The following is a 57,671-nucleotide window of genomic DNA, read 5'->3' on the forward strand; positions in this document are numbered from 1 at the left end:
CGCCAGCGTTCGTCCTGAGCCAGGATCAAACTCTCCATAATAGAGAACTTAAAAAGCTCATTTTGTTTTGCTGGCATCATCATTAAATGATGTCATTTTTTGCTATCAAACTAACAAAATTAGTCTTTCAAGCTATATGTCTTAACGTTTTGCATGTTCAGTTTTCAATGTTCATGTCGTCGTTTTGGCGACTTTATTAGTATATCTTCTTTCAGAAGCGTTGTCAACATCTTTTTTTAATTTTTTAAAAGTGTTTGTCTGTCGTTCTGAAGGACAAGTATTAGTATACCTAGTAGTTAAACAAAATGCAACCCCTTTTTTACAGAAGTTTATATTTTATCAATTCCCCTATCTTGCAAGAGTCCACAAGTCCCTATATAACAACAATTCATCCGTATATTTTAAATCAACTTTGATCCTCTTGTTATTAAATAAAGTAGGAATTCTAATAAAAACGTAAATCATATTCGACCTTTCCACAAATAAAAACCAATTTTATTATTATGGTTACAATTTAAAATATATAAAACCAAGCATTATTCCAATCGATCAGATCAAACTTTTTCTTATACAGTTCTATATTCGTAGCTAAAACTCTGTTTACTTCAATATGATAGAGAAGGGAAAGTATCTTGAATGATGTTAATAACTATTATTGATACATACATTAAATAGATAAATATAGTGGAGGAATTTTTCATGGACTTTATTCAACAGTATATAGGAAATACCGAGATAGTATTAAAATTATGTTTAGCTGCATTATTAAGTTTAATAATAGGTATAGAACGGGAACTAAAGAAGAAACCAGTTGGACTAAAAACGAGTATTGTTATCGCAACTTTTAGTTGCTTATTAACGTATATCTCCATTGAAACTGCTTACACAGCAAGTCCACGTGAAGGAATTAATATTACAATGGATCCGTTACGTCTTGCAGCACAAATTGTAAGTGGAATTGGTTTTTTAGGTGCAGGTGTCATTTTACGTAAAGGTAATGATAGTATTACAGGTCTAACAACCGCTGCAATGATTTGGGGAGCCGGAGGAATTGGGATAGCAGTCGGCGCTGGATTCTACATTGAAGCTGCACTATCTGTTTGTATTGTTTTGATCGGTATTGAATTAATACCTCCTCTCCTCACTAAAATTGGACCAAAACGTTTACGATCAAAAGAATTATCTATGAAGGTGCTTGTACCAAATGAGAGTAGTATTACGGATGTCTATCAGTATTTATTGGACAACAACGTATATATAGAAAGTATACGAATTAAAGATGTTATTTTGGAGGATAATGAAATGAAACATGAAATGGAAATGCGTTTATCTATTCAAACTAAAAAAAATACTGTAGATTTTTATCTTATGATGAAACAAGAAAACTTCATTGAAAGTATGGAAGTTGCATCGATTTAATGAAAGGAGCAATAATATGCGAGAAATATTCAAACTATTAAGGGGTGGAAATAAGTCCTCCTTAACTGCAGCAATTGTAAATACAATAATCGCTATGATAAAAGCAGGTGCATTCTTTTTTACTGGGAATGTTGCTATGTTTGCAGAAATGATGCACTCTATTGGAGATGCTGCTAACCAATTTTTCGTTTATACAGGATCTGCTTTATCTAAAAAAGCACCGACACCTAGATTTCCAAATGGTTTTGGAAGGCTAATAAATCTAGTATGTTTAGGAGCTGTAATAATAGTAGGAATTCTTTCATATGAAACTGTTAAAGAAGGGTGGCATCATATACAACACCCTACTTCTTCTACTGGAATGCTAATCAGCCTGATTGTTTTAGGGTTGGGAATTATTCTAGAATCAGCGGTTCTTTACAAGGCTGGAAAAGAAATACTGCATGAAAATGGAGTAAAGGGTTCCTTTCTTGCGCCTATTACAACAAGCTTTTCTTATTTGAATCGAGCAAAACCAGCGACTAAACTCGTATTTATGGAAGACTTGGTAGCTACTTTGGGTGGTGTTTTAGCCTTTACTGCAATAATAGTCTCTAATTTCACTGGTTTCTTACAAGCAGAAGGAATTGCTTCTATAATGATTGGGTTAATGATGTTTTATGTTGTAGGAAAAGTGTTTCTTGATAATGCAAGAGGTGCTCTTGGCGAAACTGATGAACAAATGCTTGTTCACATTGCACATATTGTGTCTGAAAACATCAATGTAAAAGATATAAAAGAGTTAGAAGTAATAAAAGAAGGCGAATTTTTACATGTAAACTTAGTTGTAGAAATAGATCCAACACTATCATTTGCAGAAGTAGATGACATTCATGATGTTTTAAAAGAACTTATTTTAAACCAGCAAAGTGTTACTGATGTAACAATTGCCTTCGATGAAGATGACGGTATAAAAAAATGGAAGCATCATAAAGATAAACAAACGATATTAAAAACACATGACTAAGCTTCTGCTCAGTCATGTGTTTTTTTAAAGGCATGCAGTAAGAATGGCTTTTGTATCTTCTGCAGTTAGTTTGTTGAAGTTACCATACTCTCCGTTAATCATTGCTTTTTCAACCATAAGGTCAATTTTAGAACCATCAATATCATAGTCTGCTAAATTACTTGGTGCTTCTAATGAAGCCCAAAAATCAGCTAATCTGTCAATACCTTCGTAAGCAACTTCCTCTGAAGATTTCCCTTTTGGATCTACGAAAAAAACCTTTGTTGCTAATTTAGCAAATCGTTCAGGATTTACTTTAACGTTATGACGCATCCATCTAGGGAATATTATTGCCAACCCACCTGCATGAGGTATATCGTAAACAGCAGATACTGCATGTTCGATATTATGACTTGCCCAGTCTCCATTATAACCCATTTGTAAGAAGCCATTTAGTCCTATTGTACCTGCAAACAGTATCGTTTCACGTAGTTCATAGTTCTCCAAGTCTTTGACAAGTTTTGGAGCTGTTTCGATCACTGAACGAAGAACCCCTTCAATCATCTCATCTTGGACTGGAGTATTCGTTGCATTATGGTAATATTGTTCAAACATATGAGACATCATATCAACAATTCCATACACAGTTTGGTCTAATGGTACTGAAAATGTATTTACTGGATCAAGAATCGAAAACTTTGGATATACTAGTGGATTACCCCAACCATATTTTTCTTGTGTTTCTTCATTAGTAATTACAGAACCTGCGTTCATCTCAGAGCCAGTAGCTGCTAGTGTTAAGATCGTCCCAAATGGAAGCGCATCTTTAGGAAATGCTTTTTTAGTAACAAAATCCCATGGATTTCCATCGTACTTTGCAGCAGCAGCGATTAGTTTTGTACAATCAATCACAGAGCCACCACCAACAGCTAATATAACTTCGATACCTTCTTTTTTACAAAGATCTGCTCCTCGTTTTGCAGTAGATAATCTTGGATTGGGCTCAACTCCAGCTAATTCAAAAATTTCCATTCCTGCTTCATCTAGTGCTGACATAACTTGAGTGTATATACCATTTTTCTTAATACTTCCTCCACCATATACAACAAGCACTTTTTTGCCATATTGAGAAATTTCTTCTTTTAGCTGCTCCATTTGACCTTTACCGAAAATTAACTTTACCGGATTATAAAATGAAAATGCATTCATCTAGACATCCTCCTCTGTTCTCTCTTTTTTATCATAAAAAAACCGCTTGTAAAATACAAGCGGTTCAACTTATTAAAGTGTTTGTCTACAGTTGACTTATACCCAACCGCGGAAACGTGAAGCTTCAGCAGTTCTACGTACACCAACCATATAAGCAGCTAAACGCATATCGATATTACGAGTAGTTGCTACTTCATAAATATTTTCAAATGCATCAACCATTTTTGCAACAAGTTTGTCGTTTACTTCTTCTTCAGTCCAGTAGTAACCTTGGTTATTTTGAACCCATTCAAAATATGACACTGTTACTCCACCAGCACTTGCTAGTACGTCAGGAACTAATAAAATACCTCTATCGTAAAGAATTTTAGTAGCTTCTGTTGTAGTAGGACCATTCGCAGCTTCAACTACAATTTTAGCTTTAATATTGTGAGCATTGTCCGCTGTGATTTGGTTTTCAATTGCAGCTGGAACTAGAATATCACAATCTAATTCTAATAACTCTTGGTTAGAAATTGTATTTTCAAACAAAGTAGTAACAGTACCAAAACTATCACGACGATCCAATAAATAATCGATATCTAAACCGTTTGGATCATGTAAAGCACCGTAAGCATCCGAAATAGCAATAACTTTTGCACCTTGATCGTTCAAGAATTTAGCAAGGAAACTTCCAGCGTTTCCAAATCCTTGAATAACAACACGTGCGCCTTGCATATCAATGTCACGTTTTTTCGCAGCTTCGTTAATAATAATTGTTACACCTTGTGCAGTTGCACGGTCACGTCCTTGAGATCCCCCAAGTACAATTGGCTTACCAGTAATGAATCCAGGTGAGTTGAATTGGTCCATGCGACTATATTCATCCATCATCCATGCCATAATTTGTGCATTAGTAAAAACATCTGGTGCTGGGATATCTTTAGTTGGTCCAACTATTTGTCCAACAGCTCTAACATACCCACGACTTAAACGTTCAATTTCTCCCATTGACATTTCACGTGGGTCACAAACAACCCCACCTTTACCTCCGCCATATGGAAGATCAACAATCCCAGCTTTTAAAGTCATCCACATAGAAAGTGCCTTCATTTCGTCAGGTGTTACACCTGGATGAAAACGAACTCCACCTTTAGTAGGACCAACTGCATCATTATGTTGTGCACGATAACCAGTAAATACTTTTACTGTGTTATCATCCATTTTAACTGGAATGCGTACTTCTAACATTCTAAGTGGTTCTTTTAGTAGTTCATACATCGCTTCGTCATAACCTAATTTGTGCAGAGCCTCTTGAATGACAGCCTGAGTTGATGTGAACAGGTTTAAATTATCAGCCATTTGATTATTTCGCCTCTTTATTCATAATGTTTTATTCGGAACAATTGTATCATATAGTTACACATATTTGTCTAACAAATATTAATTATTAAATACTTTTTTAATTTTTTCAATTGCCCAGTCTAATTCTTCTTTAGAGATAATTAGAGGAGGAGCAAAACGGATTACTGTATCATGTGTTTCTTTACATAATAATCCTAGTTCTTTTAGAGCTTCACAGTAAGGACGAGCTTCTTCTGTCAACTCCATACCAATAAATAATCCACGACCACGAACTTCTTTAATAGAAGGATGTTTAATTTCTTTTAACGCATCCATGAAATAATTTCCTAATTCAAGTGAACGTTCTGCTAACTTTTCTTCTTCCAAAACGTCAAGAGCTGCTATTGAAACAGCACATGCCATTGGATTTCCGCCAAATGTTGAACCATGGGAACCTGGATTAAATACACTTAAAATATTATTATCAGCAACTATACATGAGATTGGGAATACTCCACCACCAAGTGCTTTACCTAAAATGTACATATCAGGATTTACTTCTTCCCACTCACATGCGAACATTTTTCCAGTACGACCAAGACCAGCTTGAATTTCATCCGCAATAAACAACACATTGTTTTCACGACATAAATCAAGTGCAGATTTTAAGAAACCAGTTGGAGGAATAAGAATTCCTGCTTCCCCTTGAATAGGCTCAATGATAAAAGCTGCAGTATTCGGTGTAATTGCTGCTTTTAGTGCTTCTAAGTCACCATAAGGAACTAATTTGATACCTGGTAACATTGGTCCAAATCCACGTTTATATTCAGGATCAGATGACAATGATACAGCTCCCATTGTACGACCATGGAAATTTCCAATACATGCAATGATTTCAGCTTGATCTGCTTCTACACCTTTTACATCATAAGCCCATCTGCGAGCTGCTTTAAGTGCAGTTTCAACAGCTTCAGCACCAGTATTCATTGGTAATACCATTTCTTTACCTGTTAATTTGCTAACTTTTTCATACCATGGACCTAATTGGTCATTATGGAATGCACGAGAAGTTAACGTTACACGATCAGCTTGATCTTTTAGAGCTTGAATGATTTTTGGATGACGATGCCCTTGGTTAACTGCAGAATAGGCAGAAAGCATATCCATGTATTTGTTTCCTTCTGGATCTTTAACCCAAACTCCTTCTGCTTCTGAAACAACGATTGGAAGTGGGTTATAGTTATTTGCACCAAATTTATTAGTTTGTTCAATAACTTGTTGTGAAATTGTCATGGTTTCATACTCCTCTTTTTTATAATAGTTGGTAGACACATCGACATGATGGTCTACCTTTTTAAATCAAATTATCCTATTTATAGAGCAGGCTATGCTCAATAAAATTAAAGCATTTCAGAAGTTGATTTTGCTTGCATGTGAAGTTGAATATAGTCTGGTCCACCAGCTTTTGAATCTGTACCAGACATGTTAAATCCACCAAATGGTTGGTATCCAACAATTGCACCAGTACATCCACGGTTGAAGTAAAGGTTACCAACATGGAAGTCTTCGCGTGCTTTTTCTAAGTTCATGCGGTTATTTGTAATAACTGCACCTGTTAAGCCGTACTCTGTGTTGTTTGCAATTTCGATTGCTTCGTTGAAATCTTTTGCTTTTGTAATACCTACAACTGGACCAAAGATTTCTTCTTGCATAATGCGAGCAGTTGGAGAAAGATCAGCGATTACTGTTGGTTGGATAAAGAATCCTTTTGAATCGTCCCCAGTACCACCAGTAACAAGGCGACCTTCACCTTTACCGATTTCGATATAGCTCATAATTTTATTGAATGAAGCACCATCGATAACTGGACCAACAAAATGCTCATCATTATCAGGAATACCAACTGTTAACGCGTTTGTTAATTCTTCTACACGATTCACTACTTGCTCATATACATCTTCTACGATTACAGCACGTGAACATGCAGAACATTTTTGACCACTGAAACCGAATGCAGATTTTACGATCGATTGAGCAGCTAATTCTAAATCAGCTTCTTTATCTACTACGATTGTATCTTTACCACCCATTTCAAGGATCGAACGTTTAATCCAGATTTGACCTGGAGATAATTTAGATGATTTTTCTACAATACCTAAACCAACATCACGAGAACCAGTGAAGCTGATTAAACGAGTGCGTGGATGTTCAACTAAGAAATCACCAATTTCAGCACCTGAACCAGGAATGAAGTTTACAACTCCAGCAGGCATACCCGCTTCTTCTAACACTTCAATAAATTTATATGCAACAACTGGAGTTGTTGAAGCTGGTTTTAATAGAACTGTGTTACCTGCTACCATTGCAGCAACTGTAGTACCAGCCATAATTGCAAATGGGAAGTTCCATGGGGAAATAACAACAGCTACACCTAAAGGAATATAGTCATAACGGTTATATTCTCCTGGACGACTTTGAACTGGTGCTCCATCTTTTAAACGTAGCATTTCGCGACCATAGTATTCTAAGAAGTCAATTGCTTCAGCTGCTTCTACGTCAGCTTCCACCCATGTTTTTCCTGCTTCTTTTGATAATAATGCAGAGAATTCAGCTTTACGACGACGCATAATAGCTGCTGCTTTGAAAAGAACGTCTGCACGTACTTCTGCTTTTACTTTTTTCCATGTATTAAATGTTTCATCTGCAATTTCCATCGCTTTAGATGCAATATCTTTAGTTGCTTTTGAAACAATACCTACAACTTGCTCTTTATTTGCTGGGTTATAAGAAGTAATTTTACCTTCTGTAGTAATTCTTTCACCGCCAACGATTAACGGGTACTCTTCACCAAGGTATGCTTCAACTACTTTATATCCTTCTTTGATTGCTTTTTTGTTTTCTTCTTTAGAGAAATCTGTGAATGCTTCATGTTTATAATCTATCATGTAAAATCCTCCTTAAAATTTAGTGCAAAAATTATTTGCTCTTTTAATCCGTTTACATATATAATAATGCAAAAGATTGTTGCGTTTTTCAAGTATTAAATTCTAAAATGTTGAAATTTTTTTTGAGGTGAGCCAAATGAACTTGAAATTAGTTAAACTTCTTCCTTTTTATAAATTCGCTACTGAACAAGTATCCATTGGTATCCACGCGGTAGATACTACAGGAAAAACAGTGATTTATAACGAAAAAATGAAAGAAATAGAAGGTTTAAATTCTGTTGATGTAGTAGATAGAACTATATTAGAACTTTTTCAATTTGAACAACAGGATAGTACATTGTTAAAAGTTCTTCATAGTGGAGAACCGGTTTTACGCGTTAAGCAGACTTATTGGAATCGTAACGGGCAGGAGATAACTACTATTAATGATACATACCCTGTTTTGGAAGAAGGGGAACTTATTGGAGCAGTTGAATTTTCTAGAGATATTACTGCATTAGAAAAACTAATTTATCAACCATTGAAACGGTACAATGAACCAATCACCCTTTCTACCGTCACAGCCGTTTCCCTATCCATGCAAGAAGTATTAGAACGATCACTTAAAGCCGCTCATGTCCGAATGCCTGTATTATTAATTGGGGAAGCTGGTACTGGGAAAGACTTAATTGCTGAAGGGATTCACAATCAATTATCTCCAGCGAACAATCAATTTATTTCTCTTTTTTGCCATAGTTCGGATAAACACTTAATTAACAAGTTTAAAAAAGAGCTAGAACATATCACAAACTGTACAATATTTTGTGAAAGAATCGATTTATTATCCCTAGAATTACAAAATCAGCTATTGCAAATTTTAAACTCAAATAAAAGTGGGAATAATTTATTTATCGCCAGTATCGGTCAAGATCCTATCGATTTAATATCTACAAATAAATTAAGCAAAGAACTGTACTATTACTTTGCAACGGTTACTATTACGATTCCAGCACTTCGTAATCGTACGGATGATATTTTGCCTTTTACACATGATTACTTTAATCGATACCTCAATCGTTATGGTTCCACTATTAATGAAATAGAGGAAGAAGTCATTCAAGCATTTTTAACATACGAATGGCCAGGAAACTTGAAGGAACTGGAACTACTATTAGATGAAATTAGTTCCATGATAACTACGGAGCAAGTGTTGAAATTTGATATGCTACCTCTTCATTTCAAGTTAAAGGTACAAGATTTTAATGAAACAACTAAAAAAGCAGAGGATTTTGTAGTAACTTCCGAAAAAGACATGCTGCCATTAGATGAATACCTTAGAGAAGCAGAGACGTATTATCTACAAAAAGCATTAGATAAATATGATGGGAACATAACAAAAGCAGCAGAAGCATTAGGTATGAGCCGCCAAAATTTACAATACCGACTTAGAAAAATGAAGAAATAATTATAATAATAATGAGAGTAAGAAAAACCGAGCAAAGATACTAACTTAGAAATGCCGTCGATTTCCGCTATGGCGGTCGCTTTTCGCGGGCATAGCTTCAGTCTCCTAGGCCAACAGGATGTTGGTCATGAAGGCGTTGCCTCAGGGAAGAGGCGCCTTTAGCCTTCCTTCCCTCTCCTGCGTTCCTGTGTGGCCTTCCGCTCATGCACCTGCCGCTTCGCTTTCGGTGCAGAAAACATCTGCTATTCCCGCAGAAGTCGCCGCCTCCGCTTCAATCTTTCTTATTATCTCTGTAAAAAAAGAGACCCCGGTTATTGTTAGTTAACAATAATCGGAATCCCTTTTCAATTATTAGCGGATTGATTGTTTTATCCATCCTGCTAATTTTTCTTTTAATGTGTTAAACCCTTCTTGATCATGCTCGGCAACTCGAGCTTGAAGTGTTTTACGTGGCTTGTCATCTTTTTTAGGAATAGCTGGTTTTTCTTGTAGTTCCCGAATGGACAAACTTATCTTCCCTGATTCATTATCTACTTCTAAAATTTTTACTTCTACTTCTTGACCTACAGTTAAAAATTCACCTACTTCTTTCACATAGCCGTAAGTTATTTCAGAAATATGCACAAGTCCCTGAGTTTCTTCATCTAAACTGACGAATGCGCCATAAGGTTGAATGCCAGTAACTTTTCCCTTAACAACATCTCCTACCGTAAAATCTTTGATCATCTTGTTCACTCCCTACTCGTCTATGTTCGTATCTACCCTAACGGTCATGTTAAATTATAACATAGTAGAAAGAGAGCTAGCAAAAATCACTGGGTTGGCATAAAGGCTGCTCGCCAACCGTTTTCTGTTTGAATAACCCCAAATCCAATTTCCCTGTCTTCCAAATTAAGCGTACGGTCTGGATGGAGAGTTAATACTACATACCCCTCTTTATTTGAGCGTTGTTCAAAACGTAGAGAAGAAAACTCCTTACTTAAATCCGGTATTTTTTCATGCGGAGCATTCATATATTCTTCTTTTGGAATTTGAACATATTGATCATCTTTAATATAGAGTTCATATTTCGATTCCTCATCTTCTAGTTGTGAACAATAATAATATAATCCAACAATTTCTTCTGGTTTGGCATTTTTCAATACTGTTTGATCATGAGTCTTTGCGAATGATTTATACAATCCATGGACACGCTGTAAGAAGTCATTATCCACTAGTGTTTCAGTTTCAGAATTTTTGACCGCCAATCTCTCCGGCATAAACTGCTCCAAATCACCATTTTTAGCGAGATGAAGCGCATCTACAATATCACCATAAGAGAAATCGTCCCACGCTTCGGACTTTTTCCATCCCGATTGCTCAAATTCTTTAACTATTGGAATTAATAGATAAGGAGAAGGCGAATTCGTTTCTTCATTTGCCATAGTCCTCCAAATCTTTTTGTATTCCTCTTTAACAACGCCATTTTCATCAAATACAGGATTCTCGATTGTACCTTTCACTAATAAATAAAATACACTTGTAAAATAAGTTTCCATTTTGGAATCCCCATTAGTTTTCACGTACTCATCCAATAGGTAATCTTCCATACTTAATAACGTAGTCATTGTTTCATACAACGGATATATTAATTCCGATGCATAAGTAAATGGCGCTTGTTGCATCATGAGTAAATAGCCCTTAGAAATTGGATCTAGTTTTATAGAAAAAATCTCAGAATAATACTGCTCAAAATCAAATGTAAAACGAATATCTAATCCATTTTCGATTATCTCCATTTTAAGGCCTTGGGATTCTGCGTTTTTCCTCAAGTTATGGAAATCCTTTGAGAGAAATCGTTCATTTTCCAATATTTTATTAATCTTATATAAACCATTCACTTTATAAGCAGAAAGTTCATCTTTCTGTTCATCTAACTTTTCGTTCGCATATTCTTTAAAGGAATTGACTTTTAAGTTGTACGCATTTAAAAACTCAATAGTTTCGGCCTTATCTAAGGTATCTTGCTTCTTTATTTCTGTAACCATTTCAGATGGAAGTTTTATTTTGTCTATAATGCTTTTATAAGCTTCATCTTGATTAAAGGACGAATTATAGTAAAGAGGATGGTATCTTGAATCCGTGATGTATTGAAAATAACTATCTGCAGAATTTATCAACTCAATTTGTGAAAACTCTTCTTCAGGTAGATTCAGCACCTCTCGTCTTTTTTCTCTTGCTATTGGATACTCTTTTTTCAATCTATCAATAAATTCTTTGGCAGATTCGCTTAGTTGCTCTTCTCCTTGTATTGCATTTTCTTTTAATAAATACGAACTTCCAAGTATTCCGATAATAAATAAACTAGCTATACTAACAGCCCAAATGGTTACTTTTTGCCATTTTAAAGATTTGTGTCTTTCTACATTTATAGATTGTACTTTCTCATCTTCGAGCTTGCTTAATACTTCGTCCGCATCGAAATTAGAAGGTACTCTTTCATAGGATGATTTCAATAAATCTAATCGTTCTTCAAGTTCTCTATCGTCCATGCTTTGCACCCCCATTCTTTGAAAGTAAGCGTTTTAGTTGTCCTTTTGCACGGAGTAATCTAGTTTTGACTGTCGTTAGCGGGACGTTTAAAACATCTGCGATTTGTTCGTATGATAAATCGTGAAAATAGAACAGAATAATTGGGTTTCGATATTTTTCATCTAGTGATTGGATTGCATAATGCAGTTCTCTATCTTCCTCAAAAACAACTACTCTATCTTCTGCTGATTTTACGGAATATTTCATCCCAACTTCATTATTTAGTTTTTCTTCCTTTTCTTTCTCTTTTGATTCTTTTCGGTAATAATCCCTCGTTGTATTTAATGTTATTTTGTATAACCATGTTGTAAATCGCTCACGTTTAAACTGATGTAAAAAACGATAAAGCTTTACAAAGACTTCTTGTGTGACATCGGGTATATCATTTACTTTCACGCCACATTGAAATGCAAATTTTTCAACGGTTCGATGATGTTTTTGAATGAGCTCTGAATAAGCAACTTTGTCTCCTTGCTGCGCTCGCTCGATAAGTTCGAATTCTGACATTGCTCCCCCTCGCTCTCTATATATAGGTGTTACGAAAGATCGTTCAATTATGTTTCACAATTATGGATACATTTTCATAAAAACCTCGTGTACAATAAGACAGTCCTACAAAAGGAGGAATTACTTTGGAAAAAAGAGATCATTTTGGATCGAAGATAGGTTTTATATTAGCTGCCGCTGGAAGTGCAATAGGCTTAGGAGCGATTTGGAAGTTCCCCTATATGGCAGGAACAAATGGTGGTAGTGTGTTCGTATTACTATTTATCGTATGTACAATTTTAATTGGGCTACCTATTTTACTTGCGGAATTTATTATTGGAAGAAAGGGACAAGCAGATCCGGTAACTGGATTTAAAAAACTAGCACCTGGAAAGCCATGGTTTATAGTTGGTTGGTCAGGGTTTATTTTTTCTTTTATCATATTATCTTTTTACAGTGTTGTAGGTGGATGGATTTTATCTTATTTAATGAGAGCAATCACGTTTAGTTTAAATGGGACGAGCGAATCATTTTATGAGGACCTTTTTAGTTCAGTTATTTCTAATCCGCTAGAAGTATTGATTGGACAAGGTGTATTCATACTTTTAACGATTTGGATTGTATCTGGTGGTATTAAGAGTGGGATTGAGAAGGCAAGTAAATGGATGATGCCCCTTCTACTTATATTCTTTGTTGTATTAGCAATTCGTTCCTTAACACTAGAGGGCGCAATGGAAGGAGTCAAATTTCTCTTTGTACCTGATTGGTCATACTTCACATGGAAAACTGCACTACTTGCTTTAGGACAAGCATTCTTTTCATTAAGTGTCGGCGTTTCAGCAATGATTACATATGCATCGTATTTACCAAAAGAGACTAATTTAGGGAGTTCATCTCTCAGTGTATCTCTACTTAATATTGGAATTTCCATAATGGCTGGTCTTGTAATTTTCCCTGCTGTTTTTGCTCTTGGTTTCTCTCCAGATTCGGGTCCTGGATTAGTATTTATCATTTTACCAGCTGTGTTTAAGCAAATAATATTTGGTCAGTTTTTCTTAATATTATTTTTTATTTTGTTATTATTTGCAACGCTCACTTCTTCTATCAGCATGCTAGAAATAGTTGTTTCTATTGGGATCAAATCAAAATATGACCGTAGAAAACGTGCTGCTTGGATATATGGGTTCTTCATCTTTTTAGTAGGTATACCTAGCGCTTTATCTTTTGGAGTACTATCGGATATTCACATTTTAGGAATGTCCATTTTTGATTTTGCAGATTTCATCACAAGCAGTTTTGGATTACCACTAGGAGCCTTATTTATCTCGTTATTTGCTGGATATGTACTTAAAAAATCGGAACTCTCAAATGAATTGATGCTTAATAATTTCCTTTTACACGCTTGGCATATTATTGTTAGATACGCTGCACCAATCGCCATTATAATCGTCTTTATTCAAGGAATAATTAAATTGTTTTAATGAGAAAAGACACCGTAGAAATATCGTAGCTTTCAGCGTGCATGGCTTTAGTCTTCTCGACCAACAAGAAAGCACAAGCTTATTATTTCGATTAGGCATATTGTCTTTTCTTGTTTGCACTGTGGATTGTAAAAGGTGGCGACTCCAAGGCCAACAGGATGTTGGTCACGAAGGCGTTGCCACACGATGTGGCGCTCTTAGCCTTTGTTCCTCTGTGGGGCAGATGAGAAATCACAACGAACGCGAAAGCGGCGCCCCCGCGGAACGCGTCCACCTGAAACTGAAATCCGCGGTACTGGTTTCTTAGTGATATACACAAAATATTTGTCACGTTCTTTCAAAAATGATGTTCTAAAAAGTTTGTGATATAATATACTAATAACTTAAGACTTCTTTGAAAGGATGGATGTAATAATGAAAAAAGAATTACATGAACAATTACGTCAATTAAGAGAAGAACGCAACATTTCATTAGAAACACTTGCACTAAAAACAAGAATTGGTACTGGAAAGCTTGAAGCTTATGAAGCAGGCAATGAAACTCCTTCTGTACAAACACTACTTAAACTGTCAAATGCATTAGAAGTTCCTGCTTCAAATTTATTAGACGGTCTCCAAAACGCATAAAAGCTTTCGGTTTCTATACCGAAAGCTTTTTCTTTTTAGATTATGCATTTCATCTCATATTTTAAAGCGATTAATTTGTACGAAATTTCCACGCATTTTTCTAGTGGAATCCACTGTTCAAACGAATGTTCATAAATAGTTTGAATTCGTTTTGCCAATTCAGACGGATGGTCAATAGTTTGAAGATCTGCAACTACATCTGCAGCTTCTGCGTCATAACTATCGACACCTATATCGAATGGGTCCCATTCTTGTAATGTCCAAACAGCTTTTCGATTCATTTCAATTGAGTCCATAAATTTTCACCTTACTAGTTTTTATTAGTTAGGGTTATAATAACATATTAATCTTAAAATGAAAGAGGGAATTAATTTGTCTGATTTTACAACTGTTTTTCAAAGACGTAATACACATTCAATAAAGTGGGATTTAGTGGAAGACATTTATTCAATTCCAGATGCATCCGAAGTACTACCCATGTGGATTGCAGATATGGATTTTGCGATTCCTTCATCTATTACCGATGCATTACATAAACGATTGGACCATCCTATTTTTGGTTACTCTTTGGCACCGGAAGAAGCAAAAGCTTCTCTCACTAACTGGTTACAAAAAAAGCACCAATTGAAAATAGAAAATAAATGGATCTTGTTTCAGCAAGGGGTTATTCCTTCAATAGCAGCAGTTGTTGAAGCTTTTACAGAAGTAGGAGACAAAGTCCTTATTCATACACCGGTATATCCCCCATTTACAAATGTACCTGAAAAACTAGGAAGAGTTGTTGAAACTTGCAGACTTATCGAACAAGATGGATCATTAGAAATAGATTTTGATGCATTTGAAGAGAAATTAAAATCAGGTGTAAAAGCATTTATACTTTGTAGCCCGCACAACCCAGGTGGAAAAGTGTGGAGTAAGGAAGACTTAACGAAAATAGCTGCATTATGTCAAAGTAATAATGTTTTAGTTTTGTCAGATGAAATCCACTCCGATTTAGTTTTTAAACCAAACAAGCATATTCCAATTTTATCGGTTGCAGAAAATCCTAATAATATCATTACTTTCTTTGCACCTACAAAAACGTTTAACTTAGCAGGAATACAAGCTGCTACAATTATTGTTCCTGATGATCAAAAAAGAAATGTATTAGAAGAACAAGCTTTGATGCGAGGACAAATGGAATTGAACGTCTTCTCTTTGACTGCATTTCAAGCTGCTTATGAATATGGTGAAGCTTGGCTTGAGGAACTTTTAAGAGTTTTATCGTCTAATATGGATTATGTTGTGAATGAATTAACGACCAAAGTAAATGGGATAAAAGTGTCGAAACCAGAGGGTACCTATTTATTGTGGATTGACTATCGTGACACCGGATTATCTGAAAAAGAAATGATGGAACTTCTTTTAAGTAAAGGGAAGCTAGCACTGGAGCCAGGTACAAAATACGGGGAAGTTGGAAATGGCTTTTTACGTATGAATGTAGCTTGCCCAAGAGTGACTGTAGAAGATGGAGTCGCACGATTTATAAAAGCATTAACATAATTATAGACCCATAATAAAAGGATTCAACTCAGTTTTGAGTTGAATCCTTTTCCATTTGTTCTTTTTTAGCTTGCATTACTTGTGCTTCTATTTCTCTAGCTTTCTCTGCATCTCTATTAGATTTTTTCATTAACCATCTAAATAATAGTATGCAAATACCTATTAGTATAAATAATTCAATCACAACAGGAATGTATTCTCGTTTGTCTTCAGGAAAATATAAGTATAAAAAACCTAGCTGTAAAAAATGAAACATCTCGACACTTCCCTATTTATTTTTGCACAATTTCAATCGAATCAATCGTAACATCTTCTAGTGGCTTGTCATTTGCACCTTTATCTACTGCTGCGATTTTGTCAACAACATCCATCCCATCGATGACTTGTCCGAATACTGTGTGCTTTTGATCCAAATGAGGAGTTCCACCCATCTTTACATATGCTTCTGCAATCTCTTCCGGCCATCCGCGTGATTTCAATTCATCGGCAGAGGCTGGTGCTTCTGATGCTTGAACGATAAAAAATTGACTACCATTCGTGTTAGGCCCAGCATTTGCCATAGAAAGTGCCCCTCTAAAATTAAATAGATTCATAGAAAATTCATCTTCAAATTCTTGACCGTATATACTTTCTCCACCCATACCAGTTCCCGTCGGATCTCCGCCTTGAATCATAAAATCCTCAATTACACGATGGAAAATGATACCGTTATAATAACCATTTTCTGCATGTGTTAAAAAGTTCTCAACTGTTTTAGGAGCAAGTTCTGGGAACAACTTAATTTTAATAGATCCCATTGATGTGTTCATAATAACTAAAGCTTCGTTAGAAGCAACTTCTGTTGAAAGTTGTGGATACATTGTTTTCTCTCCTTCTTGTGCTGTTGTCTTGTCCTCTTTATTATCTAGCTTTGTTTCATTTTCTGTTGATGCAGCATCGTTTTTCGTTTCAGAAGTTTTTTGTCCGCATGCACCTAAGCTTAATACAGCAATTATTAAACATAAAAAAATGATTTTCTTCATGAATCATTCACCCCAAATTAGTTTACCATAATGAAAAGCGTTTTTCAGTGTCAAAGTATCTAACTTTCTTAGCTTCACGAAATGTCCTATAATAAGATTTAGAAAGTACGCAACAAATAGAAAGAAGGGATTTGGGTGAGCGTACAAAAAAGAAATTTTATCATTATGTTTTTTTCAAACTTTTTAGTATCTGGAACAATGACGATGATAATGCCATTTTTATCTCTATACATTAAAACGATGGGCGATTTTTCTGATGCATATACCCAGAAATGGGCTGGACTAATTTTTGGAGCTACTTTTGTTTCTGCATTCATTATGTCTCCTATATGGGGACGAATAGCCGATAAATATGGGTACAAGCCTATCCTTATTATTAATGGATTCGGCATTGCAATAAGTGTGCTATTAATGGGATTTGTCCATTCCGTGGAAGCTTTCTTTGTGCTTCGTTTATTTATGGGAATCGTTACTGGATTTATCCCAACTTCTCTCGCATTCATTAGTTCTCAAACTCCTAAGAATATTGCTGGGAAAACGATGGGTACGTTGCAAATGGGAAGTGTTTCTGGAACCTTATTTGGTCCAGTAATCGGTGGGTTTTTAGCTGATACATTTGGATTTCAATATACATTTATTATTACGGCTAGCGCTGTATCTGCTGCCGCTCTACTAGTTATTTTCGGAGTACAAGAATTAAGAAAAGAAAAGAAAAAAGGCGATCATGAATATTCTAGAAAAACGGTTATCTCAGGTATTTTTCATCACCGTTTGATATTGAATGTGCTAATGATCACTTCCCTTATACAAATCGGCTTATTTAGTATTCAACCACTTTTATCTTTATATGTTTCTCATTTAACAAATTCCAATGAAGTTGCTTTCCTTGCGGGAATAACATTTAGTGCAACAGGAGTAGGAAGCTTATTATTTGCGAGAGTATGGGGAAAACTAGGAGATTCAATCGGATACGAAAAAGTGTTATCTGCACTTCTTGTAATTGCATTTATTTTCATTGTTCCCATGGCTTTTGTAACTGCTTTATGGCAACTCATTGTTCTCCGTCTTCTTTTCGGTATTGCTTCGGGTGGACTAATACCTATTACAACTGCACTTATTAGACGAGAAGCTCCTATTGAGGTGCAAGGAGAATTAATGGGCTATAATACAAGTTTTCGTTTTTTAGGAAATATAATTGGACCTATGTTTGGTGGTTTCATCAGTGGATATATAGGAATTTCTTCCGTTTTCTTTGTTACTGGAGCTTTATTCCTAATTGCATTTTTTATTATTTATTTTGCAAGGAAGAAACCTGTCCAAGATTTTGAAAATGTTTTATTAGAAGAAGAAATGCATGAAAAAGCAACTAGTTCATAAGGAATTGGAGTCCAACAAATGCGCCAACTAATAGGTTTTTTATTCATCATTATATGTTTTCCAATCATTTGGATATTGTACTCATTCATTCATTCTGAATTACTTGCGGCATCTTCTTTTAATGAAGAGTTAGCACAATCAATTCAACTTTCCAGTCCAGTCATATCATCTCCAATCGTTTTATTAGATGAGAACGAGCATACTTTTTCAGAGGATTATGTGGAATGGAGAGATCCACTTCCACTTGAGTCTATTCCTTTGTTTGTGCAAGAGTTGTTTATTCAAAGTGAAGATGTGGAATTTTACAACCATATTGGTTTTAATTTTAGTGCAATTTTCCGAGCTGTATTTGCTAATGCTTCCGCAAATTCAAAAGATCAAGGAGCAAGTACGATTACTCAACAATTAGTTAGGTTAAGGTACTTATCTACTGAAAAGACGTATGAACGTAAAGTAACGGAGCTTGTCTATGCTTATGAAATGGAAAAGCAATCTACGAAAGAAGAAATCCTAGCAAATTATTTAAATGAAATCTATTTTAGTAACCAAGTATATGGAATTGGGGCAGCTGCAACTTATTATTTTGGGAAACCACTAAATCAATTATCTGAAGCAGAACTTGCATTTATTAGTGCGATACCAAACAACCCGAAAATTTATAATCCTCTAGAACACTTTGAAGCTACTAAAAAGCGTCAAGAATTGCTTATAGATGTTTTAGTGAAAAAAGGGAAAATAACTGCAGATTACGGAGAAACATTAAAAAGCCAACCAATTGTTCTACTTACAAAAACAAAAAAACAACTTTACCCTGCCTATGGCACATATGTATTGGAAGAATTAAAAACCCTAATTGCTGAAAAAGAAGGTTTTATCGAAAAAATGAATACTGCTCAAAATGAGCAGCAAAAACTTATTTTCGAAAATGAACTTCAAACAAAAGTGAACGCTGTTATTGCACAGGGTGTTTCGGTTTATACAGCTCTTAGCCCTTTAAAACAACAAAACGATGAAAAATATATAAACCATTTACTATATAAAACACCTGACTTGCAAGCTGCATCAGTTGTCATAAACAATGATACACGAGAAATTGTTAGCATCTTTGGCGGTAAAGATTATAAAAAGTTCGATTTTAATCGTGCATATCAGGCAGTTCGCCAACCTGGGTCAGCACTTAAACCATTACTTGTGTATGCACCAGTCTTTGAAACTACTACACTTACTCCTAATAACACAATTAATGGTGGGAAACTATGTATAGGTAATTATTGTCCTAGAAACTATGGAGGAAGAGTATACGGTTATGTAACAATTAAACAAGCATTCCGTTTAAGCCATAACACCCCTGCAGTTAGATTGCTAGAAACTGTAGGAATCGACAATGCTTTTGATAAATTAAACCAGTTTCAATTTAGCCATATTACAAAAGAAGATCATTCGTATGCTGCTGCACTAGGTGGACTGACAAACGGTGTAACGGTATTAGAAATGGCGGATGCTTACACTAGTTTTTCAAATGGTATGTACAAACCTGCTCATGCAATACGCAAAGTAACTGATAAAAGTGGGAATATTTTATATGAATGGAATGAAGAAAAAGTAGAAGTTTGGTCACCAAAAACGGTACAAACAATGAGGGCACTACTTTCAGACGTTGTTCAAAATGGTACCGGAAGAGGAATATCTATTCCATCTACCTATGTAGGTGCAAAAACAGGAACAACAAATGATTTTTATGACTATTGGATCGCCGGGCTAACAGATAAATATACATCTGCAGTATGGATAGGCTATGATATGCCAAAGAATATGAAACCAATCGAATCGAAAAAAATTCACCTTTCGATTTTCAATAAAATTATGACGAACGAATAAAAGAAGCTACGAATTTGTAGCTTCTTTTATTCTAATTAAATGGGAACTTGCTTTAAAAAAAGGAATGATAAATTTATATTTAATGCCCCATCATCATCGTTGCATCCGGTTTTTCTTCATTATCCCCTTCATGATCGTCCTTCAAACGCGGTTTGCGCAAGGTAAGACTCATGAGTATACCAAATGCAGCAATACATGAGGTAAGCAAGAAAATATCACCGAACGCCAATGCGGAGCTTTGGGCCAAGTTAGCGTTCGCTCCCGCTTCAACCATATGGTGAGTAGTTCGAGAAGTTAAGAAACCTGTTAATCCAGCAATTGCGAAAGACATTACTACTTGCTGAGTAGCTGTTGTAAGCGGTGTTATCCGACTTACAAGTTTACGAGGAGCAGAATTTAATACATGTGTATTAAGTGCCATCATCGATAACCCCATACCAGATCCCATCATAGCCAGTGGCAGCATCAGCGTAGTCCTTGTGCTATCTAAATCGATTTTAGACAATAAGAATAAAGCGGTTGAAATAATAATTAATCCAACAAAAGCTAACGGACGAGCCCCCACTTTATCAAATAGCTTACCTCCAATTGGCATAAACACAACAGATGCAAGTGCCATCGGAAGAGTCGTTAACCCGCTTTCCAGTGGTGTATAACCTAGAAGATTTTGCAAGAACAATGGAACCATCAGAATGGAACCCATCAGCGCAATTTGAGAAATCCAAGTTAAGATTACACCTCTTGTGAAATCAGATGAACCAAATGCACGAAGCTCAAGAAGTGGTTGTTTCTGACGAAGCTCCACGAAAATAAACACTGCAAGTGCGACACCACCGACGATTAACCCGGTTAGTGTTCTTGTAGAAGTCCAATCCGTACCACCTTCACTCATACCGAACGCAAGCATGGAGAAGGCAATCGGTGCCAATATCATTCCCCAAACATCAAGGGCTGGTGTTTTATGTCGCTCAATGATCGGCAAATACTTCAAGCCAACTAATAATGCTGCAATTCCTATTGGAAGGTTAATAAGGAATATCCAGTGCCATGATGCAAGACCAATAAGCCATCCTGACAAAATCGGTCCAGCTGCTGGTGCAAGAAGCATAGGAATACCCAGCATCGCCATTACAGATCCCCTCTTCTCGGGTGGAGAAAGCTTAAAGATCATGGCCATTCCTATTGGAGAAACCATTCCTCCTCCAAGTCCTTGAATAACTCGGAAAAGAACAAGCTGTTCTGAAGTCTGAGCGAGAGAACAAAGAACCGAACCAATAGTAAACAAAGCAATTGTAGTTAGAAAAACTTGCTTTGCCCCGAACCTATCAGTTAACCACCCCGCAAGCGGAATCACTGCGGCAAGGGAAAGTGTATAACCTGTAATTGTCCACTGGATTGTTTTAAGTGTAGTATCGAAGTATGCTTGTAAATTGGGAATTGCTACATTAACGACCGTGCTATCCAGAATAACCATAATCATCCCTATAATTACGGCCATAAGAGGCAAAATAAGTGCCTTTACTGAAAACTCAGGCTGTTGCTCTGCCGAAGCAGTGTTTTGTGTTGACATAAGTTAATTCCTTTCCTTGACCAAATATGTTGAACGTTTTACTATTGACCTATAGTTTTTTAGAAAAACTATCCAGTCAAAGGTTACTTTTTTATTCTACTTTTTTTAAATTCAATGTCAAATATTTTTTTATATGGAGGAAAACCTTGAGCATTATCAGACAAAATATTATTGAATCTGCTACTCGACATTTTTCAGAGAATGGCTACGAAGCTACTTCCATACAAGAAATAGCAGATGATTGTGGAATTGCCAAAGGGTCTTTATATAAATTTTTCCCATCAAAAGAAGATTTATATATTGCTTTTCACGATTCACAACAGATGGCCATGTACACTAAAATTGAAAAAATTCGAGGAGATGCAACACGATCCTTGAGGGAGGTATTTATTCTCGAAACCGAATGTCATTTCGAATTTTTCCTAAATAATAAATTCATTATGCATGATATCAAAAAAATGAACACTTCAAAGGGACATTATGCCCCGTACTTCCTTCGTTTAAGAGCAAATCATCTAAAATACAGTAAGGAGAGTTTGATTCGATTTCTAGGAGAAGTAATATGTCCTAATATTTGGGATTTAGTTATCATGTATAACGGTATTGCGAGGGAATTTATTTTCCTTGTGCTATACGAAAACAAACCGCTGAATAGCAGAAATATTGCGGTTTATATCGCTGATCGAATCGAAGAACTATCCGAATGTATCGTACAAAAGAAAACAAAGCCGATCTTGCAAAATTCTTTAATGGACAATTATATGCAATATGAGATAGCAGAAAAATCAATTCCAGTTGAAGAATATCGAACATATTTGCTTGGAAACTTATTATCTACCGTTAAAGAGCTTCCTATAACAAATTTCCGAAAAACGGAGCTAAACGATGCGATCGCTTTGCTTCAGGAGGAACTTACAAAAGAGGCACCTAAGTCCATTCTTATTCATGCTTTGCTGGACTTTATTGGAAAAGAGCATGAATTGAATAATATCGTTAGTCAATTAAAAAGATATATTTTTTGAACCTTCATTATTAGATAACTGAATCAAATCTTCATAAAAATAACTTTGAAAAATAAGAAAAACGCAAGCATCTTTTAAGTGCAACTTGTCTTTACTACTTCCAGAGTGCTTTGGACGAAACATTGGCTACACTATTACCGTTGGAATTATGTAGCTGGAAGTGACTGCGTCACTTCCAGCTACATTTTTTTCGGTAATCTTGTGGTTATTGTTTGTCCGTCGCCCTCTTGAGATGTGTAGATACTAGGTGCATTAGGTTTGGATAATGAGTGAATATATCCTTTCCTATACTTTTAAAAGCGGACGAAGATGCAATTTCGTCCGCTCAACGCTTCTTTATTAATGGTTACTATCTATTTTTTATGGTTCCACTTGCCCTATTGATAAACAATGACAAGTACTCACTTAATGGATTGTAGTGAAAGGTGGCGACTCCAGTCGGAGGCCAACAGGATATTGGTCACGAAGGCGTTGCCACACGATGTGGAGTTGTCCTTGGCACTCCTGGAATATATGAAGACATAATGCTTAAGTAGAAATTCCTAATAAAGTAATTAATTTTAAAGGTTATTGATAAGTCCCCTTGATTAGTGTTCGTTGTTGTTTGGAGTGCAGGTGCTCGACTCCTGCGAGAATTGCATGAGTCTTGAGACCCCGCAGGTAGCGAAGCGAACGAGGAGGCTCAAGCCATGCCCGCGGAAAGCGAGCGCCGGAACGGAAAGCAAGTTGTTCATCACATATAAATTTAAATGAATCTTTTTCTGATATTAAAGAAATGGTAAGCTTGCCATTACTCCGTTATAAAGTTTAATAATGACATAGATTACTAATGCTAAAAAAAGGCTCCAAACAAGTATCTCAAACATGATCAAACCCACTGTCCCCATCAAACTCATTGAACTGCTTAATTTAAATACGACATAGACAAAATAAATGAATGCTGTCGAAAGAAAGACCACAAGCAATATTGGAAGGGATTGAAAACCTATTGCAGAAACCACCGCTCCAATAAAAAAGATAACGTACCCGCCTCGAGCTTGTGAAATTGTCTTACCCTCTAAATCCCTCGAGAAAAATAACATACCTAATTCATGAATCGTTTCAGCAATTAACTTGAAAGCAGAAAAAAGCATAAAATAAATGAGTGCAAAAATAATGAGTAAAAATAACTTCAATTCCAAATCCGACAGAAACTCTCTCATACCACTATAGACACCGATAACTTTAAAAAGATCCAGTGCTTTATTCATTGTAAAGATGGAAAAAGATAAACTGAATAATAAAATGGTAATTAAAGGTAAAAATCCAAACACATATGGGTTCTTCATAACTGCTCCTCATATTTTAATTATGTACACTTTTGTATCATATCGAAGAAAAGGTACATTCTGCAAGTAGCTTTCAGTTACTTTGCCATGCATTTACCTCACTTTTACGTTATAATTTTTAGGATGCATTTAAATACATACTTTTGAAAGGAGGATTCCTTTGTCCTTAGTTTTTGCAATATTCATTCCGATTGTTGTTGCACTGGTGATTCCTTTTATATTTAAGAAAGCTCCAAGTATTCACACAGGATGGTTTGTTTTAATTGTTCCGGTGACATTGGTCTTTTTTTATGCTTCCTACCTACCAGCTATTATGGGTGGAACCACCAGTATACAAGAGCTACCTTGGATTCCTTCTCTTGGAATATACTTAGTTTCTTACATAGACGGATTAAGCTTACTTTTTTCTTTATTAATTACTGGGATTGGATCCTTAGTAATTTTATACTCCATTTTTTATTTAGATAAGAAAAAAGAAATGCTTGGAAATTTCTACGTATACTTATTAATTTTTATGAGCGCAATGCTAGGAGTCGTTCAATCTGACAATTTAATCAGTTTGTATTTCTTTTGGGAATTAACGTCCATATCCTCTTTTCTTCTAATCGGATATTGGTATACGAGAGATGCTTCTCGTTTTGGGGCATTAAAATCGATGATGATCACTGTATTTGGCGGACTTATGATGTTTGGAGGGTTCTTAATACTAGGAATCATTGGTGACACTTTCTCCATTCGTGAACTGATTGGACAAACTCCAGCGCTTGCTGGACGAGACCTTTTTGTATTGGCTCTTGTACTAGTGTTACTTGGAGCATTTACAAAATCTGCACAGTTTCCTTTTTACATTTGGTTACCGGATGCAATGGAAGCCCCAACGCCAGTTAGCGCCTATTTACACTCAGCTACGATGGTCAAAGCTGGATTATATTTAGTCGCTAGATTTACTCCAATTTTTGCTTTTTCTGAAGTTTGGGTTTGGCTTGTAACTGGAATAGGAATTCTTACATTATTCTGGGGTTCTTTCTTTGCTATTAAGCAAACAGATTTAAAAGCGATTCTTGCTTTTTCTACCGTTAGTCAACTTGGTTTAATCATGTCCCTATTAGGAATTGGTTCGGTTGCTTATCATGTCACAGGAGATTTGGTAACTACTTTTACATTTGCAACGTTTGCAGCCATTTTTCATCTAATCAATCATGCGACTTTTAAAGGAAGTTTGTTTATGATTGCTGGAATAGTTGACCATGAAACTGGGACGAGAGATATCCGGAAACTTGGTGGGTTAATGAGTTTAATGCCAATAAGCTTCACGATTGCCTTAATAGGAAGTTTGTCAATGGCTGGAGTTCCACCGTTCAACGGATTTTTGAGTAAAGAAATGTTTTTAGATGCTGTACTAAATCTACAACATTTTGATCTTTATTCAATGGATTCTTGGAGCATTTTGTTCCCTGTTATTGCATGGATTGCAAGTGTATTTACATTTGTATATAGCTTGTATTTTGTATTTCATACATTTCGAGGAAAACATAAACCCGAACAATTACCCAAAGCAGCACACGAAGCTCCAATTGGAATGCTCTTGTCACCTGGAATATTAGCTACACTTGTCTTAGTAATATTCTTTGTTCCAAATTTTGTTGGGCGTACATTTATTAAACCAGCAGTAGCAGCTATACAACCTTTAGTTTACAGAGTTCCAGCAGATGTTGGATTTACGATTAGAGCTTGGCATGGGTTTCACTCCCCTGCTTTGTATATGACGCTTGGAATATTTTTAGTTGGTTTTATATTATTTAAAACGATTCCAAAATGGTCTCCAGTTTACGAAAAACTGCCATCTAAATTTACTTTAAACAATATGTATGATGGTTTGACGCGCCTTGCGGATGGAGGAGCTAATCGTTTCTCATCCATGTATATGACTGGCTCTATCCGTTCCTATTTTGTATACATGTTTGCTGCAATCATTGTATTGCTTGGTGGGACGATGTGGTTTAAAGATGCATTCGCTATTAGTTTTGATAATCTAGCACCTATTCGTTTCTTTGAAATACTAATTTCGATTATTTTAGTTATTAGTACTATTACTATTCTAGTTACAAAATCAAGACTTACTGCTATTATCGCACTTGGAGCTGTAGGTTACACTGTTGCATTGTTCTATATTCTGTTTAAAGCCCCTGATCTTGCATTAACCCAATTAGTAATCGAAACAGTGTCAGTAGCGTTATTTTTAGGTGCATTTTATCATTTACCGAAAATGAATACACACGAAAAAAGAAAAGAAGATCGTCGTTTCCGTTTAGGTAATTTTATTATTGCACTTGGAGTTGGTGTGATGGTTACGTTAATTGCTATTTCATCTCACTCTCAAAAACTTATTCTTTCCATCTCTCAGTATTATAAAGACACTGTATATACGGAGGCTGGTGGTAAGAATATCGTAAACGTTATTTTAGTAGATTATCGTGGATTTGATACATTGTTCGAAATCAGTGTATTAACGATTGCCTCACTTGGAATCATCGGCATGATTACTTTACGCCTTGCCAAAAAGAAAGGAGATAGGAAAGTTGAAAACAAATGATTTAATTATCCAAACGACTACTAAAGTAGTTTTCTTCATTATTTTTCTATTCTCTATCCATATCTTTTTTGCTGGCCATTATGCACCAGGCGGAGGATTTGTTGGTGGGTTATTAATGTCTAGTGCAATCGTTTTATTACTACTAGCATTTGACTTAAAAACGGTAAAAGAAATGCTACCAGTTAACTACACAGTGGTGACAGCAATTGGATTGTTAACCTCTCTTGCTACTGCAGCTGGTTCCATTTTCTTTAATGTCCCTTTCTTTACTCATGTGTATAGCGATTTCAACTTACCGCTTCTTGGGGTAACCTCGATTCATACAGCGATGTTTTTTGATACAGGCGTTTACTTAGTTGTTGTCGGAGTTACAATGACCATTATTCAAATGATCGGAGGAGATGAATAATGGAAATATTAATGTCCATTTTAATCGGCTTTCTATTCATGGCAGCCGTTTATTTAATACTTTCTAGAAGTTTGCTTCGAATTATTATCGGAACTGGTTTATTAAGCCATGGAACACATCTCTTACTTTTAACGATGGGCGGTTTAAATGGAAAGGCTGCTCCCGTGTTAACAGATGGAGTTACCAATTATGTTGATCCAATTCCACAAGCTTTAATATTAACTGCTATCGTAATCAGTTTTGGTGTAACAGCTTTTTCTTTAGTGCTTGCTTATCGTACATATAAAGAAGTTGGTACAGACAATATGGAATTAATGAAAGGAACAGAAGACAATGATTAATTTATTATTACTTCCAGTCCTCATCCCGTTCCTTTTTGCAGCTATTTTATTGTTTTTCCCTAAAAAAGTGAGAGCTCAGAGAATAACTGTGATGATTGGACTCTTATTAGCACTGGCATCCGCAATCGTGCTATTAATAAAAGTAAAGTCAGATGGAGTTCAAACCCTTACATTAGGTAGTTGGGCTCCCCCATTTGGCATCACGATGGTATCGGATATGCTCTCTGTATTATTAGTGACATCTTCCCTTATCATTGCTCTGTTTGTAGTCTGGTACAGTTTTACTTCCATTGGAGAAGACCGAGAGAAAGCATTTTACTATCCAGCAATTATGTTCATGTTAACTGGAGTAAACGGTGCTTTCACAACCGGCGATATTTTCAATATGTTCGTTTTCTTTGAAGTACTGTTAATGTCCTCTTATGTACTCATTGTTTTAGGTGGAGAAAAAGCTCAGTTAAAAGAATCTATTAAGTACATACTCGTGAACATTGTCTCCTCTTCCCTATTTGTTATTACTGTAGGGTACTTATATTCTGTTGTCGGTACTTTGAATATGGCTGATATTTCTATGAAACTTGCGGAAATTGGACAAGCAGGTATTATCACTGTGATCGCTGTACTTTTTCTTATCGTGTTTGGTATTAAAGGGGCAATCTTCCCTCTATTCTTTTGGTTACCAGGATCATATGCAGCTCCACCAATGCCAATACTCACTCTTTTTGGGGCGTTATTAACTAAAGTAGGCGTTTATGCCATTATACGGACGTATACATTGTTCTTCACAACTGATGTGGGCTTTACACATGAATTACTCATGATTATTTCTATCATCACAATCATTACGGGTTGTATAGGCGCACTAGCATACTTCGATGTAAAACAAATAATTATTTACAATATTGTAATTGCAGTTGGAGTTATATTATTTGGAGCATCTATTATGAATGAAAATGGGATGCTTGGTTCTATATTTTATTTAATCCATGATATTTTAATAAAAGGTGCATTATTTTTATTAATCGGTATAGTTATCAAAATTACCGGCACATCCGATTTACGAAAAATGGGTGGACTTATGAAGAGTTACCCCGCATTAGCATGGAGCTATCTAGTTGCAGCATTTGGATTAGCTGGGATTCCTCCTCTAAGTGGATTTATAGGAAAACTCTTAATTGTCCAAGGCGGATTTGAAGGTGAGTATATTTGGCAAAGCATTTTCATCCTTGCATCTAGTTTAGTTGTTTTACTTTCTGTTATTCGTATTTTCATCTATGCATTTTGGGGTGAAGAGAAAGTTGTGCAGAAGCTTAATCCGAAAACGTATCGTCATTTATTAACCCCAGCAGTTTGTTTAGTTGCCTTAACCGTTTTTTATGGAGTTGGTTCGGAATATATTGTGCCATTTATGCAAGACGCTAAAACAGTATTACTCGACCCTACCGTTTATACGAATGCTGTATTTAAAGGGGTGAAATAATGGCTCTTCAAATATTATTGAATGTTGTAATCGCATTAACTTGGATGTTTTTATCCATTTCATTTAAACCAACAACATTTATCATTGGCTATTTACTTGGATTATTAATGCTATGGATGCTACGAAAATCTTTTTCTTCTAGATTTTATTTGGATAGAACTTGGGCTATTTTTAAACTAACTATATTATTCCTAAAAGAACTAACATTATCAAATATTTCCGTTTTACTCTTGATCATTAAACCGAAGATGCCAATACGCCCCGCTATATTTGCAATGCCTACTGTTCTTGAAAAAGACTGGGAAATTACACTTTTGTCCAGTCTTATAACACTAACGCCAGGCACAATTGTAATTGATATATCGGATGATAATAAAACCCTTTATATTCATTCTATTGATTTTGAAAACGTAGATGATGCGATCAATTCAATCAAAGATACATTTGAAAAGGCGATTTTGGAGGTGAGCAAATCATGACGACCTTTTTTGGGGTAATTGTTGTACTTATAGGTATATCGCTGTTAGGCTTCTTATATCGCCTTGTGAAGGGACCTTCAACTCCTGACCGAGTAATAGCATTAGATGCTATTGGGGTTGGTATTATATCTTTAATCGGGCTCATTTCCATTCTCTTTGATACTGGATATTTTTTAGATGTCATTTTGCTCCTAGCGATTCTTTCCTTCATTGGAACAGTTGCTTTTTCTAAATTCACGGAGAAGGGAGTAATTATTCAACGTGACCGTAATAGCTAATATTTTAATCATTGCTACTATTTCTTTTGGAACTATCTTTATCCTTGTAACTGCTATCGGATTAATAAGACTTCCAGATGCATATTCACGTGCACATGCAGCATCCAAAAGTGCAACTCTTGGTGTTATGAGTATATTACTCGGAGTATTTCTTCACTTTTGGTTAATTGAAGGTAGTTTTAACTCACGCATTTTGTTAGGAATAGTCTTCCTTTTTGTAACTGGACCAGTTGGTGGACATATGATGGGTAGAGCCGCTTATTTATCTGGTGTGAAAATGTGGGATAAATCCGTACAAGATGATCTTGCTGAAGTTGTGAAGAAAAAAAGAGAACTTGAAAAATAATAAAGCTTTTGCAATCCGCATAAATCTGCGGTTGCAAAAGCTTTTTGTATTATTAATAAAAACCATCATAGTATGGGTATGTGTATGGATATGGGTAAGGTGGGTAATATGGATATCCCCCGTATCCGTATCCGTATCCTGGGTATCCGAACCCTCCAATTAACGAAGAACCTACAAGACCACCTACTAAGCCACCTACAAATGGGCTTCCGAATCCTCCAAAACCAAATCCGGGTCTTCCAAAACCAAATCCAGGTCTTCCAAAACCGAAACCGGGTCTTCCAAAACCACCTCTAAAACCGCCAAAACCGGGACCTCTAAAACCTCCACCCCGAAATCTTACCATGCTTCTCCTCCTTTCCCCTCAGTGTATGCTACTGGGGAAAGTGGGTCTGTGCGTTTGCCCTACTCTTCGTCTGCCATTCTTTCGATCAGTGTTGCAAGAGTACGAACCATCACACCTGTGCCCCCTTTAGGGCCAAAATCATGTGGAGATTTTGTATCAGATGTTCCAGCGATGTCTAAATGAATCCAAGGTGTATTTTCAACGAACTCTCCTACAAAGCCACCACCGAAAATCATATGACCATCTCCACCAGGTGAATTATTAAGATCCGCTACTTCACTTTTACGAATACGTTTTTTATCATTTTCTGTTAAAGGTAATCTCCATGTAAATTCTCCTGTTTCAATGGAAGACTCCATAAACGTTTCAAAAAACGCTTCATTATTTGTTAGGGCTCCAGTTTTATCGTAACCAAGTGCAGTAATCACTCCACCTGTAAGTGTCGCAACATCTACTATATAGTCAGCACCTTGTTGTTTTGCATAAGTTACAGCATCCGCAAGAACTAAACGTCCTTCTGCATCCGTGTTTAAAATTTCAATCGTCTTACCACTCATGGAAGTTATGACATCATCTGGTTTAAAAGCATTACCAGATATCATATTATCGGTAGATGCAATAACTGCAAGTACGTTTTTGTTTGGACGGAGTTCCCCGATTATTTGCATAGCTCCGAGCACTGCAGCAGCACCGCCCATGTCGCCTTTCATACCGACAATACCTGTTTTAGTTTTAATGGAGTAGCCTCCTGTATCGAATGTAATTCCTTTACCGACAAGAGCTACTACATCTTCCCATTTTTCGGTTGCTTGATACTTCAAGACTATTAATCGAGGTTCTTCAACAGATCCTTGATTGACAGCAAGAAGAGCACCCATACCAAGTTCTTCAATTTCCTTTTTCCCTAATATTTCGGTTTCAAAGTCATATGTATCGCCAAGTTCTCTTGCGTACTCACCTAATTGGGTAGAAGTTAGAACGTTACCTGGAGTATTCACTAATATTCTTGCTTCGTTTACAGCATCTGCATAAATGGTTCCCACTTCAAAATAAGATACCACTTCGTCCTCATCATCATTTGTTAATAATTCAATTGCAGGTAAATAATAATCAGCCACATTAGAAGTTGTTTTGTATCCTTCATATGTGAAAGAACCCATACCAATTCCCTCTGCTGCCAAATAAGCTACATCTGCTTCAGAAATAGATTCTGTTGTGAATGAAGAAACCCAAATTGCTAAAGATTCAGGCTTGCTTGATAAAAGTTCTTTCCCAACAAGTCCAAAAATTTCACGAACATTGTCTTGTGTTAATTGTTTACGATCTCCAATTCCAACAAAGAGAATTCTTTTTACAGCATCTTTATTTGCAACAGGCACTTTCACAATCTTCTTAAGATCTGAAGAAATGTCCCCATCTTTTACCCAGTCCATAATATGTGAACCAAAGCATTCTAGAAGATCGTTCCAATTGCTAGTATTTTCTACGTGTTTGGAAACAGCAACTACTAACGTTTCCGATTGAACTTCCTCAAATAAAACAGCATTAGTGCTAATAATCATTCTTTTTCCTCCTTGAAATTCGAATACATATTAATTATATAGGAAGAAGATACATTTTTCGAATAGTATGAATGTGTTATACTAGTCTTACTTAAAGTTTAAGATGAAAGGCGGTGTCTACTTTGGCAATCCTCCAAAATACTCCATTATGGGCTGCACTTTTTTCTATTTTCTTTGCTCAATTTGTAAAGATTCCGATTCATTTTTTAATGACAAAGAAATTAGACTGGAAATTATTCACTTCTACTGGTGGAATGCCTAGTTCTCACTCAGCTGCTGTAACTTCCCTTTGTACTGCAATTGCATTTGAAACTGGGCTAGATTCTCCACTTTTTGCGGTGGCTACTGTTTTTGCAGTAATCGTTATGTTTGATGCAACTGGTGTCCGTTTTCAAGCTGGTCAACAAGCTATAATCATCAATCAAATGCGTGCAGATTTTCAAACATTTGTTGAACAAACAAAAGGATGGGCTCAAAAGAAAAACGAGGAAAAGATGAAGGAACTAAAAACCTTGCTTGGTCATAAACCAATCGAAGTTTTAATGGGAGCACTCACTGGTATTGCAATTTCAATTGTAATATATAACACTTTAGTATAAGAAAAGTGCAAGAGCCTTTAAGTGCATCATGTCTTCACCGTTTCCAGAGTGCTTTAGACGAAACATTAGCTACACTATTACCGAGGGAATTTTTGTGGATGGAGAAGTGACTACGTCACTTCTCCATCCACTTTTTTGGTAATCTTGTGGCAGATGTTTGTCTTTCGCCCTCTTTGAATATGTGAAGACATGATGCATTTGGTTTGGATAATGGAAGATAAGATACCTTCTTACTCTTTTAAAAGCGGACGAAGATACAATTTCGTCCGCTCAGCGCTTCTATATCAATAATAACTAACTATTTTTCTCTATTTCCACTTGACCATTGATAAATATCAGTTCCTCATATCGACGAAGCATATTCTCTTTATTTGCACTGTTGATTTGAGCGGAAGGCGGCGAATCCTAGGGGATTAGCAGGCAAATCAAGATCCTGGGCGGGGAACAGCCGCCAGCATCGGAAATCAAACTGTTCTTCTCATCCCAATCCATATACATTCTTATCTCTTAAAAAAAGAAAAAGGATAACCCATTAGATGAGTTATCCTCTTTCTTCTTAGAACATTTGATATCCATTTTTTCGAAGATATTTCATGACAAAACCTGCTGCAATAGCCCCTACTAAACCACTAGATAAAATAATAATATCTGCAGCATGGAGTGAAACAATTTTATGCCCTAAAGCAGAAAAAGCAGTTCCTGTTTTCGTAAAGTAATCAAAAAAGCGTACCTCATCAATAATGAGTATTACAACTAATGGATAAAGTACAGCCATAAACCAAGTCATTCGTAATAGCATATTCAATAAGAAGGCAATTCCGAAAAACATTACAAAAAATATAAGAACTGAAAGTATCATTTGTACGATCATAAAGTCCATAATCTATTACCTCCGTAGCATCTTTAAATAGTTTACCTTAACGGAGGCTAGTATTCAACGTACTTGTTCGATTTCACTTATTTGTCATAATAAATTGCCTCTTAGCATATATCTCCAGTCTGTACATGTTACCGAATTAGGCTAACATCCTTTTTTCCTGATCCATTACAACGACTACAAGTTTCAGATCCTCCTAATCTTAGTTGGAAATAACCTTTCCCCTTACAGTAAGGACAATGATTTTGATTTGTTTCTTTTTTATATTCCATTTAATCTCCTCCTTATATTTTTAATATTCAGATAATATATCATATTATTTATTTATTGTAAATATGAAAGGTGTTTGATGTGTCTTTCTTACAATTTTTTCTGGGGAGAGTAAACAAATAGAAATAAGAAAAGCTCAAGCGTCCTTGAGCGCATCTGGTCTTCATATTCTCCAGATCGCTTTGGGCAAAACATAAGCTACACTATAACCGCTAGAGTTATGGATCGTGAAGTGATTGCGTCACTTCACGATCCATAACTCTAAAAAAGGTAAAAATCAAAAAAAGTTTCGGGAATTATAACATTCACGAAACCTTTTTACTTCAATCTGAACTATTAAATTTTTTTGTATTTTATCTACTTCAACTAATTTTTTAATTAAATTATGCTTCGGTAAATTCTCCTACTTCTCAATAATTTACATAGAAAAGTTAAAAGAATAGTTTATAGCTAGTATAACCAAATACATCCCCTGGGTTAATGCCTTCCATTGTTTCAAAACCATCTGCTATTTTCTTTTGAGCCAGTTCCTGAATCAAAATCGAAGAATCCTCATCTACACGTAATTCATCTGGATGTATCCATTGTACTTCATATAGTTCTGAAAGTTGTGCTTGTATAATTGGGTCTTTTTCGATTGGTGAAAGTAGAAAAATAGCCATGTTGTCACTGATTTTATTGCGAATGACACCACTTCTAAAACCAATCATGCTTATCACTTTACAATCTACCCCTGTTTCCTCTTTCACTTCCCTAAGTACAGCCTCATCTACTGTTTCATCTTTGTTTACAAATCCTGCGGGAAATGACCATCGTCCATGAAGTCCACCGTATCTTTTTTTTACAACTAGCCACTCTCCACGATCATTTACGATTAATCCAGCTACCCCCAACCAAATACTCCCTCTATCCTCTCTCGCCATATAAAAACTCCTTTAAAAAAGCTCTCCCTGTAATTATATATACAGAGAGAGCTTAGCGTTATTAATAGAAATTATAAAGAAAATTTACCTTTTTTCAACACAAGTGGAACTCCACCGATCATGTATAAAGCACGGTTATCGATAACTTTTTTCATGATAGACGCTTTTGTTCCCGTAATTTTTTTACCCATTACATCACCAATAGCATCATGTTCTCCTAGTGAACATACTGTACCTTTTAGAGCAGGAACAAATTCTTCTGTTTCATTCCCTTTCATTAGTGCAACAATATTTTTTGCAACAGTTACTGCTTGTTGCATTGCAATTTGTGCTGTTGGTGGGTATGGACGGTTAGCTTCTTCATTGATCATAAGTGCACAGTCACCAACGATGAATACATCTGGGAAACCAGGAGCACGCATATCTTTTTCTACTTTTACACGTGCGCGCATGTTTTCAATGCCTGAAGATTCAATTAGACGATTTCCTCGAACTCCAGCTGCCCATACAACTGTACCAGCTTTGATAAATTCAAATTCTTCTTCGCCTTTTTTAATTTTAACGCCTTCTGGAGTTGCTTCAACTACCGGTGTTCCGATAGAGAATTCAATACCTTTAGACTCTAATTGTCTTACAGCATATTCCACTAATTCAGGATCAAATCCTGGAAGTACCATTGGAGCAGCTTCAACGCAAACTACGCGAACTTTTTCTTTTGGCACATCATATTCTTTACAAAGTTCAGGAATTCGATTTCCTAGTTCACCTAAAAACTCAATACCTGAGAATCCAGCTCCACCAACAACGATTGTTAAGCGGCTATCATCATGAGTTTCCTCAGTTGACCATGTTGCAAATTGATATTCAATATGATCACGAATTTGGCGAGCAGCATTTACGTTAGCAATAGAAAGTGCATATTTGTCTAAGCCAGTAATTCCAAATGTTTCTCCTTCAAAGCCTAAACCAATTACTAAATAGTCATATGTAAATTCTCCAGCGCTAGTTGAAATCTTTTTTGTATTTACATCAATTGCATCAACCGTTGCTTTTACAAATTTAACTTTGCTAGAATTAATAACATCTTTTACATCATATCGAACTTGGTCAGGACGTAATGTACCAGCAGAAGCTTCATGCAACCATGTAGATTCATAATGATAATCATTTTTGTTTACTAGAATAATATCTGCTTCATCAGTACCCACTATTTTTTGAAGGTTAACTACTGTAGATAATCCACCGTATCCTGCACCTAATACTAGAATTGTTGGTCTTTTCACGAAGATCGCAACCACCTTTAATATATTTTTTAGCAGACCTACATGAACATATCTCACCATGCAAGCCTCGTTCTTTGTCATGTTTACGACAAAAAATCTCTTACTTCCTATATTAGACCTTTTATCACATGATTTCAACACATTGTTAAGGTATTATTAAGGTTTGAATTTACTGATAACTCCACATGAATACTTATTATGACCTTAGAAGAGATTAACAACTCTCAAGCGTACCTTCTTTTTTAGCCGTTCTAAACGAAGAACCACAGCCACAAGAAGCGATAGCGTTTGGATTGTTAATCAAGACCGTTTTAGATTGTTAATATCGCTACTCTATCTTACCCAAACTTTATTGTAAAAATAAATATTTTTTTTTTACTTTTTTACCTTTGAGTCTGTGCATTATAAAGTTATTAAAAATATTACGAAAAAGTAATTAGATAAAGACATTGATGATAAATTAACCCCTTCAACTGTGTTATTTACAGATGAAGGGGTTAATTTAAAGGTGTTGTAAATATTTGAAATACTATTTTTGTTTAATTTTCTTTATACGCTTGCATTTGATAATGATAAAAGTAGTATTTGCACATTTGCTATAGAAAGTTACTTATACTCAATCAATGAAACAAACACAACGATTCCATTAAGAAAAATAACAGCATTACAAGGCTTTTAGGAATATTTGTAGAATAATAGTCTATAGTGAAATAAGATAATAGCCTTATTTAGAGTGGAGGGATAAAATGATAAGAAATAAAGTAGCACTCATTAGTTCTGCTGTAATTTTATGTATATGTATGTATTTATATATCTCGTTCCCTAATACTGAAATGTTAAAGGCACGTTCCATATTTATGTCGTTTCCAATCAGAAATCAAGATGGATATATAGTGCTTGGTATTATTGGGTCCGTTTTGTTTATCATCGCCATGACTTTACTTGTCATTGGCATAAAAAAATATCATATTCGAACAATAGTATTCGTTGTTATAGTATACGCATTTTTACCAAAGCTTCTCATTACAATGTACCAAGAAACGTTAGCAAGTGGCATTACAGCAATTTCATACGATGGCAATGGCAAGTGCAATTTTGAGTATGTGAGCGAAGACTTATTAAATGGGGAATGTAACCTTGTGTTACATAATCGTAGCAATGAGGCAGTATCATTTGAGTTTGAATTTTTAGATTCATTTTTCATGGAAGATGAAGTACGAATGGAATCACTCATGAATTTAGCTGGTCCATATAATATTACGATAGAAGCAAATCGTAAAAAGTCTATTCATTTGAAGGAATTACTCAAATTATCAGATGTTCCCAAACATATTGACGGAGGAACATCGTTTAATATTCATTTTAAATTAATTGACGGGGAAACTACACGCACTTTATAGTAGAAGTTTCTTTTACGAATTGAAGGGTACAATTTCAGAATAATATTGTCATTAATTTAAGGTGGCGTTTATTAATTATTAGTCGCTCGAAAAAACAAGCGTATTCGAGAAATTTCGAATACGCTTCTTAATTTGACGAACAACTACACTCAAGTTAAACAGATCCTTATGTCACAAGTTATTTTAACTACGAAAGTTTAACAACTCTCAGGAGTACCTTCTTTTTTAGCTGTTCTAAACGAAGAACCACAGCCACACGAAGCGATGGCGTTTGGATTGTCGATGGTAAATCCGCCACCCATTAAAGATTCTTTATAATCTATTGTTGTTCCATTTAATATGGATGCATCTTCTGTAGAAACTACTATATCGATACCATGTTGGTGAAGTTCTATATCGTCTTCTTGTTTTTCTTTTTCAAAACTCATTCCATAAGAAAGACCGCTACATCCACCACCATTTACTGCAACACGAAGCATAGAGCCTTCTTCTTCGTTATGCTTCATCATTTCTTTAACGCGGTAAGCTGCCGCTTCAGATAGTATCACAACTTCTGTCATCTGAATCACCATTCCTTCTTTTTTTATATCATATCAATGTTTTTACTTTGGAGACAAGGAAAACAACCTATAAAATTTGTGATAACCATCGAAAATATTACTTTATTTAGGGAATCTTAATATTTAAGAATGATAATAATTACTTAGCATTCAACAAAGAAATCAAGTATAATAGAACTAGTTAGTAATTGGGCGAAAAGAGGTTTAATAATGGAATTATCTCCTTATTATCAAAAAGATATAGAATGTTTGCATTGTAAAAAGAAATTTAAAACAACAAAAATACGATCTAAGTTTGTTAAAGTCGAATCAAATGAAACGGACTTTCAACCTATCTATCAAAACAAAGATGTAAATCCATTACTCTATAATGTATTCGTCTGTGAGCATTGTGGTTTTTCATTCACAGACGATTTCACAAAATACTTTGCTCCCGGCGTGAAAGAAATAATTCAGGAGGGGGTTGCAAGTAAATGGATTCCACACTCTTTAGGTAATGAAAGAACTATAGACGAAGGTATTATGGCATATAAATTAGGAATTCACTGTGGCTCATTAAAAAAAGAGAAATTCATTAATTTAGCTGGATTAGCATTACGCACTGCTTGGTTATATCGACTACAAAATAAAGAAGAACAAGAAAAAAGATTCATGGAAATAGCACGTGATCGTTATGTAGATTCCTATTCAAATGAAGATTATAGTGGAACACAAATGTCCGAAATACGTGTGCTCTACTTGATAGCCGAATTATCTAGAAGAATTGGTGATATGGAATTTGCAACCCGCTACTTTTCTAAAGTAATCGAAAAACAAAATACGTCCATTGAACCAAAAATAATTGAAATGGCAAAAGAACGATGGCAGGAAATTCGTGAGAGCAAAGAAAAAGAAGCCCTTCATTAAGGCTTCTTTTTCATTCAATAAATCTAAACTGGCTCATTTAGAAATTTTATTAAAATACTTGTTCTACTTCTATTATTCCTGGAACTTCTTCCAGTAAAGCGCGTTCAATACCTGCTTTTAAAGTAATTGTTGAACTTGGGCAACTCCCACAAGCTCCTAAAAGGCGTAGTTTTACAATACCGTCTTCAACATCTACAAGTTCACAGTCTCCCCCATCACGTAGTAAAAATGGGCGTAATTTATCTAAAACTTCTTGAACTTGTTCATTAATTGTATCTGTCATATCTATCGACTCCTTTCACTATAATCATTATAATGTGAAGTAAGGAAAAAATCCAATAAAGAATTCGAAGGAGATCTTCAAATATGGGCACTCAAGCGTTAAATATTGAAATTTATGGAGCAGACATAATGTGCGCCAGCTGTGTAAATGCACCGTCCTCTAGGGATACATACGAATGGCTACAAGCTGCTATCGACCGAAAGTTTCCAAATCATCAAGTAACATTCACCTATATCGATATCGAACAACCAATTGAGAATGAAAAACAGCAAGATATCGCAAACCGAATAGCCGATGACGAATATTTTTACCCACTTGTCATGATTAATGATGAGGTCATTGGCGAAGGCTATATTCAATTAAAACCAGTATATGCTGCACTTGAGAAATATGGATATGTAAGTGAAGCTGAATCATAAAACGACAAGCAGAATTTTGTATTCTGCTTGTCGTTTTTTGACAACCCATTAATTGAGTTTTGTTTTTAATAACTGAAATGGACGTAGATTTTTAAATTCTTCATTTGATTCATTTTCTACTACTTTTAAAATTCGCACATCCGTTGATAAAACATTTTGTAGTCCATCTAAAATACATTTAGATGCTAAAATTAATGTAGCAATAAGAACTACTGGTATAAATGCTATCCACGGATACATTGTCCAAAGAAAATGCCACCACATGCCCAAAGCCCCTGCCCACTCATTTGATTTAGACAGAAGATTAGGATTATCAAATAAATCTCTCTTCACTTCATATCCTGTTATGTATATCCCTAATATCCCCATGTGAGACATGAGAAGTAACGTCTGAATAAATTCTCTAATAAAGATAATGAATAGTTGAGGAACTAAAAATGGACGAATATGTTTCTTGATTATATGACTCGAACTCGCTCCTAACGTACGGGAGCATTGAATAAATTCCATCTTATTTATTAATCCTATCTCATTCGCGATTAAGACAGACACAGAAGGAATTGACACAACGGAAAAAATAAATATATAAAACAAGATTAATCCCCAAAAAGATAGAGAGGTCTCCTCAAATGATATCTTCTCACGACTTAACCAACCTAGAAGAAGAAAAACTAAAAGAGTAGTTGGAAAGTAATTAATAGAATCAGCAATATATTTAATAGGTTTTTCAATTTTTTTTAAATAAAAATGAATAATAAAGCCAAACAATATTGAAGGTATAACTCGTAAAATAGTTATAACTGTTGCCGCAAATATAGTATATTTCACACCAATAAGCATCACTAAAGCAATATTTCTTCCAAAGTTATCTACACCTAACGGCGGATACAACTTCCCACTATATGGCCCCTTTATTGGTTTCCCACTACTATCATACAATAACGGAGCAATAGGAATTCGATCATTAAAGATTAGAAAATATAGTAAACTCGTTAAAAGTAGTCCAGCCATTACACTAAATCCACAAAGAAACAACTTATTTCTAAAAGTTCTTTTCATTATACTCATTTATATCACCATTCCAACATTTGACCTGTTTTATTTTCAATAAATATAGAGAGAAGTGTATAGAACAAGTAAATAGGGACGTATATCATTATTAAGGTGAAGGCAATGACATTTGGTTCTGGAAATCTAATAATGTAAGTGATTATCCCATTTATATTAAATAGCTTCTCAAAAATAACCATTGTAGACAGCTGTAATAAGATAACGGATTTACTATGGGTAATAATACTAGGTAAAACATTTCTTAATGCATGGACGAAAAAAATATGAGTATCGCCAAATCCTTTATTTTTAGCTAATAATATATATGATTTCTTCAACTCATCATTTATTAAATATAGAATAATTTTGAATACCATTAAAGAAGGTATTAGAGCTAAAGCTACTATAGGTAAGATGTATGGTTTGGTTTGAGATGTACTAAGTATCGGAAACAAGGTAATTCCAGTTTTCTTATAATAATATAAAACAGAAAATTGTATGGCGATTATTATAAATAAATCAGGCAGTGACTCTAATAAAGAAACAATAAAAACTATAATTTTATTAATCTTTGTTGGTAATAAAATTGTAAAATAAGATAAAATAATACCTACAATTACGGAAGCTAATAATGCGGTAAGAAATATTGTAATAGAGTAAAAGTAATAACCCCAATAATTGATAAAAATAGAATATTCCATTCCTGTAGAACCAATTACAACTAAATTTTCAGGAAAAATGAGTGACTTTGTTATATGTATAATGTTTTTTACAAATAACTCCATATCCAATTGTATTCCATCTATAAATAATCCTACAAAGGCACTCAACAGTATTAATCCGATGACAACAAAGAAAAAACGAGAAATATTGTTCAATATAGATCCCATGATAGCTCCTTTATCCTCTCCATTAATTACAACTTCTGTTTTCTAGAACAAAAAAAGAATTTTGGTTACACATTTGCTCCCACGTTTTCTTGGGTACTTTTGGTAATTATACCATATATACTTTTTAAAAAATTTCTAAATTATCAATTTCTATAGCCAAACATAGACTATGAGACAGTTATTTTCTTCCATTATACAAAAAGCGATTCATTCCTTTAAAAATCTAGGAATGAATCGCTTGTATAAAGTTAGAGAGAGAACCTAATTATTAATGTAACAATGCTTCTCAATCTTTACTTGTAACTTACTTTTTAGGTTTAGCCATTATGACGCTTATACATCCAAAGTAATCCAGACTTCATTAATCTTGCAATACGTCCTGTCACGGAAATATCCGCTAAATAAGCAAAACCTTGTTTCTTCCCAAGAGATCCCATGAAACCTTTTAGCTTAATTTCTGGCATTTTTTCTGGTAGAGGCATGTTTTTCCAACGTGCTTGCAATACTTTTACGATTTGTTCTGCTTGTTCCTCTGCAAGTTGAGCACTTGGTGCAAACGGAAGTGAAGCACAATCGCCTACTACGAATACATTTTCATATCCAGGTAAATCATGATATTGCGTCAATATGACACGCCCTGAACTATCTTTTTCGCCTGGTAATGCGCGCACAGGAGCAGCTGGTTGAATTCCTGCTGTCCAAACGACAACATCCACAGGAATAATTTCTTCGTGATTGTATAACTTATTTGTTTCAACTTTTGTTATATTCGAGTTACTCACAATTTCTACATCATTTGAATCGAACCATTTTTTCACATAATTACTCAAACGCTCTGGGAAGTCCCTTAATACACGTGGACTGCGGTCAAATAATTTAATTCTTAAATCTGGACGACTTTCACGAAGCTCACTCGCAAGCTCAATTCCACTAAGTCCAGCGCCAACAATTCCTACTACAGAACCGGATGGTAAACCGCCTAGCTTGCTGTAAGTATCACGAGAACGTCCAATCGTTTGAATGCTATACGTAAATTCATCCGCACCAGGTACTCCATGATATTTATCCTCACATCCAAGACCGATTACTAAATCATCATATTGAACTGATTGTCCATCTGCTAATAAAACTTCTTTACTATCCACATCAATTTCTAGAATTTCACCGTATTTAATCGTTAATTTTTGGTTTTCAGGAAATGCCACGCGGATTTCATTATCTGGAGATGTTCCAGCTGCCAACGCATAAAATTCTGTCTTTAAACTATGAAATGGTGTTCTGTCTATTAATGTGATTTCAACATCATCTGGCAAATTGTTTGGCAATAGACGAAGTAAAACTCGCATATTACCATATCCTCCACCTAACAATACTAATTTTCGCATAAAATTCTCCCTCAACTTTCAATGTCTATTCAAATTATAAATGATTGTGATGGTTTTCACAATAAGACTTCTACATTGACGGATGATAAAAAAAAGAGTAGCATGACGGAGTAATGAGGTGACAGCTATGAATCCAATGGTTGAATTTTGTGTAAGCAACCTTGCAAATGGTTCTCAGGAAGCATTTGACATTTTGGAACAAGATCCTAACTTAGATGTATTAGACTATGGTTGTTTAAGTTATTGCTCGCTGTGTTCCGAAACTTTTTTCGCTATTGTTAATGGTGATGTTGTGGAAGCAGAAACGCCAAGTGAACTTGTAAAAAACATATATAAATACATCGAGGAAAATCCTTTATTTTAAAAGACTGCAAAGTAATCTGCAGTCTTTTTACCTTATCCATTCACTTAATGATTCCAAGAGATATGTGGGTTTCTTCAACTGCTGCGAAACAATTTCTGTTCGAGTGACTCCACTATTTACATGTGCTGTATGAATCCCCATATGAATTCCTGTTAATATATCTGTATCGTAATTGTCCCCGATCATAACCATTTCATCTTTATTAAAGCCAAACTTTTTTTGAATAAGTTCTAACATAAATGGTTGGGGTTTCCCCATAAACAGAGCTTCCACACCAGTAGAGTGTTCAACTAGTTTTGTGAAAGCTCCATTTCCAGGAAGAAATCCCCTCTCACTAGGGAACGCATGATCACTATTTGTAGATAAAAATACTGCTCCTGCACGAATAGAAAGACAAGCCGTGGCAAGTTTTTCATAATTGATATGATGATCAATCCCCATCACAACGACATCAGCTAAATCTTCTGTACAATCAATTTTTTTCAATTCTAACGCTTCTTGTAACCCATTTTCTCCAATCATAAACACAGATTTTCCATAATAGTGTTCACTAATATAATTAGCAGCTGCAATGGATGAAGAGATAATATGATCTTCATTTGTATGGATATCCATGAGCGATAACTTTTGCTGTAATTGCTTTTGCGTCATGGAAGAATTGTTCGTTACAAAAAGAGGGTCAATTCCATTCCTTTGTAAAAAGTGAACAAATTCAACTGCTTCTTTTATCGGAGTCTTCCCTTTATATACTGTGCCATCTAAATCTAAACAATACGCCTTATAATTTAACATTAGAGTCCTCTGGTAAAAATGCAGAAACTGGACCTAATTCGTTCAATATATAACTTTCCACCATTTTCGGAAATTGTTTCAGATAAGAAAGATTAGAGATTAATACTTCCATTAGTTGCGAATGATTGATGGAATGAAAATCACGGACAAGTACTTTTCTATAATCAATTACCTCTTTTAAAGGAGCATCCATATCCGTTGTGATTACCTTCTCATCTGTCAAAATGTCTATAATATCATCGTACCCACCTGGATCCCGCATGATAAAACCGTCAATCATTGAATTACCTATATCTATAATGGACTCAATCATATTTTGACCAATCCGTTCTAACGCTAGCTTAGATATATCATCTCGATTCCAGTCTGTTTTTTCTTCTAGTAATTCAATTAAAGCATCCATATGAGCGATAGTAGTTTTTATTTTTTTTCGATCCACAAAATACATCGAAATGCCTCCTAATTTTTGTTCGGTTGATATTAACTTCTATTCTATAGTACCATAATTAAAGGGCAGGAAGGAGTGTTACAAAGTGGAACGATTTTTCTTATATGATGATGTAGAGGATACAAAAACAAGATTCGTTGGTTTTACAGGTGAATCCCAACGTTATGATTTAGCTATTGTACAAAGTTCGCGCTTTTTTGGAAAAGTACTCGTGATGGATATCCAATATGGCCGTGCTGCCATTTTAGGACCAGATGATTTAGAAGAACCGGGCTATCTAGAGCATATTTATAATAGAACTGAAGAAGAAGCTGGAGAATTAAGGGATTACTTAAGAGAATTGTTAAATTAAAATCGCGCAAGGCATCCGTTACTAGCATCTTGTCTTCACTGATTTCAGAGTGCTTTGGACTAAACCTCAGCTATACTATTACCTGAGGAGTTTGTCTGTCGCCCTCTTGGGATATGTAAAGACTTGATTCATTTGTTTTGGATAATGAAAGATATGATGCTTTCTACTCTTTATAAGGCGGACGAAGATATAATTTCGTCCGCTCAGCACTTCTTTATCAATGAATGCTATTATTTTTTCTCAAGTCTCCCCAATGATATATATGTACTTTAGAAATTGAGTATAAAAGGCGAAAACCAAGTAAAAATCAAGATTTAGCGAGTTGAAAGGTTTTACGCATCAATTTCTGTGTCTGCCTTATGCATCTTTTTCTAAACAACCATTATAATCACCAGTTCATTATGTAGACAAAAACTGCCTGTTGATTGGAGCGGAAGGCGGCGACTCCAGCGGGAAAAGCGTGTCGAAGTGAGACCCCACAGCGAAGCGAGGAGGCTCACGGTCCGCCCGCGGAAATCAACCAGGTTATAGCATAAAAAACCTTGAGCAGATCATTACTGATTCTGCTCAAGGTTTTCTTGTTCTAATTCCTCTGTTTCAACTGGTACTATTTTTGGTGCTACGCCAGTTTTCTTCACTAAAAAATATGCACAGCCAAAATTACAATATTCATACAAGTAATCTTTCATTGTACTTATTTTTGTATCAAATGTAGCTTTATTATTTCTATCCTCAAAAAATCCTTTTAAGCGGAGCTGATTGTAACCCCAGTCTCCCATAATATAATCGTATTTTGAAAGAATTTCACTATATCTTTCTAAAAAAGCTTCTTCATTAAATGCTTCGCGATAATCTTCGATGACTTCATACGTGTATCCCTCTGCAATAATCACTCAATCACCATCCATTAGCTTTTTTGAGTAGCGAGTAGTTCTTCACCTTGAGCTTGTCTTTGCTTCGCTGCAGCATTCACTTGTTCATCTGCATGATAACTACTTCTTACAAGTGGTCCTGCTTCACAATGTGAGAATCCTTTACTCATTGCTATTTTACGTAATTCACCAAACTCTGCTGGTGAATAATATTTTAGAACCGGTAGATGTTTTTTCGTTGGTTGTAAATACTGACCAATTGTCATAATATCTACGTTATTTGCACGTAAATCATCCATTACTTCTAATATTTCTTCATGCGTTTCTCCCAAGCCTAACATTAAAGAAGATTTAGTTGGAATAGTTGGTTGCATTTCTTTTGCACGACGTAATAATTCAAGAGAACGATCGTATTTTGCTCTTGCACGAACTCTTGGTGTTAAACGTCGAACAGTTTCAATATTGTGATTCAAAATATCTGGTTTCGCATCCATAATGTTGCGGATATTTTGTTCAATTCCACCCATATCTGAAGGTAAAACTTCAATCGTTGTAAATGGATTTTTACGACGTATCGCACGAATAGTTTCCGCAAATACTTCTGAACCACCGTCTTTAAGATCATCACGAGCAACTGCTGTAACTACAACATGCTTTAAGTTCATGATAACGACTGAATCTGCTACACGTTCAGGTTCTGCTAAATCTAGCTCAGTTGGAAGACCTGTTTTGACTGCACAAAAACGACATGCTCGCGTACAAACTGCACCAAGAATCATGAAGGTAGCTGTTCTACGTGATCCCCAGCACTCATGAATATTTGGACATCTTGCTTCCTCACATACTGTATGTAAATTATTTTCACGCATTAACTTTTTAAGACCTTTATAGTCTTCATTTGTATTTAATTTTATTTTTAACCAATCAGGCTTACGCTGATGCTCTGTTTTCGGTGGTTTACACGATGTCATTATTTTTTCGACCCCATTCTTAAAAAACTAACTACACTGTTGTCAATGTAACATATTATTTCATTTCAAACAACCTTATCATGTCTTGTTAGCACTAAGAAAAAGGGAGGATTTTCTATATCCAACAGATTGTAAATAAAAGATTTTCTTAATGGAAAAGGTCCTGAGATATTTTTCCTTTTTTCATATATATTCTATATTTTTTTTAACTTCATTACAGTGCACTCCAAGCCCCATCCTGAATCGTTTGCTTCATAGGAATTTCGATAGTCTTTCACGGAAAGCAAATGGTTATTTCTAAAAAAAAAGACTGTAGGCAAACTCGATTTTTATCGGGTCTGTCTACAATCCATATTTAAAATTACTTAGTTCCTGGAGTTGTAACGGGTATGTCTACCGAAGGACGTAGACTCTCTCCTTTATTATAGAAATTAGGAACCTGCCCCTGTACTAATCCCATTGCCACTGGAATTTTTTGCTCCACCGTGCTCATTTTGCTTGCCAGCGGGACAATAACTTGAACATTTACTTTAATTCGAATGTTTATTTCAACTAAGGCACTGTTAATTCCAAACTCTTGAATGTTCGATTCTACGGTAGATTGTACATTACCTATTACATGAAATCTTATGGGAATTTTCGGTCCTAAGTTACCAATAAGCGGAATATTAGTTGCTTCAGCCAATGGAACAAAAAAAACAACTCCGCCTCCGTTCTCCATTTTTTGCTCATCATATTCAATATCATCTAAATAAGGTAAACTGGATAAATTTCCTTGTTCCGCTTGTTCTAAATGTTGTTGGACTAAACTGTTCGTTTCGGATAGTTTCTTAGTAATGATATCTGTATTAAACTTAATGGTCTGCATATTATTATTGTCAGATGGAACCTCATCCATAATTTCACTTATATCTAATACATTAGTGGCACTAACCGCTTTACTAATAACCATTGAAGCTATTTTATTTGTTTGAACATCCGCATATCGAAGAAAAGTAGGTGTTAGTCTACTATTGACCCAATAAAACAAACCCGCAACCGAAAGCATAAAACAAGTCAAAAAAATGGCCAATTTACGCTGCTTCGTTAATAATGTAAAACGCTTCTTTTGCCGATAAAACAGAAAAAATCCCCCTAATTACTAATATGTAATAGAAGGATTTTTTATGTGAATTACGTTATGGATTCTTGTTGTTTTCCATACCACTTCATAACATCTCGAATGAATTCTGGCATAAAATATTGTTTTTTTGCAAATTTAAATGCAGGGAAAAAATAACCAAAAGTAAACATGTCTAAAGTTGCAAGCGTATATGTCTTCTCTAGCTGCAAAATTTTTCCTTCCACATAAACGTCACCATTTTCCTGTTCCGTTAATTCTACAAATTGCATTGCCCCCAAATATTTACCTCTAAATCCTAAACCCTTTACTTCTAAACGTGGCCATGTTTCATTTTTGGATATTTGAATTGTTTCTAACAATTCCGCACCTGTTAAAGAGATCACACACGGATTTATTGGATGGGGTAAAAGCTTATGTAAATCACTAGCATTAATACTCCCTTTAGGTAAATCCGTTAAGAAAATCCCTGCTGGAAACATTGCACAATCAGCCCCTGTAAATGCTAATAACGCTTTTCCAAAGAAATCGGACATATTGGAGGAATGGAACCAATCTTTCTTTAAGAATATAGAATTTTGAAAGATTGGATATCCTAAATTTTTGTTTCCTATATGATTCCACAATTCCATTTGCTCTAAATAATTTACAGGCTTATCAAGTTCTTCAACAGGATATAGTCTTGCCTTTTTAGTGACAATCCCCTTAATATCGTGGTCATAGACTAATGTTACTTGACCTACATATGCCCCGTATTTGCCCGCAGCAGCTTGTAGTGTTCCATTTATCATTTTTCCTTCTTCAAAAAAGTGATGGGTATGCGAGCCAAAAATAACATCAATTTGAGGAATTTGCTCGGATATTAACTCGTCTTGCGTTATCCCTAAATGGGACATACACAGTATAATATCTACTTTGTTCTTAATTTCCTCACATACTTCTTTTAATCGATTTATCGGATTCTGAATATGCCATCCCAATTTTTCATAATAAAAGCCAAAATCAGCTGTAGCAGCTATAATTCCTATTCGAATACCAGAAGAAGTTTGATGGATTTTATATGGCACCATCCATGAGGGAACTTCTCCTTTTTCATTTGTAAAATTAGAGACAATGACTTCAAAATTCGCATCCATATAAAGATTTTCTAAGATCTCATGGCTTAATGTGATTCCTTCGTTGTTGCCGATTGTAACATAATCATAACTGGCTTCATTTAGTAACTCGACATTCCCTCTGCCAAGTGTTCCCTCTGTGAAAATATTGGATCGATCGATATGATCACCGATATCTAAAATTAGACACGTTTCATGTAAAGCTCGTTTTTCGGAGAGAAACTGATGAATAGTCGGCCAGTTTTCTAAATGACTATGCAAATCATTCGTATGATAAATTTGAATCGTTTCTCTCAACATACTCCCACCTTTTTGTTTTACATAAGTCCAGCTATTATAGATCGTACCCCTAATAGAAGCAATACAATGCGAAGTGCCACTACTAATGTCTCTGAATTGAGCTTTTTATTTAAATTTGCTCCTAATTTAGCACCAATATACGCAGCTGGAATAACAGGTATTGTATATAGCCATGGAACGTTTCCTAAAGATACATGCGTGATTGAATTGATAATGGAAGATAAAAACACCATAAACATCGACGTTCCAACAGCCACATGAGGAGGAAATAGAAATAATAAAATCATTGCAGGGACAATGATAGAACCCCCTCCAATGCCAAATAGACCGGATGCAAAACCAACTGCAAATGTTAACAGCAAGGCAAACCAAATTGGAAAACCGTATACATATGTATCTTTGTCATCTGTAAAAGTTCTTTTCTTTCCATTTTCGACAAACCATTTAACTGGCTTTAAACGATTACGTACAAGTAATAGAGTAGACAAAATGATTAATAGAATGCCAAAGTATAAATTAAAAGATGGTAAATCAAGTCCTTTATTTACCCAAGCACCAAGAATTGTTCCCGGTATACTTCCAATAAAGAAAATAAATCCACTCTTAAAATCTACCGTTTTTGTTTTCATATAAGATAATGTTGAAGAAAGACCAGTGAAAATCATCATTACAACTGAGAGTCCTACAACACTTTGAGGTGTAATATTAGGTATTAAACCAAGAGTTGTACCGAAAAATAAAACAGCTGGAACTAAGATTACACCTCCACCTAAGCCAACTAATGCTCCCACAACTCCTGAGAACAATCCTGCAACTGCTAATAGTAACCATTCCATTAAATTAAATACCACCTTCAAATAAATCTAATTGTTTTGGAGACAAGCCTTTAAATTCAATACCAAGCATTTGTTGAAAAGCTTTTGCATTCTTCGCAGCGTGCCCTCCAGAGTTATTATTGAATAAAACTACTACTTCTTTTGCTTGTTTTTCTAATTGCTCGCAATGTTTTTTAATTGCTGAAAGCTCTTCTTTGTTATAGTCATACAAATAACGAACTTCTCTCCATTTTTCATTGTTTCCTGGGTTAATCCATCCATATGTATTTCGTCCATGTAATCGGACAAGTACTTTATCTGTTGTTGCTATTGGAACTAGAGGAATACACCCTTGCCCAACTTGTGGCTCATCACAAACTGAATGATGAAAAGAGTGTGTTTTCAAGAAATCAATCGTTCTATTTTTTAACTCTGAAGCATACCAAGATTGATGTCGGAACTCAATCGCTACTTCAAAATCTCTTAACTCTTCTCTTATTCTTAGTAGATAATCTACATTTTCTTTTACGCATTGAAACCAAGGTGGAAATTGCACTAAAACCATAGATAGCTTTCCTTCCTCTTTAAAAGGAATGACTGACTGTCGGTATATTTCAAACATTTCCTTTGGAGAATTGAAAGGTGATTCACCACGGAGATGACCAGTAATTCCTTGATATGCCTTTACAACAAATTGGAAATTATCAGGTGTTTCCTTTAACCATTTTAACGTATTCTTTAATGGTTGAATGGCATAAAATGATGCATCTAATTCCACTATTGGGAAATGTGAACTATAATCTTGTAGTCTCTCTTTTGCGGTTGATACGTATAATTCTGGATGATCTCCCCAACCTGTTAAACCAATTTTAATCATCTGTTCACCCCACTGTATATACAATAGTATCATATCACTTAACCATTTCTAACGACAGAAAAACGCAAAAAAGCAGACGTATAGGATTATATAATTTTCTTATAATAGAGAAGAATCTTGTAGACTTTCCTAGATTTACACATTGCTTCATTTACTGATAAATAAAAAAACATCCTACAATAAGGATGCAAGTTACTTTCAACTTTTAAAAAGCTTCTTCGAACTTTTTGCCGATTATATTATCGAACTTTTGATCTTTATCTCTCTTTTAATCATAAACTTTGTATCTGATTTTCTCGGTTTTTTAATTCCTCATAATAATTTACAAACAAAGCAGCCTTTGGTTCATTCGTAACTTCAAAAGCTATATACTCTCTTTCCCAATCCTTTTCATAAGCAAATATAAGGAATTTTTTTATTAATTTCGTTTGTATTTCTTTTACATCATTATTAACTGTATAGGTCCCAAATATATTTTTGTGTATTGAACCATCTCCATTTACAAAATCTCTTTGGATTTCTATATCTGTTCTCAAAATAATGTCTCTCACTTTTTCTATGTCCAATTCAAATGTATCTTTACTTCGCTCAAAGATAATCTTATCCTCACATCTGTAAATATAAGTATCAATACCTTCTAAAAGTGGTAATCCTATTAGATGTCTCACCAATATACACTTATCCGCATTCAACAATTTCATGCGTGCCTTTGACCCTGGTACCATACTTTTTCGTTTCATCATTTCAAGTTTACCCTCATTTTGTTCTTCTAGATTCAGAGCTTTCTTTTTCCGATATAGTTCTATTGCTTCAGGTGTAGATGATTTTAGATATCTCCTTATAAGCAAGTATTCAGCATAAATAAATCCAAAAAACACAATAATAACGATTATTATATCAATATAGTTGTAGCTTCTAAAATTTACAATAATATTAAATGCTGAATATAGTATAAATAACCCTACAAAAATAGATAACAATAAATATATTATTCGACTCATTTTGTAAACCCCCTTATTGAAAATAATATCTCTTCTCGGAAATATTATCCAATACTTTTTGATGCGAACAATAAAATACTATTCCTAATGGTTAATTAAATTAAATGCAAAAAGTATAAAAAAGGGGCAACCATAATGGTTGCCCCCTTTGAATCTCTGCTATAAATACATTAACCGATAGAACCTTCCATTTCGAACTTGATTAAACGGTTCATTTCAACCGCATATTCCATTGGAAGTTCTTTTGTGAATGGCTCGATGAAGCCCATTACGATCATTTCTGTTGCTTCTTCTTCACTTAAACCACGACTCATCAAGTAGAATAATTGCTCTTCTGAAACTTTTGAAACTTTCGCTTCGTGTTCAAGAGAAATATTATCGTTCAAGATTTCGTTGTATGGAATTGTATCAGAAGTTGACAGATTATCCATGATTAAAGTATCACATTCGATGTTCGCACGAGCACCTGTTGCTTTACGTCCAAAATGTACGATACCACGGTACGTTACTTTTCCACCTTGTTTCGAAATTGATTTCGATACAATTGTAGAAGAAGTATTTGGAGCTAAATGCATCATTTTCGCACCAGCATCTTGATGTTGTCCTTTACCAGCAATTGCGATAGAAAGTGTCATACCACGTGCGCCTTCACCTTTAAGGATAACAGCTGGATATTTCATCGTTAATTTAGATCCGATATTTCCGTCAATCCATTCCATTGTTGCGTTAGCATCACAAACTGCACGTTTAGTAACTAAGTTATAAACGTTGTTAGCCCAGTTTTGGATAGTTGTATAACGGCAATATGCATCTTTTTTAATGATAATTTCTACAACGGCACTATGAAGTGAGTTTGTTGTATATACAGGAGCTGTACAACCTTCAACATAATGTACAGAAGCGCCTTCATCCACAATGATTAGTGTACGTTCAAACTGCCCCATATTTTCAGAGTTAATACGGAAGTAAGCTTGAAGTGGTGTATCCACTTTCACACCTGGTGGTACATAGATGAATGATCCACCTGACCAAACTGCTGAGTTTAGTGCAGAGAACTTATTATCTGATGAAGGAATTACAGTTCCCCAGTGTTGTTTGAAAATGTCTTCATTTTCACGTAGAGCAGAATCTGTATCTTTAAATACGATACCTAAATCTTGAAGTTCTTGTTTCATGTTATGATAAACAACTTCCGACTCATATTGAGCAGAAACACCTGCAAGGTATTTTTGTTCTGCTTCAGGAATACCAAGCTTATCAAATGTTGCTTTGATTTCTTCTGGTACTTCATCCCATGATTTTTCTGTTCCCTCTGATGGTTTTACATAGTACGTAATTTCATCAAAGTTAAGTGCACCTAATTCTCCACCCCATTGTGGCATAGGTTTTGAGTAGAATATTTCTAATGCTTTTAAACGATAATCTAACATCCATTGTGGTTCGTCTTTCATACGTGAAATTTCTTCAACGATTTCTTTTGTTAATCCACGTTTTGAACGGAAAATGGATACATCTTTATCGTGAAAACCATATTTATAATCACCAATTTCAGGCATTTTTTTTGCCATTGTATTTCCTCCGTTCTCATTTTATTTCTGTTCTTCAGAAACGCCCTTTTCCATTGCTTTCCAAGCAAGAGTAGCACATTTAATACGTGCTGGAAACTTAGAAACACCGTGTAATGCCTCGATATCGTCAAGGTCTATAGAGTCATCATATTCTTTTCCAAGCATCATATCGGAGAAAATCGTAGATAGTTGCAATGCCTCTTCTACTTTCTTCCCTTTTACTGCTTGGGTCATCATAGATGCGGATGCCATCGAAATGGAACAACCTTCCCCATCGAACTTTGCATTTTGGATTATGCCATCTTCCACTTGAAGTGTTAAATGGATGCGATCTCCGCAAGTTGGGTTGTTCATATCAATTGTTAAAGCACCATCCTCAATGCTACCTTTGTTACGAGGATTTTTATAGTGATCCATAATTACTTGTCGGTATAGTTGATCTAAATTAGAAGACATCGCTAAAATACTCCTTTGCAGTGCGCAATCCAGCAACTAGTTGGTCAATATCTTCTTCTGTATTATAAATATAAAAACTTGCTCTTGCAGTTGCCGTACATTGTAACCACTTCATCAATGGTTGTGCACAATGATGACCTGCCCGAACAGCAATTCCATTCATATCAAGTACAGTTGCAACATCATGTGGATGCACATTATCTAAATTAAATGTTACAATTCCCGCTCGTTTTGATGGATCTTTTGGTCCATAAATTGTTAAGCCTTCAATTGTAGACATTTTTTCCATGGCCAATGCAGCTAACTCATGTTCATGTTTTTCAATTTCCTCTAGACCAATTTCTTCTAGAAAATCAATCGCTGCACCGAGACCAATGGCACCTGCAATTATAGGTGTTCCACCTTCGAATTTCCACGGTAGTTCTTTCCATGTAGATTCATACAAACCTACAAAATCAATCATTTCCCCACCAAATTCAATCGGTTCCATTTCTTCGAGCAACTCTTGTTTTCCGTAAAGTACACCAATACCAGTAGGACCGCACATTTTATGTCCTGAAAAAGCAAGAAAATCACAATCTAAGTTTTGAACATCTAGTTTTAAATGTGGTGCAGCTTGTGCTCCGTCCACTACCATTATAGCTCCATGCTCATGCGCAATTTGCGTAATTTCTTTGATTGGGTTCATCGTGCCTAATACATTTGACACGTAAACAACGGAAACAATTTTTGTCTTATCTGTTATCGTTGCACGCACTTTTTCTAAAGATAATGTTCCATCTTCTTCTAAATCAATATATTTAAGCGTAGCGCCTGTTTCCTTAGCAAGTTGCTGCCAAGGAATAATATTGGAATGGTGTTCCATAGGCGTAATAACAATTTCATCGCCTTCTTTTACATTTGCTAAGCCATAGCTCTTCGCGACTGTATTGATGGATGTAGTTGTCCCACGTGTAAATATTATTTCTTTTGTTGACTTAGCATTAATAAATTTTCGAACCTTTTCACGTGCACCCTCATAATCTTCCGTTGCACGATTACCAAGTGTATGTACACCGCGATGTACATTTGAGTTATCAAATTCATAATACTTTTTGATTGCTTCAATTACTTGAACTGGCTTTTGAGAAGTGGCCCCGCTGTCTAAGTAAACAAGGGGGTGTCCATTAATTTCCTGATCTAATATCGGAAAATAGCTTCGAATTTCTTTACTGAGCATTAGCGGACTTTCCTTTCAATAACCTCCGTCAGCTGTTTCTTCACACCGTCGATTGGTAATTCGGTTACTACTGGAGCAAGGAATCCGTGAATAACTAGACGCTCTGCTTCGTGTTTCGAAATACCACGGCTCATTAAATAGTACAACTGAAGTGGGTCTACTCGGCCAACAGAAGCTGCGTGACCTGCTGTTACATCATCTTCATCGATTAATAGAATTGGATTTGCATCTCCACGAGCTTTTTCACTTAACATTAGAACGCGGGATTCTTGCTCTGCATTCGATTTCGTTGCTCCGAATTCAATTTTCCCGATACCGTTGAAAATAGAAGATGCTTCATCTTTCATTACACCGTGCTTCAAGATTTGACCATTTGTATGTTTACCCCAATGGATAACTTTTGTTGTAAAGTTTTGTTTTTGCTTTCCTCGCCCTACAACAACCATTTTTACATGACCTTCTGAATTGTCCCCGACTAAATGGGTTACATTTTCAGAAATTGTATCGCTATCATTCATCATACCTAGCGCCCATTCAAGAACAGCATCACGGCTTGTAACTCCACGACGATTTACATACGTAGTAAAGCCTTCTGCAAGAACGTCTACTGTACCAAAAGTTACTTTTGCATTATCCTTAGCAATTACTTCAGAAACAATATTTGCTAAACCGTTTGCATGTTTTACTGTTGATAAATAGTTCTCCACATATGTTACAACACTGTTATCGTCTGCAACTAATAAAGTATGATTGAAAAGAGATGCATTTTCGTCATCGTGCAAATAAATAACTTGAATCGGCTCTTCTACCACAACATTTTTTGGTACGTATACAAATACTCCACCATTTAAAAGTGCTGCGTGAAGTGCTGTAAGTTTGTGTTCATTTACTTTTACGCCATCAGTCATAAAATATTTTTGAACAAGCTCACTATGATCACGCATAGCTGAATAAATATCGGTTAAAATAACACCTTTCGCTTTTAAATCATCTGATAAGGAAACAAAAGCAGGTGTATTATTGTGTTGAATGTATATATTTTTTTGTTCTTCTGCATTTACAAGTGTTTTCATTTCTTCAGGTAATTCGTCTAAAGATGAAAAAACATTGCTTTCTACAGTATGTGTAGGAAATTCAGTGAAATTCCAATTAATTATTTTTGTTTTATCTGGTTTTGGCATTGGAAGTGTTTCAAGCTCACCTAGTGCTTTTAGACGAAGTTCCGTCATCCAACTTGGTTCTTGTTTACTTTCTGAAAAGGAGCGGATATTCTGCTCGGTTAATGCCAATTTTGTTTCAACCGTCATGCTGATTCGTCCCCTTTCTTATGCTTCTTGTCCAACTGTCTCGTCTTCAATTCCTAACTCTTCTTTAATCCAATCATACCCTTGAGCTTCTAATTTCTGAGCTAGCTCAGGACCGCCAGATTTAACAACGCGTCCTTGCATCATTACATGTACATGATCCGGAGTTATGTAGTTAAGAAGGCGTTGGTAGTGAGTGATTACTAAGCTGCCGAATCCTTCTCCACGCATTTCATTGATTCCTTTTGAAACAACTTTTAATGCATCGATATCAAGTCCAGAGTCGATTTCATCTAAAATAGCGAATTTTGGTTTTAACATCATTAATTGAAGAATTTCATTACGTTTCTTTTCTCCACCAGAGAACCCTTCATTTAAATAACGTTGAGCCATATCTAAGTCCATTTCTAAAAATTCCATTTTGCTGTCAAGTTCACGAATAAATTTCATTAAAGAAATCTCATCGCCTTCTTCACGACGTGAATTAATAGCTGAACGTAAGAAGTCTGCATTTGTCACACCTGTAATCTCACTTGGATATTGCATAGCTAAAAATAGACCAGCTTGAGCGCGTTCATCTACTTCCATTGCTAATACATCTTCACCGTCTAATTCAATTGAACCAGAAGTAACCTCATATTTAGGATGTCCCATAATAGCAGATGCTAAAGTTGATTTACCAGTACCATTTGGACCCATTACCGCGTGAATTTCATTTGTATTAATTGTTAAATTAAGACCCTTTAAAATCTCTTTACCGTCGATAGCAACGTGTAAATCCTTAATCACTAAAGTTGACATTTAATAACCTCCATTAGGTAACTATGAATGGTATTCCATTCTAATTTATTATCATTCTAATCTTAACCCAAAGTCTACTGCCTTGCAAATCTTTTGAAATACTTTCTCATTTAGAATACAAAACGATTATATTTCATACTTTCTATTAACTTTTCAATTAAACTCCAACATAATAATATTCCCCTTATATTTTCAATAAGAACACCATAAATGAGAATGGATTTCATTCAAATACATAAAAAATCCATGAAGATAGTATTCTCCACGGATTCTCTTTTTCTATTCAATTAACCTCGAAAAGTTTGAGCATCAATTTTCGCGACTAGTTGGACACTCTTCTCATGATCTCGCTGTCTACGTAGTTCAACTTTCATCCGCAAGTCTTGAC

Annotated in this window: 60 protein-coding genes and 1 pseudogene (1 of these 61 running past the window's edge); 22 read left to right on the forward strand and 39 right to left on the reverse strand. The window is 35.3% G+C overall.

Going from position 1 to position 57,671, the window contains the following annotated elements; translation table 11 throughout:
- Positions 1-699: 699 nt before the first annotated feature.
- Positions 700-1,419, forward strand: coding sequence for an MgtC/SapB family protein (locus ACFVR1_RS17035; protein WP_387585725.1), 720 nt, complete (start codon positions 700-702; stop codon positions 1,417-1,419).
- Between the two features lie 16 nt (positions 1,420-1,435).
- Positions 1,436-2,425 (forward strand): cation diffusion facilitator family transporter, encoded by a 990-nt coding sequence (locus tag ACFVR1_RS17040; protein ID WP_387585726.1) that lies wholly within the window; start codon positions 1,436-1,438, stop codon positions 2,423-2,425.
- A 24-nt stretch (positions 2,426-2,449) separates the two neighbouring features.
- On the opposite strand, the gene ACFVR1_RS17045 is transcribed toward ACFVR1_RS17040, so the two are convergent.
- The 4 genes from ACFVR1_RS17045 to pruA form a co-directional block, all read right to left on the reverse strand.
- Complete coding sequence (locus ACFVR1_RS17045; protein ID WP_387585728.1) at positions 2,450-3,613, reverse strand: iron-containing alcohol dehydrogenase; 1,164 nt, start codon at positions 3,611-3,613, stop codon at positions 2,450-2,452.
- Between the two features lie 96 nt (positions 3,614-3,709).
- The gene (locus ACFVR1_RS17050) at positions 3,710-4,954 is read right to left on the reverse strand and encodes a Glu/Leu/Phe/Val family dehydrogenase (RefSeq protein WP_387585730.1); all 1,245 of its coding nucleotides are present in this window, start codon (positions 4,952-4,954) and stop codon (positions 3,710-3,712) included.
- Positions 4,955-5,035: 81 nt separating this feature from the next.
- Positions 5,036-6,229 (reverse strand): ornithine--oxo-acid transaminase, encoded by a 1,194-nt coding sequence (locus ACFVR1_RS17055; protein ID WP_387585732.1) that lies wholly within the window; start codon positions 6,227-6,229, stop codon positions 5,036-5,038.
- Between the two features lie 107 nt (positions 6,230-6,336).
- Entirely contained in the window at positions 6,337-7,881 is a 1,545-nt protein-coding gene (gene pruA / locus ACFVR1_RS17060; protein WP_387585734.1) for an L-glutamate gamma-semialdehyde dehydrogenase, read from the reverse strand.
- A gap of 136 nt (positions 7,882-8,017) precedes the next feature.
- On the opposite strand from pruA, the gene ACFVR1_RS17065 reads away from it, so the two are divergent.
- Positions 8,018-9,325 carry a sigma 54-interacting transcriptional regulator gene (locus tag ACFVR1_RS17065; RefSeq protein ID WP_387585736.1) on the forward strand — a complete coding sequence of 436 codons (1,308 nt, stop codon included), beginning with the start codon at positions 8,018-8,020 and terminating at the stop codon, positions 9,323-9,325.
- A 351-nt stretch (positions 9,326-9,676) separates the two neighbouring features.
- Here the strand turns inward: ACFVR1_RS17065 and yugI are convergent, their stop codons facing one another.
- From yugI to ACFVR1_RS17080, 3 genes are all read right to left on the reverse strand, one after another.
- On the reverse strand, positions 9,677-10,051 hold the full coding sequence (gene yugI, locus ACFVR1_RS17070; RefSeq protein WP_387585738.1) for a S1 domain-containing post-transcriptional regulator GSP13: 375 nt from the start codon (positions 10,049-10,051) through the stop codon (positions 9,677-9,679).
- An 86-nt stretch (positions 10,052-10,137) separates the two neighbouring features.
- A complete protein-coding gene (locus tag ACFVR1_RS17075) occupies positions 10,138-11,856 on the reverse strand; it encodes a hypothetical protein (protein WP_387585740.1) in 1,719 nt (572 codons plus the stop codon).
- The gene (locus ACFVR1_RS17080; protein ID WP_387585742.1) at positions 11,846-12,403 is read right to left on the reverse strand and encodes an RNA polymerase sigma factor; all 558 of its coding nucleotides are present in this window, start codon (positions 12,401-12,403) and stop codon (positions 11,846-11,848) included. The genes ACFVR1_RS17075 and ACFVR1_RS17080 overlap by 11 nt, the downstream gene beginning before the upstream one ends.
- 125 nt (positions 12,404-12,528) lie before the next feature.
- Between ACFVR1_RS17080 and ACFVR1_RS17085 the strand changes: the two genes are divergently transcribed.
- Both ACFVR1_RS17085 and ACFVR1_RS17090 read left to right on the forward strand, forming a co-directional pair.
- Positions 12,529-13,863 (forward strand): sodium-dependent transporter, encoded by a 1,335-nt coding sequence (locus ACFVR1_RS17085; protein ID WP_387585744.1) that lies wholly within the window; start codon positions 12,529-12,531, stop codon positions 13,861-13,863.
- A gap of 414 nt (positions 13,864-14,277) precedes the next feature.
- On the forward strand, positions 14,278-14,490 hold the full coding sequence (locus ACFVR1_RS17090) for a helix-turn-helix domain-containing protein (protein WP_387585746.1): 213 nt from the start codon (positions 14,278-14,280) through the stop codon (positions 14,488-14,490).
- A gap of 35 nt (positions 14,491-14,525) precedes the next feature.
- Here ACFVR1_RS17090 and ACFVR1_RS17095 read toward each other — a convergent pair whose 3' ends face one another.
- Positions 14,526-14,786: a DUF1871 family protein gene (locus ACFVR1_RS17095; protein WP_387585748.1), complete on the reverse strand. Its 261-nt coding sequence runs from the start codon at positions 14,784-14,786 to the stop codon at positions 14,526-14,528.
- A gap of 76 nt (positions 14,787-14,862) precedes the next feature.
- Here ACFVR1_RS17095 and ACFVR1_RS17100 point away from each other — a divergent pair, with 76 nt between their 5' ends.
- Positions 14,863-16,032 carry a MalY/PatB family protein gene (locus tag ACFVR1_RS17100; protein WP_387585749.1) on the forward strand — a complete coding sequence of 390 codons (1,170 nt, stop codon included), beginning with the start codon at positions 14,863-14,865 and terminating at the stop codon, positions 16,030-16,032.
- 28 nt (positions 16,033-16,060) lie between these two features.
- Here ACFVR1_RS17100 and ACFVR1_RS17105 read toward each other — a convergent pair whose 3' ends face one another.
- Together ACFVR1_RS17105 and ACFVR1_RS17110 are read right to left on the reverse strand one after the other, a co-directional pair.
- Positions 16,061-16,288: a hypothetical protein gene (locus tag ACFVR1_RS17105; RefSeq protein WP_387585751.1), complete on the reverse strand. Its 228-nt coding sequence runs from the start codon at positions 16,286-16,288 to the stop codon at positions 16,061-16,063.
- Between the two features lie 16 nt (positions 16,289-16,304).
- A complete protein-coding gene (locus ACFVR1_RS17110; protein WP_387585753.1) occupies positions 16,305-17,054 on the reverse strand; it encodes a peptidylprolyl isomerase in 750 nt (249 codons plus the stop codon).
- Positions 17,055-17,189: 135 nt separating this feature from the next.
- On the opposite strand from ACFVR1_RS17110, the gene ACFVR1_RS17115 reads away from it, so the two are divergent.
- Both ACFVR1_RS17115 and ACFVR1_RS17120 read left to right on the forward strand, forming a co-directional pair.
- Positions 17,190-18,431 (forward strand): MFS transporter, encoded by a 1,242-nt coding sequence (locus ACFVR1_RS17115; RefSeq protein ID WP_387585754.1) that lies wholly within the window; start codon positions 17,190-17,192, stop codon positions 18,429-18,431.
- An 18-nt stretch (positions 18,432-18,449) separates the two neighbouring features.
- Positions 18,450-20,309, forward strand: coding sequence for a transglycosylase domain-containing protein (locus ACFVR1_RS17120; RefSeq protein ID WP_387585756.1), 1,860 nt, complete (start codon positions 18,450-18,452; stop codon positions 20,307-20,309).
- A gap of 79 nt (positions 20,310-20,388) precedes the next feature.
- Here ACFVR1_RS17120 and ACFVR1_RS17125 read toward each other — a convergent pair whose 3' ends face one another.
- The gene (locus ACFVR1_RS17125) at positions 20,389-21,879 is read right to left on the reverse strand and encodes a DHA2 family efflux MFS transporter permease subunit (RefSeq protein ID WP_387585758.1); all 1,491 of its coding nucleotides are present in this window, start codon (positions 21,877-21,879) and stop codon (positions 20,389-20,391) included.
- A 146-nt stretch (positions 21,880-22,025) separates the two neighbouring features.
- Here ACFVR1_RS17125 and ACFVR1_RS17130 point away from each other — a divergent pair, with 146 nt between their 5' ends.
- Positions 22,026-22,901, forward strand: coding sequence for a TetR/AcrR family transcriptional regulator (locus ACFVR1_RS17130; RefSeq protein ID WP_387585759.1), 876 nt, complete (start codon positions 22,026-22,028; stop codon positions 22,899-22,901).
- Between the two features lie 767 nt (positions 22,902-23,668).
- On the opposite strand, the gene ACFVR1_RS17135 is transcribed toward ACFVR1_RS17130, so the two are convergent.
- Positions 23,669-24,229 (reverse strand): DUF5366 family protein, encoded by a 561-nt coding sequence (locus ACFVR1_RS17135; RefSeq protein WP_387585760.1) that lies wholly within the window; start codon positions 24,227-24,229, stop codon positions 23,669-23,671.
- Positions 24,230-24,389: 160 nt separating this feature from the next.
- Between ACFVR1_RS17135 and ACFVR1_RS17140 the strand changes: the two genes are divergently transcribed.
- From ACFVR1_RS17140 to mnhG, 7 genes are read left to right on the forward strand one after another with little or no spacing between them, the layout of a single operon-like run.
- Entirely contained in the window at positions 24,390-26,822 is a 2,433-nt protein-coding gene (locus tag ACFVR1_RS17140) for a Na+/H+ antiporter subunit A (RefSeq protein ID WP_387585762.1), read from the forward strand.
- Positions 26,809-27,231: a Na(+)/H(+) antiporter subunit B gene (locus tag ACFVR1_RS17145; protein ID WP_387585764.1), complete on the forward strand. Its 423-nt coding sequence runs from the start codon at positions 26,809-26,811 to the stop codon at positions 27,229-27,231. The genes ACFVR1_RS17140 and ACFVR1_RS17145 overlap by 14 nt, the downstream gene beginning before the upstream one ends.
- Positions 27,231-27,572, forward strand: a complete 342-nt coding sequence (locus ACFVR1_RS17150; protein WP_387585766.1) for a Na(+)/H(+) antiporter subunit C — start codon at positions 27,231-27,233, stop codon at positions 27,570-27,572. The genes ACFVR1_RS17145 and ACFVR1_RS17150 overlap by 1 nt, the downstream gene beginning before the upstream one ends.
- Positions 27,565-29,052 carry a Na+/H+ antiporter subunit D gene (locus ACFVR1_RS17155; RefSeq protein WP_387585767.1) on the forward strand — a complete coding sequence of 496 codons (1,488 nt, stop codon included), beginning with the start codon at positions 27,565-27,567 and terminating at the stop codon, positions 29,050-29,052. The genes ACFVR1_RS17150 and ACFVR1_RS17155 overlap by 8 nt, the downstream gene beginning before the upstream one ends.
- Complete coding sequence (locus ACFVR1_RS17160) at positions 29,052-29,531, forward strand: Na+/H+ antiporter subunit E (protein ID WP_387585768.1); 480 nt, start codon at positions 29,052-29,054, stop codon at positions 29,529-29,531. The genes ACFVR1_RS17155 and ACFVR1_RS17160 overlap by 1 nt, the downstream gene beginning before the upstream one ends.
- On the forward strand, positions 29,528-29,809 hold the full coding sequence (locus ACFVR1_RS17165; protein ID WP_387585770.1) for a Na(+)/H(+) antiporter subunit F1: 282 nt from the start codon (positions 29,528-29,530) through the stop codon (positions 29,807-29,809). The genes ACFVR1_RS17160 and ACFVR1_RS17165 overlap by 4 nt, the downstream gene beginning before the upstream one ends.
- The gene (gene mnhG, locus ACFVR1_RS17170; protein WP_387585772.1) at positions 29,793-30,155 is read left to right on the forward strand and encodes a monovalent cation/H(+) antiporter subunit G; all 363 of its coding nucleotides are present in this window, start codon (positions 29,793-29,795) and stop codon (positions 30,153-30,155) included. Before ACFVR1_RS17165 ends, mnhG begins: the two co-directional genes overlap by 17 nt.
- 52 nt (positions 30,156-30,207) lie before the next feature.
- Here mnhG and ACFVR1_RS17175 read toward each other — a convergent pair whose 3' ends face one another.
- Both ACFVR1_RS17175 and ACFVR1_RS17180 read right to left on the reverse strand, forming a co-directional pair.
- Positions 30,208-30,501: a hypothetical protein gene (locus ACFVR1_RS17175; RefSeq protein WP_387585774.1), complete on the reverse strand. Its 294-nt coding sequence runs from the start codon at positions 30,499-30,501 to the stop codon at positions 30,208-30,210.
- 59 nt (positions 30,502-30,560) lie between these two features.
- Positions 30,561-32,063, reverse strand: a complete 1,503-nt coding sequence (locus ACFVR1_RS17180) for a leucyl aminopeptidase (RefSeq protein ID WP_387585775.1) — start codon at positions 32,061-32,063, stop codon at positions 30,561-30,563.
- A gap of 122 nt (positions 32,064-32,185) precedes the next feature.
- On the opposite strand from ACFVR1_RS17180, the gene ACFVR1_RS17185 reads away from it, so the two are divergent.
- Positions 32,186-32,662: a divergent PAP2 family protein gene (locus ACFVR1_RS17185; RefSeq protein ID WP_387585777.1), complete on the forward strand. Its 477-nt coding sequence runs from the start codon at positions 32,186-32,188 to the stop codon at positions 32,660-32,662.
- Between the two features lie 556 nt (positions 32,663-33,218).
- On the opposite strand, the gene ACFVR1_RS17190 is transcribed toward ACFVR1_RS17185, so the two are convergent.
- The 5 genes and pseudogenes from ACFVR1_RS17190 to ACFVR1_RS17210 all read right to left on the reverse strand — a co-directional run.
- Entirely contained in the window at positions 33,219-33,542 is a 324-nt protein-coding gene (locus ACFVR1_RS17190; protein WP_387585779.1) for a YuiB family protein, read from the reverse strand.
- Between the two features lie 128 nt (positions 33,543-33,670).
- Positions 33,671-33,811 carry a YuiA family protein gene (locus tag ACFVR1_RS17195; RefSeq protein ID WP_387585780.1) on the reverse strand — a complete coding sequence of 47 codons (141 nt, stop codon included), beginning with the start codon at positions 33,809-33,811 and terminating at the stop codon, positions 33,671-33,673.
- 429 nt (positions 33,812-34,240) lie between these two features.
- A complete protein-coding gene (locus tag ACFVR1_RS17200) occupies positions 34,241-34,732 on the reverse strand; it encodes an NUDIX domain-containing protein (RefSeq protein WP_387585782.1) in 492 nt (163 codons plus the stop codon).
- A gap of 71 nt (positions 34,733-34,803) precedes the next feature.
- A complete protein-coding gene (locus ACFVR1_RS17205) occupies positions 34,804-36,015 on the reverse strand; it encodes an NAD(P)/FAD-dependent oxidoreductase (RefSeq protein WP_387585783.1) in 1,212 nt (403 codons plus the stop codon).
- Positions 36,016-36,229: 214 nt separating this feature from the next.
- Positions 36,230-36,316: pseudogene (locus ACFVR1_RS17210) on the reverse strand (iron-sulfur cluster assembly accessory protein); the annotation flags it as partial.
- Between the two features lie 445 nt (positions 36,317-36,761).
- On the opposite strand from ACFVR1_RS17210, the gene ACFVR1_RS17215 reads away from it, so the two are divergent.
- A complete protein-coding gene (locus tag ACFVR1_RS17215) occupies positions 36,762-37,415 on the forward strand; it encodes a hypothetical protein (RefSeq protein WP_387585784.1) in 654 nt (217 codons plus the stop codon).
- A gap of 197 nt (positions 37,416-37,612) precedes the next feature.
- On the opposite strand, the gene ACFVR1_RS17220 is transcribed toward ACFVR1_RS17215, so the two are convergent.
- Entirely contained in the window at positions 37,613-37,975 is a 363-nt protein-coding gene (locus tag ACFVR1_RS17220; protein ID WP_387585785.1) for a HesB/IscA family protein, read from the reverse strand.
- A 210-nt stretch (positions 37,976-38,185) separates the two neighbouring features.
- Here ACFVR1_RS17220 and ACFVR1_RS17225 point away from each other — a divergent pair, with 210 nt between their 5' ends.
- The gene (locus tag ACFVR1_RS17225; RefSeq protein ID WP_387585786.1) at positions 38,186-38,881 is read left to right on the forward strand and encodes a DUF2225 domain-containing protein; all 696 of its coding nucleotides are present in this window, start codon (positions 38,186-38,188) and stop codon (positions 38,879-38,881) included.
- Between the two features lie 49 nt (positions 38,882-38,930).
- Here ACFVR1_RS17225 and ACFVR1_RS17230 read toward each other — a convergent pair whose 3' ends face one another.
- Complete coding sequence (locus ACFVR1_RS17230) at positions 38,931-39,164, reverse strand: NifU family protein (protein ID WP_387585788.1); 234 nt, start codon at positions 39,162-39,164, stop codon at positions 38,931-38,933.
- An 83-nt stretch (positions 39,165-39,247) separates the two neighbouring features.
- Between ACFVR1_RS17230 and ACFVR1_RS17235 the strand changes: the two genes are divergently transcribed.
- Positions 39,248-39,583 carry a YuzD family protein gene (locus tag ACFVR1_RS17235; protein ID WP_387585789.1) on the forward strand — a complete coding sequence of 112 codons (336 nt, stop codon included), beginning with the start codon at positions 39,248-39,250 and terminating at the stop codon, positions 39,581-39,583.
- Positions 39,584-39,631: 48 nt separating this feature from the next.
- Here ACFVR1_RS17235 and ACFVR1_RS17240 read toward each other — a convergent pair whose 3' ends face one another.
- The 3 genes from ACFVR1_RS17240 to ACFVR1_RS17250 all read right to left on the reverse strand — a co-directional run bounded on the left by ACFVR1_RS17240 (position 39,632) and on the right by ACFVR1_RS17250 (position 42,908).
- Entirely contained in the window at positions 39,632-40,651 is a 1,020-nt protein-coding gene (locus tag ACFVR1_RS17240) for a peptide ABC transporter permease (RefSeq protein WP_387585791.1), read from the reverse strand.
- 5 nt (positions 40,652-40,656) lie between these two features.
- Positions 40,657-41,523 (reverse strand): ABC transporter permease subunit, encoded by an 867-nt coding sequence (locus ACFVR1_RS17245; protein WP_387585792.1) that lies wholly within the window; start codon positions 41,521-41,523, stop codon positions 40,657-40,659.
- 317 nt (positions 41,524-41,840) lie between these two features.
- Complete coding sequence (locus ACFVR1_RS17250) at positions 41,841-42,908, reverse strand: NAD(P)/FAD-dependent oxidoreductase (RefSeq protein ID WP_387585793.1); 1,068 nt, start codon at positions 42,906-42,908, stop codon at positions 41,841-41,843.
- A gap of 127 nt (positions 42,909-43,035) precedes the next feature.
- On the opposite strand from ACFVR1_RS17250, the gene ACFVR1_RS17255 reads away from it, so the two are divergent.
- Positions 43,036-43,272, forward strand: a complete 237-nt coding sequence (locus ACFVR1_RS17255; RefSeq protein ID WP_387585845.1) for a YuzB family protein — start codon at positions 43,036-43,038, stop codon at positions 43,270-43,272.
- A gap of 27 nt (positions 43,273-43,299) precedes the next feature.
- Here the strand turns inward: ACFVR1_RS17255 and ACFVR1_RS17260 are convergent, their stop codons facing one another.
- Together ACFVR1_RS17260 and ACFVR1_RS17265 are read right to left on the reverse strand one after the other, a co-directional pair.
- Complete coding sequence (locus ACFVR1_RS17260) at positions 43,300-44,064, reverse strand: TIGR01457 family HAD-type hydrolase (protein WP_387585794.1); 765 nt, start codon at positions 44,062-44,064, stop codon at positions 43,300-43,302.
- The gene (locus ACFVR1_RS17265) at positions 44,051-44,512 is read right to left on the reverse strand and encodes a DUF86 domain-containing protein (protein ID WP_387585795.1); all 462 of its coding nucleotides are present in this window, start codon (positions 44,510-44,512) and stop codon (positions 44,051-44,053) included. Before ACFVR1_RS17265 ends, ACFVR1_RS17260 begins: the two co-directional genes overlap by 14 nt.
- 85 nt (positions 44,513-44,597) lie before the next feature.
- Here ACFVR1_RS17265 and ACFVR1_RS17270 point away from each other — a divergent pair, with 85 nt between their 5' ends.
- The gene (locus ACFVR1_RS17270; RefSeq protein ID WP_387585797.1) at positions 44,598-44,864 is read left to right on the forward strand and encodes a DUF3055 domain-containing protein; all 267 of its coding nucleotides are present in this window, start codon (positions 44,598-44,600) and stop codon (positions 44,862-44,864) included.
- Positions 44,865-45,418: 554 nt separating this feature from the next.
- Here the strand turns inward: ACFVR1_RS17270 and ACFVR1_RS17275 are convergent.
- From ACFVR1_RS17275 to ACFVR1_RS19575, 13 genes are all read right to left on the reverse strand, one after another.
- Positions 45,419-45,757 (reverse strand): YutD family protein, encoded by a 339-nt coding sequence (locus ACFVR1_RS17275; RefSeq protein ID WP_387585799.1) that lies wholly within the window; start codon positions 45,755-45,757, stop codon positions 45,419-45,421.
- 14 nt (positions 45,758-45,771) lie between these two features.
- Positions 45,772-46,707, reverse strand: a complete 936-nt coding sequence (gene lipA, locus ACFVR1_RS17280) for a lipoyl synthase (protein WP_387585800.1) — start codon at positions 46,705-46,707, stop codon at positions 45,772-45,774.
- 361 nt (positions 46,708-47,068) lie between these two features.
- A complete protein-coding gene (gene yunB, locus ACFVR1_RS17285) occupies positions 47,069-47,779 on the reverse strand; it encodes a sporulation protein YunB (protein WP_387585801.1) in 711 nt (236 codons plus the stop codon).
- 101 nt (positions 47,780-47,880) lie between these two features.
- Positions 47,881-49,239, reverse strand: coding sequence for a bifunctional metallophosphatase/5'-nucleotidase (locus ACFVR1_RS17290; RefSeq protein WP_387585802.1), 1,359 nt, complete (start codon positions 49,237-49,239; stop codon positions 47,881-47,883).
- 20 nt (positions 49,240-49,259) lie between these two features.
- On the reverse strand, positions 49,260-50,078 hold the full coding sequence (locus tag ACFVR1_RS17295) for a sulfite exporter TauE/SafE family protein (RefSeq protein ID WP_387585804.1): 819 nt from the start codon (positions 50,076-50,078) through the stop codon (positions 49,260-49,262).
- Positions 50,079-50,082: 4 nt separating this feature from the next.
- Positions 50,083-50,934, reverse strand: coding sequence for a DUF72 domain-containing protein (locus ACFVR1_RS17300; protein WP_387585805.1), 852 nt, complete (start codon positions 50,932-50,934; stop codon positions 50,083-50,085).
- A 272-nt stretch (positions 50,935-51,206) separates the two neighbouring features.
- Positions 51,207-51,935, reverse strand: coding sequence for a hypothetical protein (locus ACFVR1_RS17305; protein WP_387585807.1), 729 nt, complete (start codon positions 51,933-51,935; stop codon positions 51,207-51,209).
- 170 nt (positions 51,936-52,105) lie between these two features.
- Positions 52,106-53,503 carry a Fe-S cluster assembly protein SufB gene (gene sufB / locus ACFVR1_RS17310; protein WP_387585809.1) on the reverse strand — a complete coding sequence of 466 codons (1,398 nt, stop codon included), beginning with the start codon at positions 53,501-53,503 and terminating at the stop codon, positions 52,106-52,108.
- A gap of 21 nt (positions 53,504-53,524) precedes the next feature.
- On the reverse strand, positions 53,525-53,959 hold the full coding sequence (sufU, locus tag ACFVR1_RS17315) for a Fe-S cluster assembly sulfur transfer protein SufU (RefSeq protein ID WP_387585811.1): 435 nt from the start codon (positions 53,957-53,959) through the stop codon (positions 53,525-53,527).
- Entirely contained in the window at positions 53,949-55,178 is a 1,230-nt protein-coding gene (locus tag ACFVR1_RS17320; RefSeq protein ID WP_387585812.1) for a cysteine desulfurase, read from the reverse strand. Before ACFVR1_RS17320 ends, sufU begins: the two co-directional genes overlap by 11 nt.
- The gene (gene sufD / locus ACFVR1_RS17325) at positions 55,178-56,485 is read right to left on the reverse strand and encodes a Fe-S cluster assembly protein SufD (protein ID WP_387585813.1); all 1,308 of its coding nucleotides are present in this window, start codon (positions 56,483-56,485) and stop codon (positions 55,178-55,180) included. Before sufD ends, ACFVR1_RS17320 begins: the two co-directional genes overlap by 1 nt.
- 18 nt (positions 56,486-56,503) lie before the next feature.
- Complete coding sequence (gene sufC, locus ACFVR1_RS17330; RefSeq protein ID WP_387585814.1) at positions 56,504-57,283, reverse strand: Fe-S cluster assembly ATPase SufC; 780 nt, start codon at positions 57,281-57,283, stop codon at positions 56,504-56,506.
- A 287-nt stretch (positions 57,284-57,570) separates the two neighbouring features.
- Positions 57,571-57,671: the 3' portion of a YuzK family famiily protein gene (locus ACFVR1_RS19575; RefSeq protein ID WP_483880171.1), read on the reverse strand. Its footprint extends 55 nt past the window's final position; only the last 101 of its 156 coding nucleotides appear in the window; its start codon lies off the right edge, out of view; it ends in the stop codon at positions 57,571-57,573.

Origin of the sequence: Psychrobacillus sp. NPDC058041, from assembly GCF_042885655.1 — a bacterium.
Taxonomy (GTDB): Bacteria; Bacillota; Bacilli; order Bacillales_A; family Planococcaceae; genus Psychrobacillus.

What these genes read in the sequence shown, in the direction of transcription:
- ACFVR1_RS17050 (WP_387585730.1), bottom strand. Translation starts at nt 4,954, where the DNA reads ATGGCTGATAATTTAAACCTGTTCACATCAACTCAGGCTGTCATTCAA.
- ACFVR1_RS17120 (WP_387585756.1), top strand. Translation starts at nt 18,450, where the DNA reads ATGCGCCAACTAATAGGTTTTTTATTCATCATTATATGTTTTCCAATC.
- ACFVR1_RS17035 (WP_387585725.1), top strand. Translation starts at nt 700, where the DNA reads ATGGACTTTATTCAACAGTATATAGGAAATACCGAGATAGTATTAAAA.
- ACFVR1_RS17255 (WP_387585845.1), top strand. Translation starts at nt 43,036, where the DNA reads ATGAATCCAATGGTTGAATTTTGTGTAAGCAACCTTGCAAATGGTTCT.
- sufC (WP_387585814.1), bottom strand. Translation starts at nt 57,283, where the DNA reads ATGTCAACTTTAGTGATTAAGGATTTACACGTTGCTATCGACGGTAAA.
- ACFVR1_RS17135 (WP_387585760.1), bottom strand. Translation starts at nt 24,229, where the DNA reads ATGAAGAACCCATATGTGTTTGGATTTTTACCTTTAATTACCATTTTA.
- ACFVR1_RS17240 (WP_387585791.1), bottom strand. Translation starts at nt 40,651, where the DNA reads ATGAGTATAATGAAAAGAACTTTTAGAAATAAGTTGTTTCTTTGTGGA.
- pruA (WP_387585734.1), bottom strand. Translation starts at nt 7,881, where the DNA reads ATGATAGATTATAAACATGAAGCATTCACAGATTTCTCTAAAGAAGAA.
- ACFVR1_RS17320 (WP_387585812.1), bottom strand. Translation starts at nt 55,178, where the DNA reads ATGCTCAGTAAAGAAATTCGAAGCTATTTTCCGATATTAGATCAGGAA.
- ACFVR1_RS17040 (WP_387585726.1), top strand. Translation starts at nt 1,436, where the DNA reads ATGCGAGAAATATTCAAACTATTAAGGGGTGGAAATAAGTCCTCCTTA.
- ACFVR1_RS17190 (WP_387585779.1), bottom strand. Translation starts at nt 33,542, where the DNA reads ATGGACTTTATGATCGTACAAATGATACTTTCAGTTCTTATATTTTTT.
- lipA (WP_387585800.1), bottom strand. Translation starts at nt 46,707, where the DNA reads ATGACATCGTGTAAACCACCGAAAACAGAGCATCAGCGTAAGCCTGAT.
- ACFVR1_RS17055 (WP_387585732.1), bottom strand. Translation starts at nt 6,229, where the DNA reads ATGACAATTTCACAACAAGTTATTGAACAAACTAATAAATTTGGTGCA.
- ACFVR1_RS17230 (WP_387585788.1), bottom strand. Translation starts at nt 39,164, where the DNA reads ATGACAGATACAATTAATGAACAAGTTCAAGAAGTTTTAGATAAATTA.
- ACFVR1_RS17110 (WP_387585753.1), bottom strand. Translation starts at nt 17,054, where the DNA reads ATGAAGAAAATCATTTTTTTATGTTTAATAATTGCTGTATTAAGCTTA.
- sufU (WP_387585811.1), bottom strand. Translation starts at nt 53,959, where the DNA reads ATGTCTTCTAATTTAGATCAACTATACCGACAAGTAATTATGGATCAC.
- ACFVR1_RS17160 (WP_387585768.1), top strand. Translation starts at nt 29,052, where the DNA reads ATGGCTCTTCAAATATTATTGAATGTTGTAATCGCATTAACTTGGATG.
- ACFVR1_RS17305 (WP_387585807.1), bottom strand. Translation starts at nt 51,935, where the DNA reads ATGAGTCGAATAATATATTTATTGTTATCTATTTTTGTAGGGTTATTT.
- ACFVR1_RS17090 (WP_387585746.1), top strand. Translation starts at nt 14,278, where the DNA reads ATGAAAAAAGAATTACATGAACAATTACGTCAATTAAGAGAAGAACGC.
- ACFVR1_RS17225 (WP_387585786.1), top strand. Translation starts at nt 38,186, where the DNA reads ATGGAATTATCTCCTTATTATCAAAAAGATATAGAATGTTTGCATTGT.
- ACFVR1_RS17105 (WP_387585751.1), bottom strand. Translation starts at nt 16,288, where the DNA reads ATGTTTCATTTTTTACAGCTAGGTTTTTTATACTTATATTTTCCTGAA.
- ACFVR1_RS17095 (WP_387585748.1), bottom strand. Translation starts at nt 14,786, where the DNA reads ATGGACTCAATTGAAATGAATCGAAAAGCTGTTTGGACATTACAAGAA.
- ACFVR1_RS17080 (WP_387585742.1), bottom strand. Translation starts at nt 12,403, where the DNA reads ATGTCAGAATTCGAACTTATCGAGCGAGCGCAGCAAGGAGACAAAGTT.
- ACFVR1_RS17250 (WP_387585793.1), bottom strand. Translation starts at nt 42,908, where the DNA reads ATGCGAAAATTAGTATTGTTAGGTGGAGGATATGGTAATATGCGAGTT.
- ACFVR1_RS17245 (WP_387585792.1), bottom strand. Translation starts at nt 41,523, where the DNA reads ATGGGATCTATATTGAACAATATTTCTCGTTTTTTCTTTGTTGTCATC.
- ACFVR1_RS17215 (WP_387585784.1), top strand. Translation starts at nt 36,762, where the DNA reads ATGATAAGAAATAAAGTAGCACTCATTAGTTCTGCTGTAATTTTATGT.
- ACFVR1_RS17150 (WP_387585766.1), top strand. Translation starts at nt 27,231, where the DNA reads ATGGAAATATTAATGTCCATTTTAATCGGCTTTCTATTCATGGCAGCC.
- ACFVR1_RS17220 (WP_387585785.1), bottom strand. Translation starts at nt 37,975, where the DNA reads ATGACAGAAGTTGTGATACTATCTGAAGCGGCAGCTTACCGCGTTAAA.
- sufB (WP_387585809.1), bottom strand. Translation starts at nt 53,503, where the DNA reads ATGGCAAAAAAAATGCCTGAAATTGGTGATTATAAATATGGTTTTCAC.
- ACFVR1_RS17265 (WP_387585795.1), bottom strand. Translation starts at nt 44,512, where the DNA reads ATGTATTTTGTGGATCGAAAAAAAATAAAAACTACTATCGCTCATATG.
- ACFVR1_RS17260 (WP_387585794.1), bottom strand. Translation starts at nt 44,064, where the DNA reads ATGTTAAATTATAAGGCGTATTGTTTAGATTTAGATGGCACAGTATAT.
- ACFVR1_RS17075 (WP_387585740.1), bottom strand. Translation starts at nt 11,856, where the DNA reads ATGGACGATAGAGAACTTGAAGAACGATTAGATTTATTGAAATCATCC.
- ACFVR1_RS17175 (WP_387585774.1), bottom strand. Translation starts at nt 30,501, where the DNA reads ATGGTAAGATTTCGGGGTGGAGGTTTTAGAGGTCCCGGTTTTGGCGGT.
- ACFVR1_RS17200 (WP_387585782.1), bottom strand. Translation starts at nt 34,732, where the DNA reads ATGGCGAGAGAGGATAGAGGGAGTATTTGGTTGGGGGTAGCTGGATTA.
- ACFVR1_RS17195 (WP_387585780.1), bottom strand. Translation starts at nt 33,811, where the DNA reads ATGGAATATAAAAAAGAAACAAATCAAAATCATTGTCCTTACTGTAAG.
- ACFVR1_RS17125 (WP_387585758.1), bottom strand. Translation starts at nt 21,879, where the DNA reads ATGTCAACACAAAACACTGCTTCGGCAGAGCAACAGCCTGAGTTTTCA.
- sufD (WP_387585813.1), bottom strand. Translation starts at nt 56,485, where the DNA reads ATGACGGTTGAAACAAAATTGGCATTAACCGAGCAGAATATCCGCTCC.
- ACFVR1_RS17235 (WP_387585789.1), top strand. Translation starts at nt 39,248, where the DNA reads ATGGGCACTCAAGCGTTAAATATTGAAATTTATGGAGCAGACATAATG.
- ACFVR1_RS17065 (WP_387585736.1), top strand. Translation starts at nt 8,018, where the DNA reads ATGAACTTGAAATTAGTTAAACTTCTTCCTTTTTATAAATTCGCTACT.
- ACFVR1_RS17295 (WP_387585804.1), bottom strand. Translation starts at nt 50,078, where the DNA reads ATGGAATGGTTACTATTAGCAGTTGCAGGATTGTTCTCAGGAGTTGTG.
- ACFVR1_RS17180 (WP_387585775.1), bottom strand. Translation starts at nt 32,063, where the DNA reads ATGATTATTAGCACTAATGCTGTTTTATTTGAGGAAGTTCAATCGGAA.
- yugI (WP_387585738.1), bottom strand. Translation starts at nt 10,051, where the DNA reads ATGATCAAAGATTTTACGGTAGGAGATGTTGTTAAGGGAAAAGTTACT.
- ACFVR1_RS17045 (WP_387585728.1), bottom strand. Translation starts at nt 3,613, where the DNA reads ATGAATGCATTTTCATTTTATAATCCGGTAAAGTTAATTTTCGGTAAA.
- ACFVR1_RS17165 (WP_387585770.1), top strand. Translation starts at nt 29,528, where the DNA reads ATGACGACCTTTTTTGGGGTAATTGTTGTACTTATAGGTATATCGCTG.
- ACFVR1_RS17300 (WP_387585805.1), bottom strand. Translation starts at nt 50,934, where the DNA reads ATGATTAAAATTGGTTTAACAGGTTGGGGAGATCATCCAGAATTATAC.
- ACFVR1_RS17155 (WP_387585767.1), top strand. Translation starts at nt 27,565, where the DNA reads ATGATTAATTTATTATTACTTCCAGTCCTCATCCCGTTCCTTTTTGCA.